This window comes from Algoriphagus terrigena DSM 22685, from assembly GCF_000429445.1.
In the GTDB taxonomy this organism is placed as follows: domain Bacteria; phylum Bacteroidota; class Bacteroidia; order Cytophagales; family Cyclobacteriaceae; genus Algoriphagus; species Algoriphagus terrigena.
In genome coordinates, this window is record NZ_AUBW01000003.1 from 346,029 (window position 1) to 403,699 (window position 57,671).

At 47.4% G+C, this 57,671-nt stretch carries 42 protein-coding genes (1 of these 42 only partly in view); 18 read left to right on the plus strand and 24 right to left on the minus strand.

All coding sequences use genetic code 11. The features are described 5' to 3' along the window. From pfkA to G459_RS0101500, 3 genes are all read right to left on the minus strand, one after another. On the minus strand, window positions 1–887 hold the 5' portion of the coding sequence (gene pfkA, locus G459_RS0101490) for a 6-phosphofructokinase (RefSeq protein ID WP_026966045.1). 100 nt of this gene lie to the left of the window's left edge; the window shows 887 of its 987 coding nt (coding positions 1–887); its start codon is at window positions 885–887; the stop codon falls past the left edge of the window. A 2-nt stretch (window positions 888–889) separates the two neighbouring features. Beyond that, window positions 890–1,261 carry a methylglyoxal synthase gene (locus G459_RS0101495; protein ID WP_026966046.1) on the minus strand — a complete coding sequence of 124 codons (372 nt, stop codon included), beginning with the start codon at window positions 1,259–1,261 and terminating at the stop codon, window positions 890–892. 141 nt (window positions 1,262–1,402) lie between these two features. Next, the gene (locus G459_RS0101500; RefSeq protein ID WP_026966047.1) at window positions 1,403–3,475 is read right to left on the minus strand and encodes a S9 family peptidase; all 2,073 of its coding nucleotides are present in this window, start codon (window positions 3,473–3,475) and stop codon (window positions 1,403–1,405) included. A 167-nt stretch (window positions 3,476–3,642) separates the two neighbouring features. Between G459_RS0101500 and mscL the strand changes: the two genes are divergently transcribed. Then, window positions 3,643–4,074 (plus strand): large-conductance mechanosensitive channel protein MscL, encoded by a 432-nt coding sequence (gene mscL / locus G459_RS0101505; RefSeq protein WP_026966048.1) that lies wholly within the window; start codon window positions 3,643–3,645, stop codon window positions 4,072–4,074. A 154-nt stretch (window positions 4,075–4,228) separates the two neighbouring features. Here mscL and G459_RS0101510 read toward each other — a convergent pair whose 3' ends face one another. The 7 genes from G459_RS0101510 to G459_RS0101545 all read right to left on the minus strand — a co-directional run bounded on the left by G459_RS0101510 (window position 4,229) and on the right by G459_RS0101545 (window position 11,241). Continuing rightward, window positions 4,229–4,657 (minus strand): hypothetical protein, encoded by a 429-nt coding sequence (locus G459_RS0101510; protein WP_026966049.1) that lies wholly within the window; start codon window positions 4,655–4,657, stop codon window positions 4,229–4,231. Window positions 4,658–4,662: 5 nt separating this feature from the next. Further along, window positions 4,663–5,022, minus strand: coding sequence for a hypothetical protein (locus tag G459_RS0101515; protein ID WP_026966050.1), 360 nt, complete (start codon window positions 5,020–5,022; stop codon window positions 4,663–4,665). Window positions 5,023–5,053: 31 nt separating this feature from the next. Further along, window positions 5,054–5,599, minus strand: coding sequence for an RNA polymerase sigma factor (locus tag G459_RS0101520; protein WP_026966051.1), 546 nt, complete (start codon window positions 5,597–5,599; stop codon window positions 5,054–5,056). A 115-nt stretch (window positions 5,600–5,714) separates the two neighbouring features. Then, a complete protein-coding gene (locus G459_RS0101525) occupies window positions 5,715–6,638 on the minus strand; it encodes a universal stress protein (RefSeq protein WP_026966052.1) in 924 nt (307 codons plus the stop codon). Window positions 6,639–7,068: 430 nt separating this feature from the next. Then, window positions 7,069–8,544 carry a lipopolysaccharide biosynthesis protein gene (locus G459_RS0101530; protein WP_026966053.1) on the minus strand — a complete coding sequence of 492 codons (1,476 nt, stop codon included), beginning with the start codon at window positions 8,542–8,544 and terminating at the stop codon, window positions 7,069–7,071. Window positions 8,545–8,882: 338 nt separating this feature from the next. Beyond that, on the minus strand, window positions 8,883–11,015 hold the full coding sequence (gene feoB / locus G459_RS0101540) for a ferrous iron transport protein B (protein ID WP_026966054.1): 2,133 nt from the start codon (window positions 11,013–11,015) through the stop codon (window positions 8,883–8,885). 4 nt (window positions 11,016–11,019) lie between these two features. Further along, window positions 11,020–11,241 (minus strand): FeoA family protein, encoded by a 222-nt coding sequence (locus G459_RS0101545; protein ID WP_026966055.1) that lies wholly within the window; start codon window positions 11,239–11,241, stop codon window positions 11,020–11,022. Between the two features lie 422 nt (window positions 11,242–11,663). On the opposite strand from G459_RS0101545, the gene G459_RS0101560 reads away from it, so the two are divergent. The 6 genes from G459_RS0101560 (at window position 11,664) to G459_RS0101590 (ending at window position 26,995) form a co-directional block, all read left to right on the plus strand. Continuing rightward, window positions 11,664–17,171: a hypothetical protein gene (locus tag G459_RS0101560; protein ID WP_026966056.1), complete on the plus strand. Its 5,508-nt coding sequence runs from the start codon at window positions 11,664–11,666 to the stop codon at window positions 17,169–17,171. Window positions 17,172–17,198: 27 nt separating this feature from the next. After that, window positions 17,199–21,404, plus strand: coding sequence for a hypothetical protein (locus G459_RS0101565; RefSeq protein ID WP_026966057.1), 4,206 nt, complete (start codon window positions 17,199–17,201; stop codon window positions 21,402–21,404). Between the two features lie 424 nt (window positions 21,405–21,828). Continuing rightward, a complete protein-coding gene (locus G459_RS0101575) occupies window positions 21,829–24,489 on the plus strand; it encodes an ATP-binding protein (protein ID WP_026966059.1) in 2,661 nt (886 codons plus the stop codon). Further along, window positions 24,486–25,280, plus strand: coding sequence for a hypothetical protein (locus G459_RS0101580; RefSeq protein ID WP_157373251.1), 795 nt, complete (start codon window positions 24,486–24,488; stop codon window positions 25,278–25,280). The genes G459_RS0101575 and G459_RS0101580 overlap by 4 nt, the downstream gene beginning before the upstream one ends. Next, window positions 25,273–26,484 (plus strand): hypothetical protein, encoded by a 1,212-nt coding sequence (locus G459_RS0101585; protein ID WP_026966061.1) that lies wholly within the window; start codon window positions 25,273–25,275, stop codon window positions 26,482–26,484. The genes G459_RS0101580 and G459_RS0101585 overlap by 8 nt, the downstream gene beginning before the upstream one ends. Continuing rightward, window positions 26,471–26,995 carry a condensin complex protein MksE gene (locus G459_RS0101590; RefSeq protein WP_026966062.1) on the plus strand — a complete coding sequence of 175 codons (525 nt, stop codon included), beginning with the start codon at window positions 26,471–26,473 and terminating at the stop codon, window positions 26,993–26,995. The genes G459_RS0101585 and G459_RS0101590 overlap by 14 nt, the downstream gene beginning before the upstream one ends. Before the next feature lie 329 nt (window positions 26,996–27,324). Here G459_RS0101590 and topA read toward each other — a convergent pair whose 3' ends face one another. Further along, the gene (gene topA / locus G459_RS0101595) at window positions 27,325–29,652 is read right to left on the minus strand and encodes a type I DNA topoisomerase (RefSeq protein WP_026966063.1); all 2,328 of its coding nucleotides are present in this window, start codon (window positions 29,650–29,652) and stop codon (window positions 27,325–27,327) included. Window positions 29,653–29,809: 157 nt separating this feature from the next. Here topA and G459_RS0101600 point away from each other — a divergent pair, with 157 nt between their 5' ends. Continuing rightward, the gene (locus G459_RS0101600; protein WP_035454856.1) at window positions 29,810–30,277 is read left to right on the plus strand and encodes a SixA phosphatase family protein; all 468 of its coding nucleotides are present in this window, start codon (window positions 29,810–29,812) and stop codon (window positions 30,275–30,277) included. A gap of 99 nt (window positions 30,278–30,376) precedes the next feature. Here G459_RS0101600 and G459_RS0101605 read toward each other — a convergent pair whose 3' ends face one another. Both G459_RS0101605 and G459_RS0101610 read right to left on the minus strand, forming a co-directional pair. Further along, on the minus strand, window positions 30,377–31,252 hold the full coding sequence (locus G459_RS0101605; RefSeq protein ID WP_026966065.1) for a carbohydrate kinase family protein: 876 nt from the start codon (window positions 31,250–31,252) through the stop codon (window positions 30,377–30,379). Continuing rightward, window positions 31,245–32,588: a sugar porter family MFS transporter gene (locus G459_RS0101610; RefSeq protein ID WP_026966066.1), complete on the minus strand. Its 1,344-nt coding sequence runs from the start codon at window positions 32,586–32,588 to the stop codon at window positions 31,245–31,247. Before G459_RS0101610 ends, G459_RS0101605 begins: the two co-directional genes overlap by 8 nt. A 161-nt stretch (window positions 32,589–32,749) precedes the next feature. Between G459_RS0101610 and G459_RS0101615 the strand changes: the two genes are divergently transcribed. The 5 genes from G459_RS0101615 (at window position 32,750) to G459_RS0101635 (ending at window position 40,831) form a co-directional block, all read left to right on the plus strand. Then, window positions 32,750–36,127, plus strand: coding sequence for a methylmalonyl-CoA mutase family protein (locus G459_RS0101615; RefSeq protein ID WP_026966067.1), 3,378 nt, complete (start codon window positions 32,750–32,752; stop codon window positions 36,125–36,127). 159 nt (window positions 36,128–36,286) lie between these two features. Further along, window positions 36,287–36,706 (plus strand): OsmC family protein, encoded by a 420-nt coding sequence (locus tag G459_RS0101620; RefSeq protein ID WP_026966068.1) that lies wholly within the window; start codon window positions 36,287–36,289, stop codon window positions 36,704–36,706. Further along, the gene (locus G459_RS0101625; protein ID WP_026966069.1) at window positions 36,703–36,942 is read left to right on the plus strand and encodes a hypothetical protein; all 240 of its coding nucleotides are present in this window, start codon (window positions 36,703–36,705) and stop codon (window positions 36,940–36,942) included. The genes G459_RS0101620 and G459_RS0101625 overlap by 4 nt, the downstream gene beginning before the upstream one ends. 23 nt (window positions 36,943–36,965) lie before the next feature. Further along, a complete protein-coding gene (locus G459_RS26605) occupies window positions 36,966–37,979 on the plus strand; it encodes a hypothetical protein (RefSeq protein WP_157373253.1) in 1,014 nt (337 codons plus the stop codon). Continuing rightward, complete coding sequence (locus tag G459_RS0101635) at window positions 37,979–40,831, plus strand: PAS domain-containing hybrid sensor histidine kinase/response regulator (protein ID WP_035454858.1); 2,853 nt, start codon at window positions 37,979–37,981, stop codon at window positions 40,829–40,831. The genes G459_RS26605 and G459_RS0101635 overlap by 1 nt, the downstream gene beginning before the upstream one ends. A gap of 38 nt (window positions 40,832–40,869) precedes the next feature. Here the strand turns inward: G459_RS0101635 and G459_RS0101640 are convergent, their stop codons facing one another. From G459_RS0101640 to G459_RS0101680, 9 genes are all read right to left on the minus strand, one after another. Next, window positions 40,870–42,174, minus strand: a complete 1,305-nt coding sequence (locus G459_RS0101640) for a dihydrolipoamide acetyltransferase family protein (protein WP_026966071.1) — start codon at window positions 42,172–42,174, stop codon at window positions 40,870–40,872. An 87-nt stretch (window positions 42,175–42,261) separates the two neighbouring features. After that, window positions 42,262–43,518: a competence/damage-inducible protein A gene (locus G459_RS0101645; protein ID WP_026966072.1), complete on the minus strand. Its 1,257-nt coding sequence runs from the start codon at window positions 43,516–43,518 to the stop codon at window positions 42,262–42,264. Window positions 43,519–43,531: 13 nt separating this feature from the next. Next, on the minus strand, window positions 43,532–44,317 hold the full coding sequence (locus tag G459_RS0101650; RefSeq protein ID WP_026966073.1) for an SDR family oxidoreductase: 786 nt from the start codon (window positions 44,315–44,317) through the stop codon (window positions 43,532–43,534). Then, a complete protein-coding gene (locus tag G459_RS0101655; protein ID WP_026966074.1) occupies window positions 44,314–44,817 on the minus strand; it encodes a dihydrofolate reductase in 504 nt (167 codons plus the stop codon). Before G459_RS0101655 ends, G459_RS0101650 begins: the two co-directional genes overlap by 4 nt. Window positions 44,818–44,999: 182 nt before the next feature. Further along, window positions 45,000–45,857: a DUF4412 domain-containing protein gene (locus G459_RS0101660; protein WP_026966075.1), complete on the minus strand. Its 858-nt coding sequence runs from the start codon at window positions 45,855–45,857 to the stop codon at window positions 45,000–45,002. A 113-nt stretch (window positions 45,858–45,970) separates the two neighbouring features. Then, complete coding sequence (gene fmt / locus G459_RS0101665; protein ID WP_026966076.1) at window positions 45,971–46,912, minus strand: methionyl-tRNA formyltransferase; 942 nt, start codon at window positions 46,910–46,912, stop codon at window positions 45,971–45,973. Between the two features lie 106 nt (window positions 46,913–47,018). After that, complete coding sequence (locus G459_RS0101670) at window positions 47,019–47,309, minus strand: helix-turn-helix transcriptional regulator (RefSeq protein WP_026966077.1); 291 nt, start codon at window positions 47,307–47,309, stop codon at window positions 47,019–47,021. Window positions 47,310–47,318: 9 nt separating this feature from the next. Further along, on the minus strand, window positions 47,319–47,666 hold the full coding sequence (locus G459_RS0101675; protein ID WP_026966078.1) for a type II toxin-antitoxin system RelE/ParE family toxin: 348 nt from the start codon (window positions 47,664–47,666) through the stop codon (window positions 47,319–47,321). Window positions 47,667–47,771: 105 nt separating this feature from the next. Continuing rightward, window positions 47,772–48,953 (minus strand): exo-beta-N-acetylmuramidase NamZ family protein, encoded by a 1,182-nt coding sequence (locus tag G459_RS0101680; protein WP_026966079.1) that lies wholly within the window; start codon window positions 48,951–48,953, stop codon window positions 47,772–47,774. A gap of 40 nt (window positions 48,954–48,993) precedes the next feature. On the opposite strand from G459_RS0101680, the gene G459_RS0101685 reads away from it, so the two are divergent. Beyond that, window positions 48,994–50,211, plus strand: coding sequence for an ABC transporter permease (locus tag G459_RS0101685; RefSeq protein ID WP_026966080.1), 1,218 nt, complete (start codon window positions 48,994–48,996; stop codon window positions 50,209–50,211). Here G459_RS0101685 and G459_RS0101690 read toward each other — a convergent pair. Continuing rightward, entirely contained in the window at window positions 50,189–50,941 is a 753-nt protein-coding gene (locus G459_RS0101690; RefSeq protein WP_026966081.1) for a polyprenol monophosphomannose synthase, read from the minus strand. The two genes, G459_RS0101685 and G459_RS0101690, sit on opposite strands and share 23 nt — an antisense overlap. Before the next feature lie 98 nt (window positions 50,942–51,039). On the opposite strand from G459_RS0101690, the gene G459_RS0101695 reads away from it, so the two are divergent. The 4 genes from G459_RS0101695 (at window position 51,040) to G459_RS0101715 (ending at window position 56,967) form a co-directional block, all read left to right on the plus strand. Then, window positions 51,040–51,924, plus strand: a complete 885-nt coding sequence (locus G459_RS0101695) for an ATP-grasp domain-containing protein (RefSeq protein ID WP_026966082.1) — start codon at window positions 51,040–51,042, stop codon at window positions 51,922–51,924. Window positions 51,925–52,040: 116 nt separating this feature from the next. Beyond that, window positions 52,041–53,813 carry a 3-keto-disaccharide hydrolase gene (locus G459_RS26610; RefSeq protein WP_051315023.1) on the plus strand — a complete coding sequence of 591 codons (1,773 nt, stop codon included), beginning with the start codon at window positions 52,041–52,043 and terminating at the stop codon, window positions 53,811–53,813. A gap of 20 nt (window positions 53,814–53,833) precedes the next feature. After that, on the plus strand, window positions 53,834–55,762 hold the full coding sequence (locus tag G459_RS0101705) for a c-type cytochrome (RefSeq protein WP_026966083.1): 1,929 nt from the start codon (window positions 53,834–53,836) through the stop codon (window positions 55,760–55,762). 431 nt (window positions 55,763–56,193) lie between these two features. After that, entirely contained in the window at window positions 56,194–56,967 is a 774-nt protein-coding gene (locus G459_RS0101715; protein ID WP_211234381.1) for a class I SAM-dependent methyltransferase, read from the plus strand. Window positions 56,968–57,109: 142 nt separating this feature from the next. On the opposite strand, the gene G459_RS0101720 is transcribed toward G459_RS0101715, so the two are convergent. Beyond that, window positions 57,110–57,640, minus strand: coding sequence for an RNA polymerase sigma factor (locus tag G459_RS0101720; protein ID WP_051315025.1), 531 nt, complete (start codon window positions 57,638–57,640; stop codon window positions 57,110–57,112). Between the last annotated feature and the right edge of the window lie 31 nt (window positions 57,641–57,671).

A 57,671-nucleotide genomic window follows, 5' to 3' on the forward strand; every position in this document is an offset into this window, starting at 1 on the left:
ATCATGCCTGCCATTACATCGTATTTGCCCTGCATGAGTCCTTCGACCGCTGCCACTCCGAGCTTGGAGGCGAGGAGTCTGTCAAAAGAAGTCGGGGCACCGCCACGCTGCAAGTGACCGAGAATCGTGACTTTGATGTCGTAGTAGGGAAGAAATTTCTTCACCTTGTCCGCAATCTCTTGTGCTGAACCACTTTTTCCTCCCTCAGCCACAATGACGATGTTGGAAGTTTTCATGGCCTTGGACCTGGACTTGAGCTTGTCTACCAGATTCTCGATGGGAGTTTTGTTTTCGGGAATCAGGATCGCCGCTGCGGCGCTACCGATACCGGCATTGATGGCAATAAAGCCTGCATCGCGGCCCATTACTTCCACAAAGAAGAGTCGGTCGTGGGAGGTGGCGGTATCGCGGATCTTGTCAATGGCCTCAATGGCCGTATTGCAGGCGGTGTCGAAACCGATGGTCGAGTCCGTGCCTGAGAGATCATTGTCGATGGTGCCGGGAAGACCGATAGACGGAATGCCATATTCTTGATAGAACAGATGGGCACCGGTCAATGAACCGTCGCCACCGATGACTACCAATGCGTCGATTCCGTGATTTTGGAGGTTGTTATAGGCTTTTTTACGGCCTTCCGCCGTGCGGAAATCTTCACTTCTGGCAGATTTGAGAAACGTGCCGCCGCGCTCCAATACGTGGGTGATGTTTTTGGAGTCGAGCTTCTTGATATCGTTTTGGATCATGCCTTCGTATCCACGATAGATCCCGTACATTTCAAGATTGTAATAGAAACCGGCTCGGACGACTGCACGGATCGCAGCGTTCATTCCCGGAGCGTCGCCACCAGAGGTGAGGACGCCAATTTTTTTTATGGTTTTAGCTTCCATTTTTAAGATTGTGTTAAAGCTTTGAACATCAGGGCCGCGGATGCAGGGTTGGTTGCCAGCGGGATATTGTGCACATCACAGATCCGCATCAGCATCTGAACATCCGGTTCGTGGGGATGCTTGTCGAGTGGGTCGCGAAAGAAGATCACGGCAGCCAACTTTTTCTCAGCAGCCATCGCTGCGATCTGAGCATCACCTCCCAAAGGGCCGGATAGCAGACGCTCAACTTGAAATCCCGCCCGCTCGATATGTGAGCCGGTGGTGCCAGTCGCCACCAGATCAATGTCAGTTCGATGCAGGGCGTCCCGGAATCCGCTTAAAAAATGTACCATGTCGGCTTTTTTACCATCATGGGCGATCAGGGCAATTTTCATGAATGGGTGATAATAGGTTCGAGTCAAAGTTAGGAAAAATTCGCATTCCCATCCCGTGGCCTACTTTTAATAACATGTATATGTAAATGAGTTAATCTGAATTTTGATTTTACCCTCATTATCAAGACTTTATGAGTGAAGCTATTCTCTTTGGATTTTGGCCTCGGCCTGGCTGTCAATTTTCCCTTCCAACATCAGCAAAAAGGCATATTCGAGTGCCAGCTCTTTCAGCGCATTGAATCTCCCGGAGGCTCCGCCGTGCCCCGCTTCCATGTTGGTTTCCAAAAGCAAAAGGTTCGAATCCGTTTTCATTTCCCGCAGTTTGGCCACCCACTTGGTCGGTTCCCAGTATTGGACTTGCGAATCATGCAGTCCGGAAGTCACAAGTAGATTTGGGTAGGCTTTAGCCTCAATATTATCATAGGGAGAATAGGACAGCATGTAGTCGTAGTAGTCTTTTTCCTTTGGATTGCCCCATTCCTGAAACTCCCCGGTAGTCAATGGGATGCTTTCGTCCAGCATCGTCGTCACCACGTCCACAAAGGGGACATTGGCGATCGCACCGTTGAAGAGCTCCGGTCTCATATTGATCACGGCGCCCACCAGCAGTCCACCGGCGCTTCCGCCCATGGCATACAGATGGGCTGCTGACGTATATTGGTTGTTGATCAGATGCTCTGCACAGGCGATGAAGTCTGTGAAAGTGTTTCGTTTGTTGAGCATTTTTCCCTCCTCATACCAGTGCCTTCCCATGTCCTCTCCTCCGCGGATATGTGCGATCGCAAAGACAAAACCCCGGTCCAACAGGCTGAGTCGGTTGCTGGAGAAATAGGCATCCATGCTATAGCCATACGAACCATAAGAATAGAGCAGGAGCGGATTTTTTCCGTTTTTGGAGAAAAGAGACTTCCTGTACACCAACGAGATCGGGACCAGCGTCCCATCTGCTGCTTTTGCCCAGATCCGCTCTGAATGGTAGAGCGAAGGGTCATGCCCTCCGACGACTTCCTGCTGCTTGAGCAAAGTCTTCTCTCTTGAAATCATATCAAAATCAAAAACCGAGCTTGGCGTCACCAGAGAGTTGTAGCCAAAGCGGAGCAAATCGGTATCGAACTCCGGATTGGTGCTGATCCAAGCGGTGTAGGTCTCGTCATCAAATTCAAGACAAAAACGCTGGCCCTCCCAGGGTTGGATCTGGATTTGGGTGAGTCCGTTGGTACGTTCCTGAGTGACGAGGTAGCGGGAGAAAAGGTCAAAGTCCTCCAGTAGCACTTCCGGACGATGCGCGATGACGTCGACCCAGTGCTCTTTGGCAGGAGATAAAACAGGCGCTTTGACTAGTTTGAAGTTCTGTGCGTCTGCATTGGTTTTGATCCAGAAGAAGTCGCCAAAATGGTCAGCAGCGTACTCGAGGAAAGGGATTCTTTCCTGCAAAACCTGAAACTCGCCGTCAGGCTGATCAGACTTTAGAAATCTCATTTCCGAAGAAATTGTGCTTTCTGAATGGATAAAGAGGTATTCCTCGGTCTTGGACTTGTGAACCATGCAGGAAAACTCGTCGTCGCTTTCTTCAAAAATCAACTCATCCAACTGGCTGTCAGTGCCGAGTTTGTGCTTGTAGACGCGATCAGAGCGAAGGGTTTCGGGATCTTGCTTGGAGTAGAAAAGTGTCTGGTTATCCGCTGCCCAGACGAAATTCCCCGTGATCTCCGGGATCGACTCGGGATAGATTTCGCCTGTTTCGAGATTTTTAAACCAAATCGTGTAGATCCTTCGGCCGACTTCGTCTGCGGCAAATGCCAGGATCTTTTGATCCGGGGTGGTGGAAGTGCCTCCGACTTGGTAAAAGGATTTTCCTTTTGCCAGGTCGTTTACATTGAGGATGATCTCTTCGACTCCGTCGATGGAGTCCTTTTTCCGGCAGTAGATCGGATATTCGTCGCCTTTTTCGTAGCGGACATACCAGAAGTATCCCGATTTGAAGTAGGGAACGGTCTGATCGTCTTCCTTGATCCGACCTTTCATCTCTTCGAAAAGGCTCTTTTGAAATTCTTCAGTCGTCTGCATCACCGATTTGGTGTAAGCATTCTCCTCCTCGAGATAGGCGATGACTGCGGGGTTTTCGCGGTCGTTCATCCAGTAGTACTGGTCGGTGCGAGCGTGATCGTGGATCTCTAAAAGTTGGGGGATCTGGGGTGCAACAGGGGTTTTCATCCGAGGTGATTTTGTTGCAAGGTTAAGGAAAAATCAATGAGCTTGGTTCAAAGTCTCCCAGTCAAACCTTGGTTTTTCGATTGGATGTAAATGATATTTGAGGAGAGTGTTGCACAAAAGCGTTATTTTCAGAATATTGATCTATACTTCAACCAACCGGATACTTTATGGGATTATTGAAAGAGTTTAAAGAGTTTGCTGTCAAAGGCAATGTCATAGACCTTGCTGTGGGTGTGATTATCGGCGGGGCTTTTGGGAAGATTGTTTCCTCTTTTGTCAACGATGTGGTCATGCCTCCGATAGGCATCTTGATCGGTGGAGTTGATTTTAAGCAACTGAAGCTGGTTCTGAAGGAAGAAACCGTCAACGCCGCCGGCGAGGCAGTGGCTGCTGTCACGCTAAACTATGGGATGTTTATTCAAAACATCGTGGATTTTACCATCATCGCCTTTGTGATCTTCATGGCAATTAAGGGGATCAACCGGATGAACAGGAAGGAAGAGGCAGCTCCAGCCGCACCTCCGGCACCGCCTGAGCCAACCCACAGTGAGAAACTGCTGGAGGAAATCAGAGACTTGTTGAAGAAAAAAGAATTGTGATCAGTTTGCGGTCGCAGTAACCTGGTCTTCAGCACGCGGTCAAATGAAAAATCCTTCGGGGTGTGTAAGCCTCGAAGGATTTTTCATTTTAGAGCTAGATCTGCGACTGCAAACTGAGCCCGAACACTGCTCTCACTGACCACTGATCACTGTCCTACTTTCCGTCTCGGCCCCGCTGATACAGTTGCCGGTTGAAATCCCGGGCGATGTTGTTGAGCATCAGGATTTGTTTGGATGTCAGGACTTTGGCAGCCTCGGTGACAAAGATTTGCTCTTCTTTCACCAATTCACCCTGAAGTTGGAGCCTTTTTTGAATCCTGGACTTGGCTTCCTCTTCGCTGATCGTCTCCAAGTCCTTTCCCAGATGGGAAATCTGGCGCATGGTTTTTTCCCGGGAGTCGTTGAATTCATTGAAGATTGGCCAGAATTTTTCGGCCTGTTCTGGCTTCAGATCGATCCGGGTAGTGATGAAGGCGATTCTTGCCGCCTGCAGTTTTTCGCGATCGATCTCGGGTCTCTGTGCAAAAGCACCCCAAGTCAATGCGAAGAACAGAATTAGGAAAGTGATATGATGTTTTTTCATAGCGATTAAAACCAGTTTGATTCATCTTCTACCCACATCTCATCGTAGGCAGGCATTTCTTCTTCAATAATTTGATCTAGCAGGGCGTTGGGATTGTCGGTCAGGCTCAGCACATCCTCTGCAGTCCACACCTGGCTTTCGATATACAGATTTGCCTCCTCGTCCATGGAGATCGGCTGGTCTTCTAGATCGAATCCTCCGAGCTGCCAGGTCAGGCCCAAGCCAAGCAAAACAACCGCCGCGGCAGCATATTTTGTCCAAGAATAGGATCTTCGAGGAGTGGCTTTTGCCAGGATTTGGTCAGGAAGCCGGTCAAAGTAGCCCTCGGGCGTTTGGAAATCTTTGAGTTTTGGCAGATGCTTCATCGTAAGTTAGACTTGGGTGAGAGGATATAGTTTACTCAGACAATACATATTGTTCTATTTTTTTGACAGCATGATGATAGCTGGCCTTCAATGCCCCGACGCTGGTGCCAGTGATCTCTGACATCTGCTCGTAGGTCAGCTCCTCCTGATACTTCAAATGAAAGACCAGACGCTGTTTCTCAGGAAGTTTTAGAAGTGCTTTTTGAAGTCGTAGTTGGATCTCATCGCCATTTAGATTTCCGTGTTGGTCGAGGTAGGACTCCATTTTTTCCTGATGATCCTCGATTGGCAAGAAGAAGCGTTTCTTCTTTTTCTCCAAGAAGCTCAGGGCTTCGTTGGTTGCGATCCGGTACAGCCAGGTAAACAGCGAGGAGTTGCCTTCGAACTTATCCAGACTGCGATAGGCTTTGATGAATGTGTTTTGGGTGAGGTCATCTGCATCCTCGTGTATGATGACCATGCGGCGAATGACATGATAGACCTTTCGCTGGTAGGTTTCGATCAACTGCCTGAAGCCCATTTCCCTGGTAAAGGGAGAGCGGATTTGCTCCAGTATCTGCTGATCGGTTTGGTTCATTCTTGGGTCATTAGACTTGGGGAATGGAGGATGGTTTAAAAATGCTGGATGTCAGGTGTCCAGTGTCGGATGTAAAGCGCACCTGACATCCTGCAGCCGATCGGTTTTGACCAAGTCAAATCTCCAAGATGTAATCCAAAATCCCGGCGTTTTTGCCCTTTGGACGGGTGACCAGCAGCGGCAGGCTATCGTTGAACTGGATCAGGCGCTCCGCCATACTTCCGATGAACAGCGCCGTGGCGGCTGTCCGGCCTTTAGCTCCGATGATAATGGCGTCGGCTTCGATCTCCAAAGCCTTGGACACGATCTCCTGCACGGGATCATCATCGTCGTCTTTGGTGTAGATCGGGGTGATTTTGATGCCTTTGGTGTCGATCTTTCGGATAAATTTCCGGTAGTTGATCTCCGCGTGCATCTTCATGATCTCGGTAAATTCCTCGTAGCTTTTGCCGGTGAAGTGATATCCTGTGGGGACGGTGAACACGTTTTGACAGACGATTTCAGCTTTGCCGCCGTGCCTTGCCACGATCATGATCGCTTCCTCCAGCGCATCTTTGGAGTAGTCTGAGAAGTCGCTGGGGACGAGCAGTTTATTGATCTTTGGTTTTGATCCTTCTGGTACGATCAGGAGGGAGCAGCTGGCTCTTCTGGCCAGTCGCTGCGAGGCCACTCCGGTACCTGGGAGGTCCACCTTGCGTCCGATCAAGATCATGTCCGCGGACTTTTCCTCGGCCAGTTTCAAGACTTTCTTGGAGAGATTTCCTTCTTTGACTACATAGCTGATGGCCAGGCCTTTGATCTCGGGGAAGAATTCATTGACCAGTTTTTCCATGGCTTCCTTCCGCTCGTTGATCATGTTTTCGATCAGATTGGGGAATTCCTCCAGGACTTCCTTAGGGATCGAAAGGTTCTTGATCACATTGGTAAAGTAGATTTTCTTTACCTGATTGACTTTGGCGATAAATACTGCATACTCTATTAATGTCTGATCTAAAGGGGTCTGATCGAGGCAAACAATCAATTTTTTAATCAAGTACATGGTAACCGTGGATTTGCGGTGCAAAGTTATTTGAAGACCTATAATCTATTGAGAAATTCGCAAAATAAAATTCCGATTTTGATAGGCGGACGGGTAAAATCCTCATCCTGACCGGAAATGGTAAGATTTGGGAAGGAATAAAATTTGGAAGAAAACTGCTAAGATCCTGCGACAGGCAAAATTCGCCGCGGCGCACTTGGTTTTTCTACCCGTATTTGCCCAACTCTACGGTTTCGATCCCGTATATTTGTGGAGTCCGGGTCGCCGACTTGTTCAAACTTCACAATTTAATTACGATTACGAGTAAAGCCCTTTCCAAAAACAGGCCTCACCCCGTGAAAGCGGGGCCTCGCACAAAAGGCAGGATAACAGTGGAAGTTTGCGGATTTAAGGCAGCTCAAATCTTGTCAGTACGGAGGTTTGTAACACTCTAAGGCCCGGACTTTTTTAACCTTGATTTGATCCAGCTCCATTCTTCTTTTCCCACTCCAAGGAGCCAGGACATTCCCACAAACACACCTACTATCAAGACCGATTTGATGGGTATCATGAACAGGGGAGCGATTGCTTCACTTTTGAAAAACATCATCGAAAATGCCGGAACTCCCACCAAGAGGATCTTTAGGGTTTCCTTACTGAAGGGATTGAGCTGAAGGCGAATTTTCAGATAGAAGTACTTCACCAAATTGAAGGCCAGCATCACGCCGGCGGAACCGATCGCCGCACCCTCAATGCCAAAGACCGGGATGAGCCAGTAGTTGGCTGCGATGATCAGGATGCTCATACCGATCGTCAGGACAAGGTTGAATCTGTAGTAGCGGGAAAAGACCAGAATCTCTCCGTTGACAGAAAAGGCGACATCGAGGATCTTGCCCAGCGCGATGTAAAAGACCACCCATTTGCCTGCCTGGTAGATTTCCCGGTTTGGAACAAAGTGGTAGATGCTGTCGATGTTGCACCAGATCAGTGCGAAGAGCAGCAGACAGATGTAGAGTTGGCGGTTTGAAATCTGCCGATACAGACCGTTGATTGCATGGATCTGATTCTTGGCAAAATGGTCGGCGATGACTGGCATCGCCACCTGCGAAATCGCCCTTCTGGGTAATTCTACGACCAAAGCCATATAAAAGGCAATCGAATAGATGGCGTTGGCCTCCAGACTGACCATCGAGCTGACCATGATGCTGTCGATCTTCATGATCAACGTGGAGGCGGCCGTTGCAAGAAAAGTGACCAAACTAAAACGGATAAATGAGGACCTAAATCCCGGTGGAAAGTGGTTCCAGTTGAAATCGAGCTGGATTTTTCCCAGCCAGATCAGGTAGATCAACACTGCAAACAGCGCTAAACCGTAAACCACGACCAACCCTTGCATTACCTGATCAAAATTGATCCATCCCAGCAGATATACCCCCACCAGAATGGATGTGAGCAGTCTAAGGAATACTTCTCTGAAAAACGTCGGGATGGCAACTTTGACATAAGATCGGCTGTAGGCATCCAAGACGCTGCTTAGTAATGCAAACAGCGTAACCAGTAAGACAACCCCCAGGAAATTGATCACTTCCGGCGAATTGGTGGCGAACAGGCCGATGAGTTGGTCTTGGAAGCCAAAGAAAATCCCACTGACTGCGCCGAATCCCAACAGCGAAAACGCGAGACTGTAGGAAAGAAAGGCAGATTGGTTTTGCTCGAGTTTTGGAAAAAAACGTGTGATCCCATGTCCGACTCCCAGCTGGGCGAAGGGCACAAACAGCAGCCCTAGATCCTGAATCGTCCGGAAGGTTCCCAACTCGGTGGCGTCCAAGGCGTAGGGATAGAGCCAAAGTACATTGATGTAACCCAAGACCACTCCGACGTAGGAAAAAATGGTGGTTTGGATACTTTGTTGGGCGATTTTGCTCATTGTCGAAAAGTAGAAAAAAACCGGGGATTCCTTCGAATTCCCGGCTTTTTAACCCGGATTATGCATTAGGATTCGTAGCGAGGGTTCAAACAGCAAGAAAATCAGTCACTTTGGAGATCGAAGCGTAGCACCGCTACGTTGAGATTGAAAAGTGAAGCGTAGCTACTGATTTTGAAGCTGTTTGGAGCCGAAGTAGATTTTCTAATGCATATTTCGGGTTTATGGTTTTGCGCATTTGTCGCAGCCAGCCTGTTTCTTGGGTTTGAGAAAGTATTTTCTTCCCAAATAGACCAGCGCGGCTAGCACCAGCAATCCGACACCAATTTCCTGCCACATGATCAAGAGAGGAGTTGATAAGTGATCAAAGCGCCCACATAGGCCAGAATGGTCATATAGGCGGTCTGGATGAGTGGCCATTTCCACCCTTTGGTTTCTCGCTTCACCACCGCGACCGTACTCATACACTGCATGGCAAACGCATAAAACACCATCAGCGAGAAGGAACTGGCGACGTTGAAGGTTTTTTCCCCGGTATTTGCATTGATTTGCTGGTCGAGTTTTTCTCGGATCGTCAGCTCATCTTCCAGGTCACCTCCGATGCTGTAGATCGTAGCCATGGTAGAGACAAAGACCTCACGGGCCGCGAATGAAGTAATCAAGGCGATGCCGATCTTCCAGTCATAGCCCAGCGGCTTGATGGCAGGTTCGATCGCTCTTCCCATGATTCCTATGAAGGAGTTTTCCAATAAGTGCGAGCTCGTTTCGGCTTCGATCTCAGCGATTTGAGCTTCGTCGGTTACGTTTTCAAGTCGGGCTTCACCTTCGAGTCGGATTTGGTCCATTCGTGACGGCGGACCGTAGGACGCCAACACCCAAAGTACGATGGAGATCGCGAGGATGACCTTTCCGGCTTCCATTACGAAAGTCTTTGACTTCTCAAACATCGTGATCCCGACGTCACTCCAGCGTGGGATGCGATAGGGAGGAAGTTCGGTCAGTAGGAAACTTTTTTCGGCGGTTTTTAGGATGAATTTCAAAAGAAAAGCCGTTCCAAACACACCAACCACGCCGAGGAGATACAATCCAAGCAAGGCAAGGGCTTGCATATTGATGAAGCCGAAAACCATCTCATCCGGAACTACCAGGCCGATCAGAATGATATAGACGGGCAGTCTCGCCGAGCAACTCATCAGCGGTGTGATCAGGATCGTGATCATTTTTTCTTTCCAGTTGGAAATGTTCCGGGCAGCCATCACACCAGGGATTGCACAGGCAATACCGGAAACCAACGGCACGATGCTTTTGCCATGAAGGCCAAAAGGTCTCATCCAGCGGTCCATCAGGAACACGACCCTGGACATGTAGCCGGTGTCTTCCAAGATCGCCAAAAAGCCAAACAGCATTGCAATCTGCGGAATGAAGATCACGACGCCTCCGATACCCGGTACAACGCCTTCGGCAAGGAGTCGGGTGAGCGGACCGTCAGGGAGAGCGGTGGAGATCCTGGCACTGATGTCGGCAAAGAGTCCGTCGATCAGATCCATTGGATAGGAAGCCCAAGTGAAGATGGTCTGGAATATCAGAAATAAGATGCTGAAAAAGACCAGGTAGCCCAAGACCGGATGAAGGAAAATCTTGTCGAGATTCGACTTCGCTTTTGGTTCCGTTTTCTTGGTCAAAGCTACTGTCACGATCTCCGTGATTTTTTTGTAGCGGATCTTGGTCTCTTCGAGCTGTGCTTCTTCCAAGTCAAAATCCGCAGTGCGGGTGAGGTCTTCCAGCCAAACTCGGTCCTCCGCGGCAATCGCTTTGTCTTTGGTGCCAAAGCGGATCATCTGGTAGGCCTGATAAGAATTTTCCAGTTGGAATCTCTTCTGCACCTCGTCGAGCATGTCCACAGGGATTACCTGCTGGATGTCAATGAAGCTGGGAGCTTTGGTAAAGTTGCGCTGACTGATGAGGTTCTTGACCTGATCGAGACCTTTTTGATTGCGCGCATCGGTGTTGAGTACCGGGACACCGAGCGCTTTAAAGAGCTCATAAGTCTTGATCTCGAGCTTATTCTTTTCGGCCAGATCGGCCATATTCAGGATGATCGCCAAGTTCACCCCGAGGTCGATCAATTGGGTAGCGAGGAAAAGACCGCGGGAGAGCTGGGACGAATCAATGATCATCAGCACATGATCGGGACGTTCCTCGAGCTTGGTGTGATTGAGTACGCGATGGGCGATGATTTCGTCTTCGGAATTTGGAAAAAGGCTGTAGGTGCCCGGTAAATCCAAGATTTCAAAAGTTTCACCATTGATCTGAACAGATCCTGATTTTTTGTCCACCGTCACGCCGGGATAGTTCCCGATTTTCTGGTTGAGGCCGGTCAGGTAGTTGAAGATCGTGGACTTACCTACGTTGGGGTTACCTACCAGAGCGATGCGCGAGGTAACAGTTTTTTGTAAAAGGGTAGTTTCGGCCATGAATTTATATCTGTTCGACGCGGATCAGGGCAGCTTCGGATTTGCGAAGAGCCAGGAGAGTGTCTTCCATCCGGAATGCCATCGGGCCGCCTGATGGAGCCAGATGTTGGAGCGTGATTTTTTTGCCCGGTAGAAAGCCCAGCTCCATCAGATTAATCTTAAGCGGGGAGGGCATTATCTCCAGAATTTTTCCGGATTTATTCAGAGGAAGGGTGTCAGCTGTCATGGATGTGGAATCTCCTGGGGGCAAAAATAGGATTATTTGGAATCAATCTAAGTGGAAAGAGGAGATTTTGTCGGACGGTTTGTTTTGAATCTGGATAAATCCATGGTGCGCATTTCCTGAAGATCAATTGTCTTGTTGTTTTTAGCCAGAAAATTCAGCTAAAGCGAATAGATAAAATCGACTTACCGCGCTCCGTTTGTCCTCAGCTTCAACTTCTTTTTTGTTCATTCAACGAAACTTAAAAGTTGGAAAATCAGCTGTTTACCAATTTTTTTTTCTTGTTCATTTTCCAAAATTATGTTTAGATTGACTCACTATTTTTCAACGGGCAATCGATTTCGAGTCAGGATTTTTTAGGTGGAGGAAGCAATCAGTCTGTAGTTGACAAATAGCTTTTGTTTCAACCCTCAATTTTTTATTACATGGAAAAAGACTTAATCCAAACCCTGTTGGCCCAGTTTTTTGGCCAACTCAATGCAGAATCTGCTGCGGAAAAGAAGAAGGTGGATGAAGGAATGCTTCAGCTGGCTAGGGCCTTGCCCGCTCAAATTGGCGGCACGGCATTTCCCGAAAAGCTAAACCTTCAGACTTCCGATCTTTTCTTCCAATCAAAAATCTCCAGCGCACAGCGAATCAAGCTGGAGCAGGTGATCGTCGAGGCAGAGAAAGAGATGAAAGTGGTAGACGATCCCGGAACACGCGTTTTCATCCGGGAAACTCCAATCAAATCCTCGCAAATCCCGGGCTCCGTGCCTACCTGGGCACAAGGAGCGAAAGTCGACAAGACCATCGGGCCGATCAAGCGCATCGATGGTGTCGATGTTTTTCTGGATGTGTACAAAGTCGTCAAGCTGATTGCCCTGCGGAAACAGGGCACCAACGAGCCGCTGATCCTTTTCAAGGCGCAGTTCTCGACCTCAGTTATCCAGAAAGCTGGTGCTCCTCCCATCGAGGTGACCGACACCTACAAGGTGGTAGCAGGAAGTGTCTGGATCAAAGCCGGACTTTTGGCTGCCAATTCTCCAGCGGACCGCTATGTGGGCCTCCAGGTTAAATCCGGTGAGGTCAAGCTGTCTGCAAAACCGACTCTCCAGGGTGAAAACCTGATCCTCGGCGCTGCAACGACGGCAAATGTGACGCTCCAGCTTCAGGAAGCCAAGGAAGTGGAAGTAGCCAAAAAGAAGTATGGCAGGGATGCACTTGCTGCCAAGGTTGTGACACCACCCACGTTTGTATTCAGCTTTGGTGGTCCCCAGCTACCAAAAGTCACTTCAGTAGGAAATGCTTTCCTAACCGTCTATGGACAATCTTCTTCGCTGACCTTTCAGGCTAATAAAAATCCGACCTATTCTACTCAGCTAAACCGCGTTTTGATCCCGATGATCAGCAATACGCAGAAGTTTGCGCCGCAGAAGCAGGTAAGTACTCTTCATGTGTTGGAAGAGTCTGCAGATCTGAGCCAGAGCTGGTGGGGAATTCCTGCCGCTCAGCTGGATGTGAACGCCCCATTGGAAGTCGACGGCACGGGCGGTATCGTGCAGGATCTGAAAGTGGGATTGAAATCCACGTGGTCGGGCAAAGACGGAAACGCGATGGAACTCGGCACGGTGCAGCTGCTCGTCGATCCGGGACGGATTGGCATCACTGCTCTGAAGGGGAGTTCGATGGACAGCTTCCAAAAGCTGGATCACTGGAAAGACAGCCTGAACCCCCACGGAACGAGTATCCTGCTAAAATATCCGGAGGAAGCAGCCTTTATCTACAATTCTCTCGCGGAAGGTACTGAGCTCATTATGACCCAATGCCATGCCGACGTCCAAGTGGACCGACCCAAAAAGGTCAACGGACATGCGGTCGATGTGAGGACTAAAAACTCGATACTGCTCCTCGCAGGTACAGAAAATGGAAACATCGTTTATCTGATCGACGACAATATACTGTGGGATCACAAGCTACCGCTGGACAAGGCTCCGAAATTCAAAAATATAGCCTTGGCGCTGGAGAACGCCCTGTTTACGGTTTCACCTGTCAATGGTGTGGTGATTTTCGGCAAGTGCAATTCTGAATGGACTAGGATCGTCGAAAGTCAAACCTTTTTGACTTTTGGCCTCGTCAGCTATCTGCCCACGCTTCCAGATCCGTATCTGGCAAATTTTGGCTTTTTGGGAAGGCTTGCAAAAGAAGGAGGAAATCTGGACCAAATCATCAACTGGCTTTTTTGCAGAATAATCCAAACGCCGCTTTCAGAGGACGAGGACAAAGTTTCTGTAAGTTTTCATTTTGGAAATCCACCGGCAGCCCAGTCGACTGCTCCAGCTGAGTCAGGGAAAAAATCCACTGCCAAAATTCAGGAGTCAGCTGCAGTTACCGAGTCTTTGGTTGGCAAAAAGGCGGGGATCAGAGAGTCAGTGGTATTTAAGGGGGCCAAAGGCCTCAAGGAATCTGCTGTAGTAAAGGAATCTGCGGTGATCAAAGAGTCTGTCGCAATCAAGGAATCCGTACAAATAAAGGAGTCTGCGGAATACAAGGAAGCAAAGATTGACACCTCGACTTTTTCAAACAAAATAGCGGACAGCATCTTACCGGAAGGGCCAGTCGGTGTGCTCAGAACCATGTCTATGGTAAATAGGGATGTTCCCAACTACGAGGAGGATTACAATGGAAGAGTAGCAGTGATCGAAAATGACTACTTCGCGCTACTTGATGTCAGCTCCAATGCCAATCAGGTCGGAGTTAGCTTTGGACAAAATCCCCTAGGCAGGGTTCCCGGTCGGGAGACCACCGGATTTGCCAGAAATGTCGGGGAAAATGAGGCCCAGATAGAGCCTGCAAGCGGTGAAATCATTACCGTGGAAGGTATGGAGGTCAAAGTCCCGGGGCAATATGCGAGAATCTTCTTGATGCCACAAGTGGCTTGGGAGCCTACCATCAATACGTTCGAGCCCGTGATGCCGATGGATCCTCCCAGCGGATTTAACTATTATCCCAATGACGGCGGGCCGACGAGGCTGATGAACACCAGCCCCGATAAAGTCACGCTAGCGCCGATTCCGCTGACAGATTTTCTGATCAAGAAATTTAAGGAGCAAAAGTCCGACGTCTTTGCTCAGTTTACCCTGCCTTTTGGATTGAAGGCATTGGCGAAGCTGGATCACAGCGCCGCCTACAACAGCAAGCCGCCTAAGGTGGAGATGAACAGCCCGTCCTTCAAGGATTCGTTGATCGGTGGGATTCAAATCCGTGCAATTGGCGGTGATGCAGGAGCTATCTGGCCTCAGGAGCCGCATCTGAACGATTCTCCGATGTTTGAGGGGATGACTACTCAGTTGAATAATATCCTCGATCTGTTTGGGAATCCGACGGGCGGCAGCACCTTGGGAGATTCGGTGGTCCGGATTTTCAATGGGGAGTTTGGAGTCACAGCTCCGCAGCCAAAAGGTGTCCCGGTCAGCTACATTGACTTCACGGGTTACGGCGCCAGCACTTTTTCAAACTGGCTCAGTCCCTCTGCCGCCATCGCCCAAACCAGCCAGTCCCGCTTTGATATTATGATGGGTCGGACTGCCCATGAGGTAATTCAAGTGAAAAGCTTGGTTTATCCTTGGGGTATTCGGGTCGTACGGACAATTACCCTTTTTCGAACCAGTTCCGGGTTCGTTTACCGGATGGACAGTGGCTGGCAGCCAGAGACTGACGGGCAGTTTGATTTCCGATACAAATTCAAGATTAATGGAGTCACGCAACCTGACCAAATTCCTTACGACATACATCCCGGCACTTTACGTGGGCTTTTCAATATCAAAAACATCAAGGAGGATCCGAGCCTCGCGGATTTTAGCGTGACGGATACGAGAAAAACCAACGATGTGTACATCGATGTCGATGGCAATCAGCAAACTTGGTTGGGAGCCAATGAACCGATCCCGGTGTTCTGCAGGCCTGTCTGGTTTGATGCGGATGTGGAGTTGGAAAACCTCGTCCAGGGTCATACCAAGGGAAGAACTCCTGCCAAAAAGATCCTGGGATACGTGCAGCTTGCACCGTCTGGAGTTCCTTTGTCTCCCGCACGATTCAAGGAACTGTTGAACCTTCAGGGCGGACTGATTGGCGGGGACATCGACTGCATCATGGATTTGAACAAATCCGGACAGCAGATGAGAGTCACCCGCTTTGACTTCTCCCATGCGGGTAAGCCCGGAGCGCTCAATCCAATATTTGTAGCCTCAGCTCGAGGAAGTGTGATCCTGCCAAAGACCGGAAGCTGGAGCATGGTGCAGCACAAGGTTGCCAGTGGGGAGGTAACCCAACTGCCTAATCATATACCGGTGCCGGTGATCCGTGAAGGAATATGGACACCCAATTTCTTCAAAACTCCGCTGGATGTTCCCCAGATCCTGTTGAGAATGGCGTCCCCTTCCGAACTCTTACGGCCGCCGGGGACAGCCACCGTCAATTTTGGAATCCTGCAGACCACTTCGACCCAGAAGGCATTGATCCTTACCCCGGCTTTTGAAAAAGCTAAATCTAAGCTATTGAGCAAGATTCCGCCCCTCTATGCGGATGCCTATAGTTTGATGTCAGGAAATTCGATCTTCCCGAACGCCGGAAATGCCATTGACGAATTTGGCAAGGCGATGCCGATGCTGACGGGTACGGGTAGCGGACTGAACGCGGCGAAAGCCTTTGCCGAGCGCTCGGATATCAAGGATGGCTTGTCCAACGTGTATGAGCTTTTGGAAGTTCAGGTTAAAAAGGAGGGCGCCTCGATTGTTGATCAGGGATTTAAGCTCTTGGCTGGCAAATCCAATGATGCCATCGGCAAGGCATTGGCTTTTGATATTCCGCCATTTAAGACACATCTGGTGGACATGGAAGGTCTCAAGATCTACATCGAGTACGCCACCACCGAAAAGCGGAAGGGGCAGGCCGATAAGTATGTGGATTCGAAACTCAACTTTGACATTGAGTCTCTAGCAACTGACGCCACCAAAACCTGGAAAAGCCGCATGAACAACATGGCGATGGTCGTGGACTTAGGACCGATAGAGGGATTGATGAAGATCAAGGGGAACTTCGATGCCAAAAAAGGCTCTGAATCGGGCTACAAAGGAGATCCGGATTCGGATTTCCCATCGCTTGGATATCCCACCCCAGACGTAGAGTTTCACGAATCGCTCCAACCCGTCATTGATTTGCTGGAGATCCTGGCCTCGCTGGGACAGGGCAAATACGCCGATGTGGTCAAAAAAGGCCTGGAGATCGCCATGAGCAACGCCGGTGAGATCTGGGAATACAAGTTTGAGGCGAAAAAGGAGATACCGCTCGTGCGATTCCCGCCTGAAGAAAACCTCTACAACGCACCGACGACTCCACTGAAGTTGGAAGCAGGCTTAGAGCTGGGCGTATTTTTCAATGCAGCCCTCAAAGTCACGACCGACCCCAAGCAACTTCTACCGACCGCCGGAGCCTATATCGAGTTCCGTGGTGGACTCGAAGTGCTCTGCGCCTCAGTGGGAATGGGGACCATCTATGCCGTGGGACAGGTTTCTCTCAAGCTCGCGTGTGATACCAAGATTGGGCCAAGTATCCTGATGAAGTTCGGGTTTGGGATATCCATTGCGGTGGGATTGCCGGTCGTCGGCACGGTCTCGGTGACTTACATCGTCGGCTGCGAACTCTACTTTGCCATGCCGGACTTTTCCATCACAGCTTATATGCTGTTCAAGGGAAAAGCAAGCATTGCCGGTGGACTGGTCAGTGTAACGATCTACATCGAAGCAAGCGGATCTGTGGCCAGAAAAAACATTGGAACTGCCCAAGAACGGACGGAATGTACTGCCTCGGTGACTTTTGGCCTAGATATCAGCATCTGCTTTATCATCGATATCAGCTTTGAGGAGACTTGGCAGGAGAGCCGTCAGATCGCTTGATTTTTTACCCATAAAACACAGAACAACATGGAACCGAATAGACTTTTAACACTGATTGCACTTCCCCAGCGATTTGACGGAGAAAACCTCCACCTCAACATCGTCCTGATTCCCCGTAACAAAAATCCGGAGACTACTTGGCCGCTGACTGTTCCCGGTCCGGCGACCTCAGTTCCGGGGTTTTCGGATTTTCATCCGGAGTTTACCTTGGCGATCGTCAAGGGAACCAATGAATTCCCCATCCACGCGCCGGGAAATGCGGCTTTTACCCCGATTGATGTGCCTGTCACCGTGGCTAAAGCAATAGACAAAGCGCAACTGATCAAGGAAGTGGCCGCCAGCTTCAACATGACGATAGGGGATGACGCAGAGATTCTGCAAGCTCCGAAGCCGGAAAGCAAAACGATCAAAAAGTATCTGCCTGCGACCTATCGGAAGAGCTTTAACTTCACACAGCCCCGCCATACCAATGCTGTCACAGATGACAGCTACGAATGCGCTATTCGGGATAAAACGCCTCCCGGACCGATCGTGCCGAGGTCAAAACTGAGTTGGGGAAAGGTGTTTGCCCATATCCTCCGTCAACCGTTGCTTGCCAAAGCCTGTGGGATGATCTACTCGGTTTCGGTCAAGGTCGACGAGAGCTGGTTTAAAAAAGGCGGCTACATCTATGTCAATGTAAAAAACGATCCCTATGCCACCGCGCAGACCAAGACGCTGGATTCACCGAATTCAGCGACCAACGGGCCATTGATTAAGAGGTATGCGGCAAGGATTCCGGCCTTGAAGCTGGGGACGGAGCGGCCGGTATTTTCTGCGGTTACTTTTCCGGTCATCTATAAAAAGCCAGCAGATCCCCAGGCAGTGATTCCTGAAGCTCCTTGGGATGAGTTGTTTTTGGAGGCAAGGACCTACGATGACGGATTTGCCAAGATCGTCCATGCCAATCAGCCGATCAGCGGCAATATGCTGGCCGAGAAAGCGGATGGATTTGCCCCGCAATCCGAAACGGGTATCCGCCTCGGTTGGGATGATGAGCAGATTCTGATCTGGTACATCCGGCAGTTGACGGATTATCCGCAGGGCTCCGGCAAGCGGATCGATGCCGCGCTCAGCGTGATGGGCTATCATATTGACGTCCGCGAACCGGGCAACAAATGGGAAAGTCTCAATGCCGTGGAGTTGTCCAAAAGCAATCCGATGGTCGCTAAACTGGAAAGCAATAGAACCGAATTGCCTTATCAGGTTTACCCAAACAAGGTCAATGGGCCGCTGGATGAGCTGTTTTGGATGCCGATGTACTATGCTTCTTGGTTAGGGCAAAGTATGGTGACCGAGGACAAAGACGCGATTTCTATCTTTAAGACAGACCAGCCGTACTCGGAATTTGCCAAGGAAAACCCCAACAAATCAGGCGTCACGCCCAATGCTGTCATCCAACCGGTTCCTCTGACCACGGACTTGCGCTACGGCGGCACGTTTGAATTCAGAGTCCGACTCGCAGATATCAGTGGAGGAGGGCCCAGTGTGGAGGACGAGCGGATCTATGACGCCCCAAAGCCAGACTACTCGGTTTCGTTTAGGAGATATATCAACCCTGGCGTGCTGGTGATTCAAAAGCCCCTTCATCTCGTGCGGCAGCAGTCCATGATCTTCAACGCCGTGGACGAAACCGAAACCGACTATACCGCCAATACCGTCCTGAAGGTCAATCGACCCATCTTGGAGTATCCAGCGGTGATCTTTACCAAAAAATATCCCAACGCGATAGACTTGCTCAAAGCTCAGACTTTCGCGGACAAAAACATCAAGCCCGGACTTCCGGATCCTGATGTGACCAAGGTTTTTGTCCGCGTGGAGGTGAAGTCGCTTCGGATGGACAATGCGTACAGTCAAAATGGTAAAGACGGCTACATCACGCTTTACCGAACATATAGGTACTTTCCGGCCGACTTCTCCGAGATGTTGGACATCCCGGTCAACTTCATAGATGTCCCGGTATTGAACCTTACCAATGAAGCCAATCCATTCTTCAGGGAGGATCTGAAGAGCTCTGATCTGGATGCAATGGAGGAACTGATCCTGCCTACGGGAAGGAATGTGCGGCTGACCTTGCAGGCTGTGGCAGAAGTAGACGGGGATGAAGATGAATATTTTGGCGTCATAGATGATGATCCGGAGCTTGATTCCCGATTTGGGAAGACGACTTTGCTTACTTTTTACCGGCCACCGTTTGAGGAAGCGGTTCCGCTGCTGGTACCTTTTGGCAATGTTCCCGAGATCCAAGGGATCTATCTCAAGTCGGATGAAGTGCCTACGCTGAAGAAGAATGCGTTTTCGGCCGTTATCCAGCGGATTGCCGAGATCAATGAGTCTGACGCAGTGAAGCGACTCGCAGACGCGATTGGTTGTGAATCCAAGGGGATGACCATATTGGCTCCGAAAGGACAGCGAATTGCCTTTGGCTGTAGCAACCGGATTCGGCATTCTCTGGCACCAGACAGCAGTAGCATCACATTTGCCGCAAACTCGGAGTTGCAAAACCACTGGATCGGGGCATTGAGCTACCAGATTTCACGGGATTGGGCTTGGGATGTATTGGAAAATGACGCCTTTGAGGTCATTCGATCCCATAAGTTCAGAAATGACAGCAACAGCGAACTGCGGAAAAACATCTCGGTCGGTGAGATCGAACTCAAGCATACCGTTTCCTTTGAGGCAATCCAGGACGACCGCTATGGGCAGGTCAATCGCGGTTATACCCGACTGGTTTTTCTGGATGCGCTGGAGCCAAAAAACGACCTGACTTTCGGAGATATCCCGCAGCCAAGGTATCCGGATGAGATCTGGGCTGAATACAAGATCGTGCCCAAATTTAAGCCTAACCACCCAACCGTACCTCAGACGAAAACCAAGTGGCTTGCCTTGCCGACCGTTTTGCCTCCTGCTCAGGTGCCAAAAGTCAAGAGTGTCGGATACGCCTTCTCCCCGTACCAGCGGGCAGATGACTACAGCTCTACCGAGGCGAGGAGAAGGCACCTTTGGGTGGAATTTGAGCAACCACTGCTCAATGCGGATGACATGTATTATTGTCGGGTCCTGGCCAATGCGCCGGATCAATTGCTGTCAAACAACGCACAGGAGCAGTTCATCGCGCCGGAGGAGAGTCCGATCAACCTCGATCCGGAGGTGATACGGATCATTACGCCAGGCCAAAGCAACGACTTAGCCGGGATGAATGCGATGCAGCAGATGATTCCGTCTACGGATTCGGACCGACACTTTATCCTGCCATTGTCTCCCGGATTGCATGCCGAGAGTCCTGAGCTGTTTGGTTTTTTTACCTATGAATTCCGGGTAGGACATGGACACTTTTTGGACAGGGAAGCCGTGGACAAGGCGGTTGACTGGGTCAATTTTGACCCGACACCCCTGTTTGCAAGCAATGAACCCGTGCCGAAAGGCAACCTCTGGTCTACCGCCCAGGGCCGCTATGGTCGCCCGATTCGCGTGACCGGAGTTCAGCATCCTGCCCCAAATCTATTCAGCACGCTCAATCGGAGCTCAGAGAAGATGTACGTCTCGGCACCATTTGCCAAGGCTGTGTTCAACGGGAAAAATGTCACCTCCAAGCCGCCGAGGACGAGCCTGTGGGCGGTGCTCTATGCGCAGGTCTATCAGGCGGATGGGCTGGATTTCCGAAATATCCTCTTGGGGGAAAAGGAAATGGTGACCGGCGTGAAGATCGATGCCAAGAAAGGGGAGGAGGATAAGTTTAGGGAGTTGGTAAGTGTCAGCTATCTGCCCAACAAGGTGCCGACGGCGATCCAGGCTTCATTGAATCTCAACCTTCAAAAGATGGCTCTTGGACACCAAATCGCCCAGATCAAAGACCTCCAACCTTCCGGCACGGCCATCTTTACTTCGGAGGAGATCGCGGGTCGGTTGAATATCTTTGGCTTGCCCGAAGACAGTCCGCTGAGCGTGCTGATCGTCGAGGTCTTTGGCAACATCACCAACATCTTTGACCATATCGACCTGATGGGGCTAATCCGCGACAATGCTACGCCGGAGATGGAGAAGATGGCAGAAGCCGCTGGCAGAGGCCGGAAACCGGAGGTAAACGAAAACTCGGTCACACGTCCGCTAAGTAGGAGCCTGGGCCACTATCGCATCCTCAGGACATCGCCGCTCACCAAGGTGCCATTTATCTGCTGTCCAACCTGTGAGTAAATGGAAGATCCATTCCTAGTAGAAAAGCCCAGCCGGAAGGTTGGGCTTTTTTGTAGGTTTAAGAGCTCGTGTCAGAATTTTTCAGGTTTCGAAAAAATTTCCTTTGTGAAGAATGTAGGTAAACGAAGAAACTGTATTTTGGGGAATAATCTGGAAAGGACTAGTGGGGCTTCGAATGTAAAGATTGAGGTTCCTAAACCACCGGCGGCGGCTAATGAGAAATAGGCGCAATGCGTATATACCACGTTACCGCCAATGCTAAAAAGGCAACGACAGTGAACAAATTGAACGACAGAAATAAAATGCCAACCGCACATTCAGGCACATTTGCTTGCCCCAACACACGGGCGACCGCTTCGCAATCAAAAGAGCCTGAATTTTCCTGCCCGCAAGACCCAAATACTAATGATTCAGAATTTAGACAATGTTAAAAAGACTCGTTATACTTCATTCAGACATATATTCAAAAGCTGACATCGAGTTAGGCGATTGCGATTCATTACAAATAGTTGGACCTAATAACATTGGGAAAAGCACTCTAATTTATGCCTTAAACTTTCTGTATATCATTGACGGAAAACAAATGACATTTAGTGGTAATCGGACAGGAGACAAATCGACAATTAATCATTACTTCCCTTCTATCAATTCGAGTTACATTATTTTTGAGATTTTCAAAAAGCGGTATTACTGCATCTTAGTAAAGAAGAATGCAGAGGGAAGTTTAGATTATTACAAAATTGACTGCGATTATAAAGAGGAGCAGTATTTTGAACAAACACCAGAAGGACAAAAACTTAAGAAATTTGATTCATTACTTGCTGAATTTTCTTCATCAGGAGTAGAATACAGTAAATATTCTAACAGACGAGACCTTTTCAATTTTGTATATCAAAAAGGAAAGAAAAATAACGGTGTTGTGTGGTTAAACGAAGGAGCATCACAAGACCAAAGAGAAATCAGCAACAACTTTTCTAAAATTTACCGCTACCTAATAAACTCAAAACTTATTGACAACAAAACACTGAAAGAATCATTGATTATTGCCGACAATAAAGAAGATGAACAAGTTGAATTTTCCAAGAAAAACCAAAAGGACATTCAAACACTTTTGAAACATAACAAAGAAATCAAGGTAATTAGAAGTATTCAAAAAAGTTTTTCCGACTTCAAGGAATTAGTCAATCAGTACAAAGCGAAAAATCAGATTTTATCTGAAATTGTATATGCGTTTGAAGTACTTTATTCATCTGTGAATATTGATATTAACACAAGACTTTTCGAGAAAAAGAATGAACGAGATAAAAATAGAACACAATTAAGCGAAGACTTAACCCCGAAACAAAACAATTTAAATCAAACTATTGGAAAATTAGAAGCAACCATTTCTCAAAAAGGTTCAGCAAAAGAATCCCTTGCCGAAAAAATCCGAAATATAAAATCGTATGAGGGAATTGACTTTTTAAAACAGTCATTCAGTAATTTAGACACACAAAGAAAAGACATCGAAAGCCGATTAACTCAAATTGAAAATCAAAACCTAAACAGTCGAGATTTAGAAAACAAAATTTCTAAACTCAATCAAGAAATTTCAAAACTTGACGGACAAATTGAAACTTACTCAAACTTGCTCATTCATCAGATAAGCAAAAATGGGAAAGACAAAGAATTGCTAAACGCAATTCTTTCCGATTCCATTACTGCACTTCCGAAAGAAAATATTCAATCGGGAATTGAAAATCTATCTGATATAATGAAAATCTTTGACGGAGCAATTACAATTCCGAAAGACTTTAAAGGAAAACCAATTCCGTCTATTGATGACTTAAAACTTCAACGAGAAAATGTAATCAAAGAAAAAACAAGTAACGAAAAACTTTTACCGATAGCGAAAGATTTAGAAAAATATCGTTCTGAACTTTCTTCTGTTCGAGCAAAAATTAAAGAAACAGAAAAGAAAATTGAAGAACTTAATTTGTTACCCGAACTTGAAAAGAATCTTGCAGAGTTAGAAGAAGAACTAAAAACTCTATTTCAAAATCAAGAGAACATAGGAAAGGAATTAAAACAAACAACGGAACTTATTGCGAGAATTAATGAAGCTATAAATATTCTTTTGGGAGACATCAACAAAGCAGAAAATCGTATTAAGGAAATTCAAGGTTGGAAAGTAAAAGTTGAGCAATCGGGAATAATTCCAATTGAATATCAAACGAACGAAACTGTTGACAACCTTTTCAAAAATTTTGAAAGAAACTCTTCCGAACGAGAAGGTATCAAAAACAACAAAGAAAGATTATTTGAAAATCTGAAAACAAAAACGGAAACCGTTTTTGCTTCGGAAGATGAGTTTATCAAATATCTTGATTCTGAACTCGCAACGCTTGAAGATAAGCAGAAAAGTATTGACGCATTATTGAAAAACATTTCAATGCAATTTTCAATTCCGTGCAAAACACTTCATTCAAAATTTCAAGAGTTTGAAGCGTTCATCAATAATCAATTCAATTCTAAAATCCGAAAAATTAAAATCTCTGACATAGATTCTTTGAGTATTGAAATCATTCCGAACGAAAATCTAATAAAAGATTTGAAGAAGATAATGGATATTAGAGATTTAACTTCTGAACTAATCTTTGACGACCAATCGGAAAACCTTAATATTCTGAACAGATATTTGGATAATCAATCCGTAATTGATTTTAATAACCTTTTTGACATAAAATTACATCTTGACAAAAAAGGACAACACAAAGTTGTTGATTTGAGAAATCAAATTGAATCTGACGGAACGGATAAAATGATTAGAATGGTAATTATTATGTCTATAATTCACCAAATTGTAATCAATGACGAAGAAAACAAAATTGTAATTTTCGTTGATGAAATCGGGACAATTGACGAAGCCAACAGAATTGAAATTTTGAATTTCTGTAAGGAAAATAATTTTGTTCCTATATCAGCTGCACCATTGCACCCATATGACGGATTTGACAAATACTACTTAGTGAGAAGAAGTAAGGGAAAAATTGTTTTAAGTGAAACTAACGGAAATGTAATATACCGTAAAAAGAAAACAGTGTGAATCAAACAGATTTCAGAACATACAAGAAATTAAAAGAGGATTCTTTTCTTACAGAAAAGTCAATCCCTAAAACTGTTTTGAGTTCGCCAACTTTTAAAGGCTTGGTTTCTTCATTAATTATTGAAAAAACTAGGTCAGGAAGAGGTTTCAGATATGAAATAAACAAGCCAACCGAATTTGATAATTTCTTTAAAACCTATTTTCCCGAAGATATTGAAATCAAGGACAAATCAGATAATGTTAGGAAATTTAGAAACTCTAAAGTTCAAAAAACAGTTTCTACACCAATCTTTATGCTGAGGGGCTTTGAAACAATTAGGATAAATGGCAATGAATTGAATTTAGAGAATTACACAAGTAAATTTCAAATATTCGCTTGTAACGCTGAAAAGATTGAAGCCAATCACATTTGTATTGTTGAGAACTTAGACACATTTTTAGTTGCCGAAAATCTTCTAGGCAAAAATTATGTATTCCTTCATAAATATGGTCGAATTGGCAAAGAATCACTAAACTGCCTTTCTACAAAACACTTACTTGTTTTTGTTGATTATGATTTTAACGGTCTTGAAGAATTTCTAAGAATCAAAGAAGTTTTTGACTTTGCCCAATTACACATACCCGAAGATTATGACGAACTCTTTAATAAGTATTCTCAAAGTCTAAAAGGCAACAAAGCCGAAATGACTAATAGAATTAAGCAAAGTAGAGACATTAGCGTAATTAGAATTAGAGAAACGATAATAAGAAATAACCGATTTTTAGAGCAACAATATTGGAAATATGATTAAGTCAGAACCAAAATCAATATTGCAGTTTATGGCAAATCATTACGATTTGCTACGAGACCTTTTTGACATACAGGTTAAGAATGATATTATTACCAGAGAAGCTCTAAATATTTGTTTAGAAAACTATGACAAGAATATACAGACACAACTAACCGAATATCAAATATTGGTTGAGCAGAATGATGACTTTGCATTTAACGAGCCTTATTTGATTCTTTTTGAGTTTATTCATCAACAATTCAAACCTCTCTTACCTGAAGAAATAGAACATTTCGGGCAATCAATCAGGACTTTATTTCTAAAAATCAAAGAAGGTATAAATGATGATAAGAACATTTTGTTGGAAAGAATCGAAGCCTTATCAAACCAAATTAAGAAGTTCACAAATGCTGTTGTAAATAATACCAAAAGTTTGTTGACTGAATCAAAAGAACTAAAAGCGAACAATAAGAAAATTGACTATCAAGAAAAAATTCATAAGGCGCGATATCTTATAGAAAATTACATTTCTCCACTCAATACAATTTTAGATGTAAATCATAGTCAATCTATCTACAACGAATTGCTGAATGTCTCTCAATTTTCCAACGTAAAAAGATTTGATTATAGAGATGAAAGTATAAGACGAGAATTTGAGAAACTTTATCATCTACTTCGTCAAGTAGGGAAAGACCTAAATACTCAATCCGTTATTCTCACCAATGAATTATTACCATTAATTGAGCGAATAAAAACTGAAAGCCAATATTTGAGGGGTTTTCATCACTATCTAAATAATGGGAATTGTTATAAAGGTATTGAACCACCTCGAATATTCGTTTCTACTCGTGATAACATCTACAACAGATTTGTTTATGAAAACACGAAAGAATACTTTGAACAGTTCAAAAACGAAGCTGAATTAATTATCGTAGAAGATGCACAACAAACAAATGATTGGCTCTTTGATAAATCAAAATATAAAGAGACTTTGAACAAAAATTTGCCCGTTAAGGATTTTTTTAAATGGTGTGAAAGTTCTATCAAGCAAGAAAGTGAGAATTTTTCCTTTGACAATTTTTTTATGGTAACCAGCTTACTTTTTGAAGATGATTATGAAGTTACAGTAAACAAACAAGGAAATAAGATTACTGTTTCCAATGGCGAATCAGAACTTATTATGCCAAAACTTACAATTAAGAAACAAGAAGATGTATCCAGATAAACACAAAGAAATAGTCACTTCCTTAATGGAAGGGAAGTTCATAACAGTTGAGGATTTTTTGTTTGAGACAATCAAGAAGAATGAAGACTTTTATATCAATTTTTTTGAGACTTCTTTTGGCTTTGAAGTAATTGGTAATCACAACTTCTATTACTTGGTTTCAGGCGAGACAAACGAAAACACATCAAGAGATATTTCTATTTTCTTTTCAATTCTATGCTATGAACTTGACAAAGACGGTAAGAATTTCTTAGAAGAACTTAATTATACGGAATTTTATATTGACGATATACTCGAATACTTTAAAAATTCATCGTGGTTAGACGTAATCAAAGCTAACAAGCAGCTAAACACAGACGACAGTTTAAAGCGACATATTGGAACTATGGTTAAGAGAAACATAGCAGTAAAACAAGGCAACGACAGATATTCATTTACAAAAGCACATAAACTATTTATTGACTTTGCAAAAGACTTAATAAAAGATGACAAGAATGAATCCATCGCATAACAGCCACACACATTGCCAAGACGCACAAGCCGAAGCACAAGCCAAAACTTGACAAAGAGTGTGTCTGTCCAACCGCACGACTGACCGACAAACGGACGAAAAAAAAGAGGCACTAGGCGGTAACATCACCTGTACGCAAGCAGGGGTTTCGTGCTTCGTAGGACAGGAAAGTAGTAAAATTAAAGTTCATTACTTCGTAGGAAGTTCAGTGGTAAAAATCCCTGCCTGCGTATAGCTGAGAACCGTTAACTCTTCGCTTCTCCAGTCACTCCAAAAGGCCCGATAAAACAAGAAAACCGACCTTCAAGTCGGTTTTTTCATTCAATAGATCATTTCTTCTTCGCCGGAAATTTCCCTTTTTTCTTGCCGGCATCGGGCTGGGCTTCGATGATTTCGAGTGTCTCTTTGTAGGTCAGCTGCTCGGCTTCTTTGCCCTTGGGGATCTTGTAGTTGTTTTTACCAAACTTGATGTAAGGTCCCCAGCGTCCGTTTAGGAGCTGGATTTCTGGATTTTCGTCGAAGGTCTTGATGTGTTTTTTGGCATCTGCTTCCCGCTTGTTTTGGATCAGCGTGATCGCTTCTTCCTCGGTGATCGCCATGGGATCCTGACTTTTTTCCAGGGAATAGAATGCGCTGTCGTGACGAATGTAGGGTCCAAACCGGCCGATGGCGGCAGTCATCTTTTTGTCCTCAAAGAATCCTACTTCGCGTGGCAGTTTGAAAAGTTCAAGTGCATCTTCTATCGTTACATTTTCGATGAACTGGCCCTTTTTCAGGCTGGCAAACTGCTTGTCTTCGTCTTCGGTTTCACCGATCTGCACCAAAGGCCCAAATCTACCGAGTCTTGCGTAGACGTTTTTGCCAGAGGTGGGATGCTGCCCGATCAGTCGGCTGGAGTTGACATCCTGTCGGGAGACCTGCTCCGTCTCTTCCACGCTCTTGTGGAATTTGCCATAGAATCCGTCAATCATATCCTGCCAAACCTGGCCTCCAGCGGCGATGTCGTCAAATTCCTTTTCCACCCTAGCGGTGAAGTGGAAGTCGATCACATTTGGGAAGTGCTCCACCAGGAAGTCGTTGACGACCATGGCGATATTGGTAGGGAAGAGCTTGTTCTTTTCAGCTCCTGTGTTTTCTGTCTTGGTCGCGTCGGAGAACTGCCCCTTGGCAATTTTCATCTCGACGTAGTTTCTTGGAGTGCCGTCTCTGGCTTCCTTGACCACATATTCCCGCTTTTGAATGGTAGAAATCGTCGGTGCATAAGTGGAGGGACGGCCGATGCCAAGTTCCTCAAGCTTCTTGACAAGGGAAGCTTCCGTGTATCTCGGAGCAGGTCTGCTGAAGGTTTCTCTACCTTTCATCTCCTGCAGGTTCAGACCTTGACCAATCTTAATTGGAGGCAGAAGCGACTTATTGCCTTCCTCGTCCTCTTCCGGTTCGTCATCGGTGTCTTCCAGATAGACTTTCAGAAAGCCATCAAACTTGATGACTTCTCCGGTTGCTACCAGGTTGAGTGGGGAATTGGAGATGGCAATCGTGATGACGGTCCGTTCCAGTTCCGCGTCTGACATCTGCGAGGCGATGGCGCGCTTCCAGATCAGTTCGTAGAGGCGCTGTTCGTTTCGGTCGCCGGAAGCTTGGGTCTGCGAAAAGTCCGTCGGACGGATGGCTTCGTGCGCTTCCTGAGCACTTTCGTTTTTGGTGGTAAACTGCCGGGATTTATGGTATTGTGCACCAAATGAGTTCTCGATGGCGCTTTTTGCGGCAGCCTGAGCGTCCTGAGACAGGTTGGTGCTGTCGGTACGCATGTAGGTGATCTTACCTGCTTCGTACAGTTTCTGGGCGACAGACATGGTCTGGGCGACAGAAAAGTAAAGCTTTCGCGAAGCTTCCTGCTGAAGCGTAGAAGTCGTAAATGGCGCTGCCGGGGTTTTTTTGGTCGGCTTTTTCTCCAGATTGGCTACGGAAAAATCCGCCTCCAGACAGCTTTTGAGGAAGCTTTCGGCTTCTTCCTTGGTGTCAAATTTCTTGGGAAGTTCGGCTTGGAAAGTTTTTCCTTCTACTTCGAAGATCGCCGTGATCCGGAAGGAGGACTTGGCCTTGTGGGCTTCGATTTCCCGCTCTCTTTCCACAATCAGCCGAACAGCCACAGATTGCACGCGTCCTGCAGATAGACCGGTTTTAATTTTTTTCCAAAGGATCGGAGAAAGCTCGAAACCTACCAGACGATCCAAGATCCGTCTTGCCTGTTGGGCATTGACCAGATCGTAGTCGATCCCTCTCGGGTTTTCGATGGCCTTGATAATTGCGTTTTTCGTGATTTCCCGGAAGACAATGCGCTTTGTATTCTTTTCATCCAGCTTCAGGACTTCTTTCAAATGCCAGGAAATGGCTTCTCCTTCGCGGTCATCGTCACTCGCCAGGTAGACCATTTCGGCTTCCTTTGCGAATGCTTTGAGGTTTTTGATCACCTCTTTTTTATCAGCGGTGACTTCATAGGTCGGTTGGAATCGATTTTTGATGTCTATTGCTTTATCGCCCTTGGGGAGATCCCGCACGTGACCGTAGCTGGAAACTACCTTGAAATCCTTGCCCAGGTAGCCTTCAATGGTCTTTGCCTTGGCTGGGGATTCGACGATGACTAGATTTTTTGACATAATGAAAGGAGGAAATTCCTGGCCCTTTGGCCAATTTTGAAAAGCTAAAAATAGACGGCCTAGTCTTCTCCTCCAAATAATAAAAAAATGAAGCCTTTAGGTTTGGATGGGTTTTTGAGGTTTACGACACTGGATATCTGGCAAAAACGATTTCGTAATGAAATATTTAATTCTTCTAAGGCATGGTGAGGCCGGCTTTTCGGACGGAGTGGACTTTCAGCGGCAGCTGACCCCCTTGGGAAAAGAGAATCTGAACCGCCTCGGCGGAATCCTGAAAGCCGGTGAGATGAAGGTTGACTTTTTGCATTGCTCGGCTGCCACGCGCACGAGAGAGACTGCCGAGATTATCAAATCCTATGTGGAGATCGGAGACGCCGAATACACGCGGGAGATCTATGAAGGTAACTTGGACTCTTTGATGAGACTGCTCGAGCATACGCCCAGAGAAGCTAATTCCTGCATGTTGATCGGGCACAATCCGACGATCAGTCTATTGCTTTCGCATCTGACCCACGAAAGTTACCTGGGCCTGAAGCCCGGAATGATGGCCATCGTCGAACTGGAAATCACTGACTGGTCGATGATCGGACTCGGGACGGGGACTTTGAAGGAGGTGTTGGAGTGACGGGTCCAGTAGGCGGTTTTGGCAGTTTGCAGTGATCAGTAGGCAGAGTTCAGTTGACAGACTGCCAACTGCACACTGAATATTGCCAACTTTACTGACTCACCCAAGTCCTTCAATATCCGCCTCTGAATACCTTGGGGTTCCTCCTTGCTTAGTCGCTACAAAAGCACCGATCTTGCATGCGAAATCCAGAATGTCTTCCGGTGATTTCTCTTCCAAATAGGTCTTGATAAACCCGCTTAAGAAGGCGTCTCCTGCTCCGATCGAGTCCTGCACCTGCACCACATAGCCGGGATGATCAAACATCTTTCCTTTCTGATAAATCAATGCCCCCTTGGATCCGCGGGTCACGCAGATGATCTCCATTGGGTAATGTTGGTCGAGGTAGAAGCAGAGGTCTTCGATCGTGGCTTCGGTCTGGAAGTAGTCTGCAAAAATCTCCAGTTCGTCTTCATTGATCTTCAGGATATCTGCAAAGCCAAGCAGCGTCTCGATCACCTCAAAATCATAAAAGGGAGGACGGAGGTTTGCGTCAAAAATCCTCAGGGTGGGATGGTGGAGCAGCTTGATAAGTGTCTTCAAGCTTTCCGCATTTCGTACGCCTAGGGTGCCAAATACAAAGGCATCGGCTTCTTCTACGGCTTTGTCCATCGACTCATTCCAAGTGACAAAGTCCCAGGCCACAGGAGACACGATGGTGTATTTGATGTTTTCCGGATCGGAGGTATCCACTAGAACCTTGGAGGTTTCGTGATCTTCTTTCGTCTGGATCAGATCCAGAGGGAGGCCAAAATCACCGAGGAATCCTAGAAGTTTCTCACCGTCTTCGTCCCGTCCCACGGCTGAGATTAACCTGGAATTCAGCCCAAGCTGGTGCAGATTGAGGGCGACATTCATGGGCGCACCACCGGCCACCGGACCTGAGGGCAGGCAATCCCAAAGCATTTCCCCAAATATTACGACGTGATCACGCATGGCTTTTGTGTAAGTCTTTTTGAATTTCCTCCAGAGATCTTCCTTTGGTCTCCGGCATCTTGAACGTCACCCAGAGAAGCTGCCAGACCATCATCGCGCAGAAGAATGCGAAGATATACCCCGGCCCAAAGCTGTTGGCAAAGAACGGGAAAACATTCGCGATGACAGCGGCGAGGATCCAGTGGGTGAAAGAACCCAGCGATTGCCCGTAGGCGCGGAGTTCGTTGGGAAACATCTCGGAGATGAAAACCCAGATGACGGCACCCTGGCCGACCGCATGGGAAGCGATAAAGCCGAAGACGAAGATCGGCAACCAGAAGGCGGGAATGCCCGGTCCGAGGAAATTGTAAGCCATCAAGGCGAGGGAGATGATGTAGCCGCAGGAACCGATGTACATGAGGATTTTGCGACCTAGCCGGTCAATCAGGTACAAGCCAAAGAAGGTCGCAAACAGGTTGATCAGGCCGATGCCGATGGTAGAAATCAGGGCATTTTCCGAAGAAATACCTGCCATTTCGAAGATCCTTGGCGCAAAATAGATGATGGCGTTGATTCCCGAGACTTGGTTGAAAAAAGCAAACATCACCGCCAGCATCGTACTTGAAAAGAACCTCGGGCTAAACAAAACTCCAAATCCGGACTTCTGCTTCATGCTCTTTTCTTCCTCGATGGCCAACCGAATTGCCTCATCTACTCCGTCAGGATCGGTTCGGGTCAGGATCTCCCGGGCTTTCACCTGGTCGTTGAATTTGGAAATCAGCCAGCGCGGACTTTCCGGGATTCTGAAGATCATCACGCTATAGATCAGCGCCGGAATCCCCTCGACTCCCAGCATCCATCTCCAATCTTCGGCGATTCCTGCCGTCCCGATCAGGTAGTTGGAGAGGTAAGCCATCACGATGCCGAAGACAATGTTGAACTGGTACAGGGCGACCAACAGGCCCCGATTTTTGGCAGGTGCGATCTCTGAGATATACATCGGCGCCACGACTGAAGAAGCTCCGACTCCCAATCCTCCCAGAAACCTAAAAAAGGTGAAGGAGGTAAAATCCCAAGCTATCCCTGAGCCGACTGCCGACACAAGATAGAACACGCCAATCCAAAGCAAGGCTTTTTTCCTTCCCCATTTATCTGCCGGAATACCACCGAACAACGCTCCGATTACAGTACCGTAGAGTGCAGAGGCGATCGCCAGTCCGTGCATCCAATCGCTGAGCTGCCAGACCTGCTGGATGTCCCTTTCGGCACCCGAGATGACAGCTGTATCAAAGCCAAATAAAAAGCCGCCCAAAGCGGCTGTAATGGAAACAAAAAAGGCGTAACGATTGGAGGACATGGAGTATTTTGGGTCGAATCTGCTACTAAACTAAGGAGAAGGATCACAATTCAAAACCCCGCTCGGCTTAATTTTCTTATATTCGCGGGCACAGAAACTGATGCCTGACCGGCTATTATTCCGTCAGGAATTTCCCAGGCAAGAAAATATAAACCCAACTCATGGCTACTGCGACTGAGATATACAAACCCAAAAACCACATTCGAATCGTCACCGCGGCGTCCCTTTTTGACGGGCACGATGCAGCGATCAACATCATGCGGCGGATCATCCAGTCTACGGGCTGCGAGGTAATCCACCTCGGGCACAATAGATCCGTACAGGAGATCGTCGACTGCGCGATTCAGGAAGATGTGCAGGCGATTGCGATCACGTCCTACCAAGGCGGTCACGTGGAGTTTTTCAAGTACATGTATGATCTGCTTGGCGAAAAAGGAGCCGGGCACATCAAGATCTTCGGCGGGGGTGGGGGAACCATCCTTCCTGAGGAAATCAAGGAGCTGCAAGGCTACGGCATCACCCGCATCTATGCGCCGGATGATGGACGGGCTATGGGGCTTCAAGGCATGATCAACGACTTGGTGCAGCGCTGCGACTTTCCGATAGGCGACGAATTGCCGGAGGGATTTACGCTGGTAAAGGAGCACAAAGAGCATGTCGCCAGAGCCATTTCAGCTTTTGAAAACTTTCCGGACAACTCAAAAGTACTTTTAGAGTCCGTCAGAAAGGAAAGCAGCGCCGCTACGACTCCAGTCTTGGGAATCACCGGGACGGGAGGAGCGGGGAAGTCTTCGCTTGTCGATGAATTGGTCAGAAGATTTATTCTTGATTTTGAAGATAAAACTCTGGCAATCATATCGGTAGATCCATCCAAGCGAAAAACAGGTGGAGCACTTTTGGGAGATCGGATTCGCATGAATTCCATCCATCATCCCCGCGTATTCATGCGCTCTTTGGCTACACGACAGTCGAACTTGGCGCTCTCCAAGTACGTGCAGGATGCCGTCGATACGGTGAAAGCCGCTGGATTTGACATGATTATCCTCGAGACTTCGGGGATCGGGCAGTCCGATACCGAGATTATCGAGCATTCGGATTTGTCACTTTACGTGATGACCCCGGAGTATGGCGCGGCTTCCCAGTTGGAGAAGATTGACATGCTGGACTTTGCGGATGTGATCGCTCTCAACAAGTTTGACAAGCGTGGGGCTTTGGATGCGATCCGCGACGTGAAGAAGCAATTCAAGCGCAACCACAACCTGTGGGATATCGAGGACGACAAGATCCCGGTCTTCGGTACGATCGCTTCGCAGTTTAACGATCCCGGGATGAACCAGCTCTATCGGGCGGTCATCGGCAAGGTAAGCGAGAAGTTTCAAGGCTGGGAAAGCAGCTTTGAACTGACGGCCGGTACGTCTGAGAAGATCTACATCATTCCGCCGGCACGTACGCGCTACCTAAGTGAGATCACCGAGAATAACCGCAACTACGACAAATGGGTCGAAGAGCAGAAGGAAATCGCCCAGCAGCTCTACAGCATCAATAAGTCAATCGAGACAATCAAGGCTGCCAAGGTGGCTGACAGTGATCGCCTGGCTAAAGAACTTCAGGAGGTTTGCGCCCAGGTAGAGTTAAGTCTGGATCCGAAAAACAAGAAATGGCTGGAGGAATGGCCTGCCGAAGCCGCCAAATACGGGGAAGACTTCTATGTATTCAAGGTCAGAGACAAGGAAATCAAGATCAAGACTTATTCCTCATCGCTTTCCAATTCCAGGATTTCAAAAGTGGCTTTGCCAAAGTATGAAGCTTGGGGCGAACTGCTGAAATGGGGCTTGCGCGAAAATGTGCCGGGCCAATTTCCATACACGGCTGGAGTTTTTCCTTTCAAAAGAGAGGGGGAAGATCCTACCCGGATGTTTGCTGGTGAAGGCAGCCCTGAGAGGACAAACAAGCGTTTTCACTATGTTTCGGCGGGAATGCTCGCAAAGCGCCTTTCAACTGCCTTCGATTCGGTGACGTTGTACGGGGAAGACCCGGACTATAGACCTGATATCTATGGCAAGATCGGCAACTCCGGCGTGAACGTCTGCTGCCTGGATGATGCCAAAAAGCTCTATTCCGGCTTCAATCTCGTAGATCCGATGACCTCCGTCTCGATGACGATCAACGGCCCTGCGGCTACGATGACGGCCTTTTTCATGAATGCAGCGATCGACCAGCAGTGCGAGGTTTACATCAAAGCCAACGGCTTGGAAAGCGAAGTTCAGGCAAAGATCGATGCGATCTATAGGAAGAAAGGGCTGAAAAGACCTGTTTATAACGGCGTCGTTCCCGAGGGAAATGATGGCCTGGGCTTGATGCTTTTGGGCGTGACGGGTGATCAAGTTTTGCCAAAGGAAGTCTATGAAAAGATAAAAGCGGATACCGTCTCCAAAGTAAGGGGCACGGTGCAGGCCGATATACTAAAGGAAGATCAGGCACAAAACACCTGCATCTTTTCCACCGAGTTTTCCCTGAGATTGATGGGAGATGTGCAGCAATATTTTATTGAGCAGAATGTCCGGAACTTCTATTCGGTGTCCATCTCTGGATATCACATCGCAGAGGCCGGAGCCAATCCGATCACGCAGCTTGCGCTGACACTTTCCAACGGCTTCACTTACGTGGAATACTACGTGTCCCGCGGGATGAACGTCAACGACTTTGCGCCAAATCTGTCCTTCTTTTTCTCCAATGGAATTGATCCGGAATATGCGGTCATCGGCCGGGTGGCGAGAAGAATCTGGGCCAAAGCTATGAAGTTGAAGTACGGTGCCAATGAGCGGTCTCAGATGCTGAAATATCACATCCAGACTTCAGGTCGCTCGCTCCACGCACAGGAGATTGACTTCAACGATATCCGCACCACCCTTCAGGCGCTGTATGCGATCTATGACAATTGCAACTCGCTGCACACCAACGCCTACGACGAAGCGATCACCACACCGACTGAAGCGTCGGTAAGACGCGCGATGGCTATCCAGCTGATTATCAACAAGGAACTGGGGTTGACCAAAAACGAAAACCCACTACAGGGCGCGTTTATTATCGAGGAATTGACAGACCTCGTGGAGGAAGCGGTCTATGTGGAGTTTGACCGAATCACCGAACGAGGAGGCGTGTTGGGCGCGATGGAGACGATGTATCAGCGTGGAAAAATCCAGGAGGAAAGCCTGCATTATGAAATGCTCAAGCACACGGGCGAATTCCCGATCATCGGCGTGAACACCTTTCTTTCTTCCGAAGGATCACCGACAGTGACTCCAGGCGAAGTGATTCGCGCAAACCAAGACGAAAAGGAGGCGCAAATTCAAACCTTGAGGAACTTACAGAAGACGTATGAGGGTTTGGAACATGAGCTGCTGATGGAGCTGCAAGTTGCGGCTGTCAAGAACGAAAACGTCTTCGCGAAACTCATGGAGGCATCCAAGTTTTGTTCACTGGGACAGATCACACATGCGCTCTACGAAGTGGGAGGGCAGTATCGCAGGAATATGTGATGTGGGATTGGAAAACTGGAACATTGTAAAATTTGAAAATTACTCACGTAACTAATATTTAAAAACCGAAAGTACGGAATTTCAGAACTCGACTAAACCGATCAAGCTTGGACAGTTGAAATGGCCTCGTACTTCGTAAATCGTATATCGTAAATCAAAATGGCAAATAAGAGAAACGTCACCGTTCGCATGAAAGCGGATCTGGAATATGAAGCCCGCAATTTGCAGGGCAACCTTGTCAACATCGACATGTATGATCCTGAGCACAAGCACGCTCAATCCCCAATGGATTTGCTCCTTTCTGCATTGGGAAGCTGCGCTTCGGTAGATGCGGTGCTGATGATGAAAAAGAAGCGAAGAGAAATTGTCGATTTTTATGTAAGTGTGGAAGGAGTCCGGAATGACGGCGTACCGGCGTATTTCACGGATATCGAGTTGACTTTTGTCCTTGTGTCCCCTAATGCTACCGAAGAGGAGTTTGCCAAGGTGGTGGCTCTCTCTGTAGAAAAGTACTGCTCGGTCGCATCCTCGCTGAAGTCCAATATTACGTTCAAATCAGAAGTTAAAAAGCCCGAATGAGAGTTGTCAAAGAATTGACCCGGGAGGAAGTGCGGATCAGCATTTTCTCCTGGAACAATAAGTATATCCTCAAGTTTGAGCTTGGCCCGATGGAGCAGACTTTTAAGCTCAGTGAGATGGATGTTTTAGAGGAAAAAGAGCTGGATTCCTTTCTGGGAGGAGATTTTTTTGAAAAAGTGAAGGCGAGATTTGATGAAATGGGCAAATCCTTTCGTTCGCAGTTGGAAAATCTCTAATTTCCCTGAAACAGGATTGAGTTATGCGCCTTTGTGGGAGAAGCCCTTTTATTCTTGCAGCGATTGTATTTTTAGTGGGTTGTGGTGCTTCGGAGGAGAAAATTCCTGAGGCAGATTTCCAGAAGATAAGAGATTTGATCAATGAAATGGAGGGCCAGGGCGCTGCCATGGCGGAGCAACTGGACACGGTGGCTCATTACTACGAATACATCCTTTCAAAGAAAGACTCCATTCTCGCCAGTGCTGCTCCGAGCCCGTACAAGTTTGACGGTGCGATCTCTACCAACTTGCCGGAACAGGATTCCTCGCTTAGTTCGATTATTATTCTTAATTCAACTCCCGATCGGCAAAAGGCCGAACAGGAAGTCGTGTTGACCAATCTTATGGACGGCATGTTTTCTTCCTTCATTGCGAACAATCCCCGAGCCGCCCAGATTTATTCCAACTCGGCAATGCAGGTCAGCCGGGTATATCCAGCCTATGATGCCAGAAACATAATAGATCCGGAAATCGACGTGACCAAGTTCAATTTTTACTATGAAGCAGACTTGGCCCATAATCCATCAAAGGGTTTGGTGTGGATCCAGGATGCCTATGTCGACCCGGCGGGAAAGGGCTGGATACTTTCGCTTTTGCATCCGATCTACGATGGAGATGAGCTTTTCGCCGTGTTGGGCGTCGACTATACTGTGAGCGATCTGGTCCAGAGATACCTAGACGCGCTGGAGGGTGAGTTCATCCTGGTCAATTCCAAGGGGGACATAGTCGCTGGTAAGACCGAAGCAATTGAATCGTTGAGTATGCCTCCCTTGAAAAACCACGTCTATCGTGAGACAGTCAATTCCGACTTTTTTCGGGTTTCTGATTTCAATCTTTTCAATAGTAAAAGCTTGGAAGTAAGGGTGATGGCTCAGCAATTCCTGCTGGAGAAGAAAAGCGAGTTTAGATTTAGGGAAGAGGCCAATTTACAACAGGCGATTTGTCTTCAGTTCAACGAGATAAATTGGTTTCTTATAGAGGTTTTTCCCAATTACTGATGGCAAGAACGCTGATAGGCCGCTCTAATTTTTGGCTCATTTCCGTCGTAGGAAGCTTGCTGGTGGTGCTGGTGATCGCTCTGGGATTTAGTTTTTTTAATGCGATTTATTTTTCTCAAGTCGACTCACGGAAGGAGTTTTTGGTCAACCAAACTGAGCTCGCTGCGCGGGGCTTGGAGATCGAGATAAACCGCTTCGAGGAAGAGTCCAAGACGCTGGTGTCTTTTCTTGAGGATCCGGATCTGGATGATGAGGACTTTAGAGGAGACCTTACAGTGACTGCAAGGAGGACTTTTATGAGCTTTCCTGGCATGCTGGACTCCGTGCTGGTAGATATGGTGGATTCCACCATCGTGTTTAAGATGTCCGAGACTAATAATTTTGTACGGAAAAGACATTTGGGGTCATTCCCTAGCAAAGTAGGCAATGATCAACTCTTGGTGACCGGCAAAGCTGGATTTAGAATTCTCTACACCCTGGATATAGAAGGGTACAGCAAGGAATATGTCACCAATTTTTACTTGGATCCCGGGGGAGAAAAATTTCTTTTGCGTGAGTCCAAGTTGATTTCGATCGGTCAGAGAGCGAATCAAGGGACAATTTCTCTTGACGAGGGCGATTTTGAACGGATCAAGGCGGACGTTGGCCTTGGGCTCAAGGGTTACTATGAGATCAGTGGGAAGAAAGGGGAAGAAGAGTTTTCGGGAATCTTGGTTCAGTATCCATTTTCCTACGCCAACTCTGATAGACTTGCTTCCCTGGTCTTCTTTGTTCCCACGGAGGGACTGACCTCCGGGATTTACAGTACGTATCTTTTTCTATTTGTTGGCACAGTCGTCCTTTTGATAGGTACCGTGGCCTTTTTCATTATTTCGCTAAAAGGAAATGTAGACTCGATCAAGATCCAGGAGGAAAACCTGAACGAGATCTCTCGGTTATTTGACCAGCAGAATTTGCTTTTGCAGGAGATCAAAGGGTTCGTCTTTTTCCACGACTACCGGGGGGAAATCACCAAGGTGTCCGATGAGGTGGAAGATGTATTGGGCCATTCCAAGCAGGAGTTTTTCGAAGCTTTCAAGGTAGATTCTGTACATCCGGCGGCCAATATGGTCAAGGAGGAAACTATTAAGGCGCTGATGGAAGGAAAGTATCTGGTGGAGCTCGAATATGATTTTGTCAAGCCCAGCGGAGAGAAAATCAGAGTGAAGGTCTTCGAAAAGTTGCTCTTTGATGAGCTGGGGAGGTTCTCCGGTGGCATGGGGATCGGCACGGATATTACCTCGCAGTTTTTGGCCCGTCAGGACATCCTCCATAGCGAAAACCGCCTCCGAACCCTGATCAGTAATATTCCGGACACGATATTCATCTATGACAACGATGGCATCGTGCTGGATTATCACGTGCAGGATAAGAAAAGTCACTTGGATGCCAGCCATCTTTCCCTGGGCAAATCCCTTCCTGAATCGGTGCCTCAAGATCAGGCTGAAGATATCCTGCGCGTATTCAATCGGGCTAAGAAGACCAACAGCATCCAGACGATCGATGTAGTCTGGAAGAGCCCGACGGGTGAAAAGCACTACGAGATGCGTTTTTTTCCGCTCGACCAAAACCAGATCATGTCCATCTCCAAGGATATCACGGTGCAAAAAATCTGGGAAAAGGGTCTTGTGGAAGCGATGAATGCCGCAGATCAGGCCAGCCGCGCCAAGTCGGAATTTTTAGCCAACATGAGCCATGAGATCCGAACTCCGATGAACGGATTGCTTGGGATCATTGACCTGCTGGAAAGCACCAACCTCAACAGGATCCAAAAGCAATATGTCGAGATCATCAAGAACTCTGGCAATTCGCTTTTGAATATCATTCGTGACATTCTTGACTATTCCAAGATCGAATCAGGCAAAATCGAGATTCATCCCGTCGCTTTCAAGCCGGTGGACGAGTTAGAAGATCAGATCAAGATTCTTTCAGGGCTGGCAGTCAAGAAGAAGATCAAGCTGAAAGTCTCCTATAGCGGATTTGAGGCTGTCGTGCTGGAGGGGGACAAGGGGAAAATCAACCAAGTACTGATGAACTTGGTGGGGAATGCCATCAAGTTTACTCCGGAGCACGGAACCGTGGGCGTGAAGATGGACGTCAATTCTGTCGATGATTACCTCTCCATGCTTTCATTTAGTATCTCTGATACCGGAATCGGTATTCCACAAGAGCACGTAGATCGCCTGACGGACCCGTTTTATCAGGTAGAAAGCTCCAATACACGGGCCTATCAAGGTACAGGCTTAGGCCTGGCGATTGCTAAAAAAATCGTCGAACTGATGGGCGGACAACTCGAGATTGAGAGCGAACTGGGCGTGGGGTCTGTATTCAGTTTTTCCGTGATTGTCAAGAAAGTCGAACAGGACATTGCTCCTGTAGAACGCAAGGAATTGACCTGGAAAGATATCCGGGAGATGGGGACGGAGTTTCCACTGCGGATACTTTTGGCCGAAGACAACGATCTCAACCTGCAGCTGATGACCTTGATGTTTCAACAGCTCGGGTTTCAGTTTGAGGTGGCCCAAAATGGTGCTGAGGCAGTCGAGAAGGCTAAAAACCAAGAATTCGACGTCATTCTGATGGACGTGCAGATGCCAGTCATGAATGGATTGGAGGCCACCCGGGAGATTCGGAAGATCGAAGGGAGAGACAATCTGGTGATCATTGGCCTCTCGGCCAACGTTTTTGAGGAGGATCAGAAAAGAGCACTGGAATCGGGGATGAATGACTACCTCACCAAGCCGATCCGCCTGGCCTTGCTGGCGGACAAACTGGAGTTCTACTACCGAAAAGTAAGAGAACGGATGGGTTGAAAAAAAGAGAAGGCTCCAAATCGGAGCCTTCTCTTTTTTTATAGACTGGTGTGAAGATCAAACTCTTCCAGATAGTCCGCCACCCTCCGTACAAACATCCCTCCAAGTGCTCCGTCGACCACACGGTGATCGTAGGAATGGGAGAGGAACATCTTGTGACGGATGGCGATCACATCGCCAGTTGGGGTCTCTACGACTGCGGGTTTCTTCACGATGGCACCGACGGCCATGATCGCTACCTGAGGCTGAGGAATAATGGGAGTTCCCATCACGTTTCCGAATGAGCCCACGTTGGAGACGGTATAAGTTCCTCCGGCTAGATCATCGGCCACCAGCTTGTTGTTTCTAGCGCGATTGGCTAGGTCGTTTACTTTTTTGGAAATGCCCACCAAGTTCAATTGGTCGACATTTCGGATGACCGGGACAATGAGATTGCCGGATGGGAGGGCCACTGCCATACCGACGTTGATGTCTTTCTTTTTGATGATCTTATCACCTTCTACCGAGATATTGATCATCGGAAAATCATGGATTGCCCGGGCGATGGCTTCGATGAAAAATGGCGTGAAGGTGATGCCTTCGCCATATTTTTCTCTATAGGCCGATTTGTTTTTCTCTCTCCATAGCACAATGTTGGTCATGTCAGCTTCCACAAAGGAGGTGACGTGAGCCGAAATTCGCTTAGAGTCCACCATCCGCTGGGCGATCATCTTTCTCATCCTGTCCATCTCGATGATTTCATCCGTAGCGGAGATGCTCAACTGGACTTTCGGCTGGGAAATGGATGGAGTGACTTTAGGAGTCGAGACTGGTATGGGAGTATGATGCCGGGTTTTGAGATAGGCAAGCATGTCTTCCTTCGTGACGCGGTTTTCCTTCCCGCTGCCAGGAATTTTGGAAAGCTCAGCCATGGAGATTCCTTCTTCCTTAGCGATGTTTTTAACCAAAGGAGAGTAAAATCTCCCATCTTCAGACACTATCTCCTGAGCTGAGACGGGCTCAGCCAGAATCGAGGCCGTGTTTGCCGGAGCTGCCGCGACCAGTTCTTCTTTTTGAGATTCAGGAGCCTTCGTCGGAGAGGTGTTGGCCACTCCGTTCTCTGATACAGTTTCGATGACAGCGATGGGAGCTCCCACGGCGACGATGTCACCTTCCTTGGCAAGGATCTTTTTCAAAACTCCACCATGTGTGGCGGGAACCTCCGTGTCGACCTTGTCGGTAGCGACTTCTAGCACAGACTCATCCGGCTCGATGAGATCACCTTCCTTCTTCAGCCAGGTGAGGATCGTACCTTCTATAATACTTTCACCCATTTTGGGCATCAGCATCTCTACACTTGCCATAGCGATTGAAGTAATTTAATTGGGTTTAAATTCAAGTTTTAAAATTAAATTTTCTTGAACTCCTACCCAAACCTTGATTGTAAAATTTTATTTGTTATTCTGAATGAAGCAAATCCTTAGCAAATTCAAAACAGCAACGGCGGTTATTTGAATATTCAGCAACCGGTCTTGGCCCAATTGCAGTTTTTTTGCTTCAGAAAAGCCTTCACCTGCGCAGGCAATCCAGACCGTGCCGACTGGCTTCTCTGCTGATCCACCGTCCGGACCAGCGATCCCGCTGGTAGAAAGTCCGTAATCCGACCCGAACAGTTTTCTCACTCCGGCAGCCATCTCACGGACTGTCTCCTCACTCACCGCACCATGAGCCTTCAGTGTTTCGGCAGTGACGCCGAGGATGTCCTGCTTAAACTGATTGTGATAGGGAACCACCGATCCGTTAAAATAGGCAGAGCTTCCGGGAATACTGGTCACCAGATGCGATACGTAGCCTCCGGAGCAGCTTTCGGCCAAAGCTAAAGTTTTCCCTGAGTTCTTCAAAAGAATTCCAATCGCGGATTCGAGGGTTTCATCATCGTAGCCATATACGTAGTTGCTGATCTGCGGTAATACCAGCGCGATCTGTTTGGCGACCTCTGACTCCAGCTTTTCCCGATCCGATCCGAATGCAGTCAGCCTTAGTCTAACTTGCCCCAGAGAAGGCAGGTAGGCCAGTCGGATATGCTCTGGCAACGCATTTTCCCAGTCTCTGATCAGATCTGCGAGCCAGCTTTCGCCGATTCCCACGGTTTTGAGGACCTTGTGATAGATCACAGGAAGTGTGAAAAGCGAGGGCAATTTCGGCAGGACAAAGTCCTTCATGAGTTTTTTCATCTCATGTGGGACTCCGGGCATAGACATCCAATAGGTGCCGTTTTTCTCAAACCACATCCCAGGCGCCGTCCCAACTTCGTTGGGTACGTAGGTACAGCAGGAGGGGAGGTGGCCCTGTAAGATGTTGAGCGGGGTTATTTCTCTCCCTCTCTGCTTGAAAAAAGCCGTCACGGCCTCTACCGCCTCCGGCACTTCGACGATGCCGCAGCTAAAATATTCTGCCAAAAGTGGCTTGGTGAGATCGTCCTGAGTCGGGCCGAGTCCACCGGTGATCAGGATTAAGTCCGCCCGTTTTTCAGCTTCGGCGAATGCGGTTAAGATATCGGTCCGGTTGTCGCCCACGGTGGTTTTCCGGACGACTTTGACGCCTACCAAGTCAAGCTCCTGGCTGATCCAGTGGGAGTTGGTGTCCACGATCTGTCCATAGAGCAATTCATCTCCGATGGCAATGATTTCTGCTTTGATGAGTTTCATTCCCGGTTTGGGTTTATCTGACTTTGGCTTTTCTGATAATTTTTGAAAGAACGGTGGGAAAGAAGCGCTTGATGTAAAGTGCCAAGGTTTCTTTTCCTCCGATATAGACTTCTTCTTTTTTTCGCGTCATGGCTGAGAAGATCTCTTTGGCGCAAGCCTCCGGACTCATGCCGTTGGCCTGTGCGTCGTCCATCTCTCCCAATGTCGACCCATCGGCCGTGATAGCGTTCACTGAAACATTGGTGCGGATGAAGCCTGGACAGATCATCGTCACGGCGATGTGATCCTTGTAATGCTCGGCTCGCAGCGTGTCGAAAAACCCATGCAGCGCATGCTTAGATGCGGCGTACGAGGAGCGGAAGGGAGAGCCGATGATACCAACCAGTGAACTGATCACTCCAAACTGTCCGGTTTTTCTGGAGATAAAATGAGGAAGGAGCGCTTTGGTCAAAGCAACGGTCCCGAAGAAATTCACTTCCATCAGCTTGCGATCCACATCCAGACCCGTTTCCCTGATCAAGGAGCGCTGACTGATTCCGCCGTTGTGAAGCATGAGATCCACCTGTCCAAAAAGGCCAATCGCTTGCTGGACTTTTGCGTCAAAAGTCTGAATCTCCGTCAGATCAAGCGGTAAAACCCGAACCGCCGATGGATCGGCACACTCAGACTTGACCCGGTTCAGTTCTTGTTCTTTCCTCGCCGAAATGATCACACTATACCCCCGCTTTGAAAATTCCTTTGCGGAAGCTTCTCCGATACCGGATGATGCCCCTGTGATCCAGATGACCGGTTTTGTCATGATTTGGTTATTTTTTCGTAAGTCACAAAGGAAAAAGGATACTCGTTTTTCTCGTCTGCGGGATGATCTTCTCTCCCTGTTTCTTCCCAAATAGCTAGGTCAATCTCAGGGAAAAAGGCGTCGCCCTCTGGTTCTGCGTCCACGTCAGTGATTTCCAGCCGATCGCAGAGATTGACTGTCTCGGCATAGATCTGCCCGCCGCCGATGATGTACAACTCGTCGATTCCGGCTTTGTTGCAAAAAATAAAGGCGTCTTCCACCGACGAGAAGGCAAAATGCCCGGTGGGGGCCTGGAAGTCAGGGTTTCTCGTGATGATGATGTGAGTACGGTTTGGAAGGGGCTTTCCGAGTGACTGAAAGGTTTTTCTCCCCATCAGGATATAATGTCCGGAAGTCAGATTCTTAAAACGCTTGAGGTCAGCGGACAGCTTCCAGATCAGTTGATTGTCTTTGCCAATGACGTTGTTTTTTGCTTTGGCGGCGATGAGGATGATTTTCATCTGGTTATGATTTGATTTCTAAAGGCCAGATGGAATCTCGCTGGATTGGAAATCCTCTTTTCAAGTGATGTATTTTGTAGTGCTCGATTTTCACAGGGCTTCAAAGTTTGCCTTGAAGTTACCAGTCTTTGGAAAGTAAAAAATGAAAAAGGGTAGAAAACTACCCTTTTGCTGATCGATTATTAGTTGGAGTCTGCCATCATGTTGGGATAGTCGGACATTTGAAATTTTTGCGAACTACTCGTCTCCAGTTCTACGACTTTCATATCGGTGACGGCACCTTCCTTGTCCGTGAAGATCATCTCCATGAAGCTGCCCTTTGGCGCACTGGAAAACATCGAGGAGTAGCGTTCGATCGTTTTGCTGGAGACCATCGGGTTACTTTGGGGTGAAAACATTGAAAACCCCTCAATTGGCTTTTCCGTCACCCAATAGTTGCCATCTCCATCTTCTGTCTTGACAAGATATTCTTCGCAATGATAGCCAAGTATCGTTTTTGAATTCCCAGTCTTGGTGATGCTGTAGTCAGGCTGTTCCATCTGATCTACCGCTTCGTCATCTACCATTCCCTGTACTTTGTCGTAGTCCATCTTCATGGCCATACTTGATTTTTTGCCCTTGTCTTCCAGCAGGATTACCATTGCCTGGTTTTTGGAGTCCATGATCGACGTGGTCGTCATATCGGGTTGTTTTGGGTCTGCAAAGGCCATTCCCATGAACTGGGTGTCGTCCGAGAGGAGATACTTTATCCTCATCGGATCCTCCGATTTTCCTTTTTTGTCGACACTCGTCACTTCCATTACCATGTAGCCGCTAAACTCATAGGTACTCTCGGTCGGCGCTGGCGTCATCATGCCTCCCAATAGGCCGTCTATCGCGTTGTTGGTGGCTTTTTCGGAAGATTGTTTGGCTCTGTTGGTGGTGGCATTTTCCACACCCTGCGCAGCTGCGTTTTGGATTTTTTTTAAAAGCTGGGCCTGAGCCGGAAAAATGGACAGCGACCCAGCAACAACCAGGATACTTAAGATTGATTTTTTCATGATCTAGTAAGTTAAAAATTCGACTCAATTTCCTAAAAATGAGCCGGATAAAAAAGAGTTGACAGCATTCAGTTTGCAGCTTACAACCTGTTCATTGCAAACCGCTCACTGGCTCACAGCTTCATGCCTCTGAGCAGATCTTGGATAGCCATTCGTTTTTTGCCCTCTAGTTGGAGTTCGAGCACTTCCAAGGTGCCGGATCCTGTCTGAAATTTCAAAAACGTTTTCCCGTCTGACTGCCATTCTCCGGGTTGTTTTTCGGACATGTTCCTGTCTGAAAATCCCGACTTGAAGATCTTGCAGCTCTTACCCTGAAATTCCGTCCAGGCGGCAGGATAGGGGGACAATCCGCGGATCAGATTGTGGATTGACTCAGCTGAGTTTGTCCAGTCAATCTTGCCTGTTTCTTTGAAGATCTTCGGGGCATGGTGGAGGGCTTTGGACTCGTCCTGTACGCTCGGATTGACTTCGTTCGTAGAGATTGCCTCGACCGTTTTAACTACTAGCTCAGCGCCGATGGTCATCAGTTTTTCATACACTGAGCCGAGGTCGTCTTCCGCGAGGATAGGGACTTTTTCCTGGAAAATGATACTCCCGGTGTCGATCTCATGCTTTAGAAAAAATGTCGTGACTCCGGTCTCGGTTTCTCCGTTGATGATGGCCCAATTGATCGGGGCGGCACCGCGATAGTTGGGAAGTAAGGAAGCGTGGAGGTTGAATGTGCCCAAAGGCGGCATATTCCAAACCGCTTCGGGAAGCATCCGAAAGGCAACGACGATCTGGAGATCGGCCTTGAGTTCTCGAAGCTCCTGCTGGAATTCCGGGCTTTTCAGGTTAGTTGGCTGGAGGATGTGCAGGCCGAGTTTCTCTGCCGCTTCTTTGACGGGCGAACCGACCAATTTCTGCCCTCGGCCCTGAGGCTTGTCAGGTGCGGTGATGACGCCGACGACATTCCATCCGTTTTCGACGAGTTTTTCAAGTGCAGGCACGGCAAATTCCGGCGTGCCCATGTAGATGATTCGGAGGTTTTTTCCTTTTACTTCAGTATTCAACATTCAGTGTTCGATGTGCGATATTACGTCAATCCTAATCTCGTGTTTATTAAACACTTCGTAATCGACTTTCTATATTCGTTGTATTTTATACAAGTTTGTTAGATTCTTAAAACTCAATAGAGATTTTAACCTTTCCGCCCAATCCTTTTTCCACGATTTCATAGAGTGTTTTCAGAGTCAGATTGCTGCCGTTATTCTCGATTCTTGAGATATAAGCTCTATTTTTATCAACCAAATCTGCAAGTTGTTCTTGGGTCATCTTTTTCTCTTCACGGACCTTTTTTAACATCAAGCCAATTTTGAACGACTCAAAATCCCGATCTAACCCGTCTCTTCTGGGAGTTCCCTTTTCTCCATAGATCTCGTCCTTGATAGTACTCCACGATTTAGTGCTCATAATTTCCCGTTATTTGATTTTATTTTCTTCGAAATACTCATCCATTAACTTTGAAGCTTTTTCGATTTCCTTGACTGGAGTTTTTTGTGATTTTTTCTGAAATCCGTTTAACAGAATTACTAATCTGCCTTTGTCAAAAAAGCAAAACACCCTCCAGATGTTTGAACCAAGTTGAATCCTTGCTTCAAATAATCCTTTTTTAGTTTTAATGGCCTTTAGGTAGGTTTCAGGAATCCTTTCTAAAGTTTCAATTGCTTCGATCACCTTAAAGATCTTATTCTGAACCTTCTCTGGTTGATTTTTTACAAAGACTTCAAAATAGTCTTTGTAAACTACTACCTCTCGGATCTTTTCCATTTTGACAAATGTAACTTAAAAGTAACAAAAATTGATTTGAAGATAGATCGGGTTTTGTTTAAAAATAAAAAACACGTTAGCCCAGATGAATTTTAGATTTTCAAATCACTTGTAAATCAGATATTTATCTCTTTTCGTTTTGTACGCATCCAATCCAGCCTTCCAGCTTTCCCGAATTTCAGCCTCGCTTTTTCCGGTCAAGATCTGCTTTTTTAGCTCGTCGGTGCCGACCAGCGTATTGAAATAGTTGTTAAAAAACTTCTCTTTCATGCCTGACTTGCCATAGGCGTCAAGCAGGTATTTAAGCGTAAAGTGATGGTCCATCGATTCTCCTCTCAGATCCACACCGTAGCAGAGTTCGTCTTGAAGCGGTGGAGTCTTGGACATGCCGTCTATGCTGACGGGTGTAAAGGTGAAGTCGCCAAATTTTGGGTCAGGATAACCATACACCTGAAAAGGAAAATAGGTGCCGCGTCCGAGCGAAACAACCGTGCCTTCAAATAGACAGGTGCTCGGGTAGAGCTTGATCGAGAGATCGCTTGGAAGATTCGGAGATGGCTTCACCGGAAGATTGTAAGGCATCGAGTGCGTCCAGTTGGCTACGGGAATCACTTCCAAATCTACCGTCAAACCGCCTTTGAGCCATTTTTCCCCGTTGATCATTTGTGCGAGTTCGCCGACTGTCAGCCCGTGGACAATCGGGATGTTGTGCATTCCGACAAAGGATTCGAAGCCGGGTTTCAACATCGGCCCGTCGATATAGGCGCCGTTCGGATTGGGCCGGTCAAAGATGATGACCTTTTTCCCCTGCTCGGCACAAGCTTCCATCACATAATGCATGGTGCTGATATAGGTGTAAAATCGCGTTCCGACATCTTGAAGGTCAAAGATCACCACATCCAGATCGGCGATCTGGGCGGCACTTGGCTTCTTGTTGTTTCCATAAAGGGAAACGATGGGAATTCCCGTCTTTTGATCAATGCTGTTGTCCACTTTTTCGCCGGCGTCTGCTGTGCCGCGGAATCCATGTTCCGGAACGAAAACCTTCTTGACTTGAATGCCTTTCTCCAAAAGAAAATCCACCACATGCTTGTTGGCTGATTGGGGCATGATGCTGGTTTGGTTGCCGACAACCCCAACTTTTTTCCCCTCCAAAAGCGGAAGGTAAAGTTCGGACTGTTCTGCACCGGTCAGAATGGGCTGCTGAGAAAAGCTAAACTGAGCCGAACAAAGGGTAAGTGAAAACGCCAAAAAGTAAATCAGGAATGAATTTTTCGTTTGCTTCATGCTATTTTGCGGGGATTTCCAGACAAATTAATACAAGCCCTTGAACCTTTCCTATTTCATTGCCAAAAGAATCAGTTTCAAGCAGGCCGGAGGGTTTTCGGGGACTATCCACCGGATAGCCGTTGGAAGCCTGGCCTTGGGACTGGGTGTGTCGATCTTGGCTTTTATGGTGTTGGGCGGATTTCAGGACACTGTTTCCGAGCGGGTTTTTGGCTTTACGGGCCACTACCAAGTTCAGCGGTTTCAGATGAGCAATGCCTTCGAAGAAGCTCCTTTTTCGCTCAATTCGGAATTCATCCAAAACTCGGAGAAACTCAATTTTCTGACCCGGATCCAGTCTTTTGCCCACAAAGCAGCACTGCTCAAGGGTGACGATGAAGTGGAAGGGATTCTGATGAAGGGAGTGGGGAAGGACTTTGACACCCTGGCTTTTTCGGAGTATCTCGTGGAGGGCAGGATGCTTCATGTGCCGGATTCTGGTGTGAGCAATGAGGTGATGCTCAGCAGCTTGATCGCAAATAAACTGACGCTGGAAGTTGGAGATAAGGTCACCATGTACTTCGTGCAAAATCCTCCGCGGTTCAGAAGGGTAGAGGTCGTGGGAATCTTCGAGACTTATCTCGAAAACTTTGACGAAAAGATCGTGGTGGGGGAACTTCAGACGATCCGAAACCTTAACGGCTGGACTCAAGACCAGGTGGGCGGCTTGGAGATTTTCGTGGATGATCCGAAGAAGACGGAGACCTATTTTCCCCTCATCGAAGACCAAATGGATCTCAATCTCAAGCTGGTCAATAGCCGAGACAGGTTTTTGGAGATCTTTGACTGGTTGACTTTGTTGGATACTAATGTAGTGGTATTTGTTTCCCTCATCGGCTTTGTGGCGATCTTCAACATGGGTGCAATCCTATTTATCCTCATCATGGAGCGGACGCAGATGATCGGATTGCTGAAGGCTATGGGCGCCAGAAATAATCAAATTCGGAAAATATTTTTCTGGAACGGCATGAAGATTCTGGGGAGAGGCTTGATCTTGGGAAACTTGATCGGAATCGGGATCGGCTTTTTGCAATATCAGTTCAGGCTGGTGCCACTCGATGCGGCCAGTTATTACATGAGCTATGTGCCGATTGAATGGAACTGGCCGGTCTTTTTAGCATTAAATGTCGGGATCGCGCTCTTGACTTCCTTGGTGTTGTGGATTCCGGTGATGGTGATCTCCAGGATTGACCCGATCAAATCGATTCGGTTCGATTGAGTCGGTAGGGAGAAAAGATGCTCTTGATCTTCATCCAGATTACCCCCAAAACCGCTTCTTTGAAGATCCCGGAACTCATCTTGGATGCTCCCTTTGTACGGTCGGTGAAGATAATCGGAACCTCGATAATCTTGAATCCCAACTTCCAGGCCGTGAATTTCATCTCGATCTGAAAGGCGTAGCCAATGAATTTCACTTCCTTCAATCTAATTCCATCCAACACACTTCTGTGGTAGCATTTGAAGCCCGCCGTGGCGTCCTTGACTGGCAGACCGGTGATAAAATTGACATAGACGCTGGCGAAATAGGACATCAAAACCCGTCCGATCGGCCAATTCACCACGTTAACTCCGGTGATGTATCGGGATCCAATAGCCAAGTCGTAATCTCTTCCCTTCACCGCCTCGTAGAGTCGGACTAAATCCTTTGGGTCGTGGGAAAAATCGCAGTCCATCTCAAAGATAAAGTCGTAGGATCGGTCTAGAGCCCACTTGAACCCGGCGATATAGGCGGTGCCAAGACCAAGTTTTCCGGTCCGCTCCATCAGGTGAAGTCGGTCAGGATAAGCCTGTTGGAGGGATTTGACGATAGCTCCGGTGCCGTCTGGCGAGCCGTCGTCGATGACCAACAGCTCAAAATTACCGCTCAACTCCATCACCGCCCGTACCATGTCGCGGATATTTTCCAGCTCATTGTAGGTTGGGATGATGACGAGTTTTCGGTGGGTCATAGTGCTATCAAAGGCTAAAAGTAAGGTTTAAGGCGGATTTTTTGAAGAATGGCCGTTGTGAATTTTGCTTAAAAGCTAGTTTTACGAAAAAATCACCCATGACACAACTCGTCGCTATTGTTAGTTATTTGTCTGTCGGAGCGTACGATACCGACACGGTGGATGAGGACCAGATACTTTCCTCTATTTTGAGCAAACTCGACATCGACCATGAGATTCAGATCTGGTCAGATCCCGAGGTGGATTGGAGTCGATTCAGCCATTTACTATTAAAGTCTCCCTGGGACTATTTTGACTACTATCCGGAGTTCTTGAAATGGATTGATAAGATCAAAGGATTGGGAATTCCTGTATTGAATGATCTGAATACGGTCATTTGGAATTCGAGCAAGGAGTACCTGCTGGAAATTGAGCAAGCCGGTTTTCCTGTGATATCGGGGATGATCTTGCCGCAGGGGAGTGTTCCTGACTTGCAGGAAATCCAGAAGAAGGTCAATTCAGAGACGATTGTCGTCAAGCCTTTGGTCAGCGGAGGTGCAAAAAACACGGTGAAGATTCCGGTTAGCAAATGGGCCGAATTTGAGGAGAAAGTGGGTCAGCTCGTTCAAGAGGAGGACTTTTTGGTACAGCCCTTCATTTCCGAAGTCGCTGAAGTGGGCGAGTATTCATTGATTTTCTTCAATCGAAGGTTTTCCCATGCGGTGTTGAAGACGCCTGCGAAAGCTGATTTTCGTGTGCAGCACTACTTCGGAGGCACCATTCAGGAGATCGAGCCGAGTCAGGCAATGCTGGATTCCTGTCAGAAGTTGATTGATCAATATGGTGCCAAGACGCTCTATGGTCGAGTAGACGGTGTAGAGATTGATGGGGTTTTCCATTTGATGGAGCTGGAGCTGATCGAGCCATATCTGTTTTTGGCTTTATCCGACAAGGCGATTCCAAACTATGAGGCGGCGCTGAAGGAGAGGCTTTTGGGCAAGTAGAACGCCCTTGTCTTTCATACCGCTGAGTTCCAACTTCCGGCTTCCGCTCAAATTTCCTTTGCTGCTCTGGGCTTTCGGAGTTAATTTCCACCCCAATTACTTATTCTCAAAATTTTATGTTCTCAAACCAAAAATCGACTTGGATGGGAATGGCCTTGTTTTTTTCGGCCATCTCTATCCAAGCGCAAACCAAGCTTCAGCTGGCTTCCTTCGAAAATAACAAGGGAAGTTGGTCAGAAGTCGGCAAGGTCTGGGCTGATCCCCTTCAGTCCGGCCACGAGCTCCTTTCCGAAGGGAAAGGAAGCATCATCCTCAACACTCCAACCAAAAAGAAACCTGGTGTCGATATCGTCTCTACCGAGAAATTCGGCGACGCCGAGGTGACTTTGGTCTACATGATGGCTCCCGGCTCCAACTCGGGCATGTATCTACAAGGCCAATACGAGATCCAGTTGCTCGACAGCTGGACCAAAACTTCGGTCAAAGCTGGGGACAACGGCGGAATCTACGAGCGCTGGGACGAGACCAAGCCCGATGGACAAAAGGGCTACCAAGGCTATGCGCCTCGCCTGAATGCCAGCAAAGCTCCGGGAGTTTGGCAGACGTTGAATGTGAAATTCAAAGCTCCGAGATTTTCTGCTTCCGGTGAAAAAATCGAGAATGCCAGAGTGATGTCAGCGACCTTGAATGGTGTGACGATCCACGAGGACGTGGAGCTTTTTGGCCCGACGAGAGGTGCCATGGCAGGCGGGGAAGTGGCTCTTGGCCCGATACGCATCCAAGGCGACCACGGAGCCATTGCGATCCAGTCTTTGGAAGTGAAGCCTTATCAAACTCCAGCTCCAGAATTTGGCGAGATTTCCTATCAGGTCTTTCCGGGATCTTACAGAGAGCTTCCTGAAGTAAGCACACTGAAAGCTTTTTCAACCGGCAAAATCGCGTCTTTCGACGATTTCGTAGCGGGACTGACCGAGACCTCTTTGAGCAAGTTTGAAGGAAAGATTGCAGTGAAAAAGGCCGGAAACTACACCTTCAGGATGATGGTGCCCGAGGGATCTGGCGCGATCCAGATCGGAACTGACGGCGACGTCGCTCAGCTGAGAGAAGGAATGATCTCTGCCGAGAAATTCTTGGCAGAAGGCGAAGTCCCCTATGTGATCTGGGTTTCCAAACCGTCCGACTGGACTGCGCAGGGCTTTACACTGATGGCTTCGGCTGACGGCATGTGGCCACAAACCTACAGCACTCCCGCAGGTGCGGACTTCTGGTCCACCGATCCGATCTTGGTGAATGCCAGCGAAACTCCGGTGCTCAGATCCTTCATCGAGTTGCCCGGCCGCAAGAAGATCTCGCATGGCATTTCTGTGTCCTCAACCACGGGAGCTAACTACTCTTACGATCTGAGCTCTGGCCAGCTGCTCAGGGTATGGAGAGGTGGATTTTTGAATGCGACACCGATGTGGGATAGCCGTGGAAACGGGGTTTCTCAACCAATCGGAATCGTGACGGAGTTGAGCGATGGATCACCCTTGCTTCACAACGCAGACTACAGCGCAGTTTCCAAGGAATGGCAGGCGAAAGGCTATCAAATCTTGGGAGACGGCGCGGTGAGATTTTTGGCCAAGTCCAAGGATGGAATCGAGATGAAAGACCAAATTAAGGCCAAAGCCGACGGAAAGGGCATCGATCGCATGCTGGAGCTTACCGGCAATAGCGCAGCTATGCTGGTGCGTGTCGCTCCAGGCAAAACGCTTACAAAAGTGTCAGACAATATGTATCTGATCGAAGAAACTGGAATATTCGTTGTTTCCGCTGATGCTCCCAAAGCCGGCGCTGAGGGCATCTACTTGCCAGTCACTACCTCGCTCACCTACAGCCTCCTGTTTTAATCCTGAATAGAAGAAAAGATATGTTTCGATTGAATATTAATTTGAAATCGTTGACGCTGGGCGCCATGGCGCTCGGAATGAGCCTTTCTTTGCTTGCTCAGGAGTCACCAAAAGAAGAGGATTTCTTCAAGATCCTCAAAGTTCCCGCTCCCGAAGGCACTCTTCTGGAAGTAGGCGGATTGGCTATGCTTCCCAACGGGAACCTGGCTGTTTCGACTCGTCGCGGCGATGTGTTCGTTGTAGCGAACCCCACCTCCCAAAGACCTTATTTTACCAAGTTTGCGTCGGGGCTTCACGAGATCCTCGGCTTGGCCTACCACGAAGGTTCCATGTACATGGTGCAGCGAGGTGAGTTGACCAAGTTGACCGATTTGAACTCCGATGGGAAAGCAGACTGGTATGAAACTGTCGCCAGCTGGCCACTTTCGGCACACTATCACGAGTACAGCTTTGGACCAAAGATCACTCCAGACGGTTCGTTTATTGTCACTACCAACGTCGCTTTTGGTGATCAGGAATGGTGGAGAGGCGAGAGCAAGGTGCCGTTTAGAGGCTGGACGCTGAAGATCCATCCGGACGGAACCATCGAGCCCTATGCTACCGGGATGAGATCTCCCGCTGGACCTGGAGTTTTGGACGGCGAAGTGTTCTACACCGAAAACCAAGGCGATTACATGGGTTCTGGTGGACTTTGGCACTTGGAAAAAGGCGACTTTTCTGGTCACCCGGCCGGCCTTCGCTGGTCTGATTTGCCAAACTCACCGATCAAGATGACTACGGCAGAGTTTGACGCTGTGGTAGATCCGATGAAGATCGAAAATGGAAATGGCGGTTTCCGAAAGCCTGAGTATGACGTCAACGCACCTTTTATCACCATGGCGGAAGCTAAAAAACAGCTTCCATCCATCAAACTTCCCGCAGTTTGGTTGCCGTATGGTATCCACGGAATCTCCAACTCGGAGCCGATAACGATTCCTGACAACTACTGGGGACCTTTTGGAGGACAGATCTTGGTGGGTGATCAGGGACAAAGTAAGATTATGCGGGTCATGATGGAAAAAGTCAATGGCGTCTATCAGGGTGCTTCCATTGACTTCAGAAGTGGATTTCAGTCCGGTGTCTTGAGAATGGTATTTGCCGAAGATCAGTCGCTTTTTGTCGGTGAAACCAACCGTGGTTGGGGTTCGGCGGGTGATGCGAATGAAGGCTTGCAGCGCTTGGTCTGGAACCGTGAGGCTCCGTTTGAGATGAGAGATGTGAAAGCGAAGCCGGACGGTTTTGAGATTGAGTTTACCAAGCCGATTGATAAGAAATCTGCGGAAGATCTGACATCTTATCTAATTACCAGCTTTACCTATAAGTATTTCCCTGTCTACGGAAGTCCTCCGGTGAAGCAAATGACCCATGAAGTCTTGGGAGTGGAAGTGTCAGAGGATGGCAGAAAAGTAAGGATTGCCATCAGCGATCCCCAGCAGTATCATATCCACAAGATCAGCCTGCCGGGTATCCGTGAGGCTGTCAATTCCCATGAACTCGTTCACATGGATGCCTACTACACGCTGAATGAGATTCCTAGCGGAGACAAGATGGTGATCAAGCCTAAGCCGGTGGTCGCGCCTGTAGCTGATGTGAAGCCTGCTGCAACTGCTGCGAAAACGACCGCCCCAGCTACCAAACCAGCTGGCGCCGCAATCCCAACGGAAGCTGAGATCAAAACCTTGCTGGCAAAAAATACCTGCACCGCTTGTCATATGAAGGACAAAAGGGTCGTGGGGCCAGCTTTTAACGAAGTTGCTAAGCGGAACTATACGCCTGAGAAGATCGTGGAGCTGATCTACAATCCGAAGCCGGAGAACTGGCCGGGCTATGCCACTCCGATGGCTCCGATGCCTCAGGTGCCGAAAGAGGAAGCGTTGAAGATCGCTAGATGGATTAATTCCTTGAAATAAATAGTTGGCGGCCGACAGACGAAAGTCTACGGCCGTCTGATAGAGTCAAAGAGGCTGTCTCATAAGTAGGGACAGCCTCTGATTTTTACGGGGAGGGATCTGAATTCAGTCCCGAATATTCAATTCTCAGGAAGCTCATTTGAGTTTTGAGACAGCCTCTTTTTTTGTAGAAAAATCCGAGAATGATGGCGCTGAAAAATAGCTGTACTGTGCGTTGACCTGTCTTCCAAATCGTTAAGTTCGGGGAGAAAAATATAGTAGGCATTCACTTTAGGGAAAAGGAAACAATCAAGAGATTAAAAAGTGCAGTTAAGGATATTCTAAATAAGCTTCCCTACATCAGCGGTCTCTACCAGGAAAATCATCAGTTTAAGACTAACTCCTGTTTTCCCGCTGGTCATTATTATTCGCCGATAGTCTCAGTAGCATATGTGGAAAAAAGAGTGGCTTCAATATGGGAAAGCCAAGCCGTAGACGGCATCAACGGAATTGATTTGAAGAAGGAGGAACAGCTCGCATTGGTACGAAACTTCTACAAATACTATGAGGAAATTCCCTTCGGCGATCATAGGAAGGATGGACTTAGATATTATTTCGTCAACGATTTTTACTTGTACACAGATGCAATAATTCTGTACTCGATGATGCGGCATTATAAGCCAAAACACATTGTTGAAGTAGGTTCTGGTTTTTCTTCAGCTGTGATGCTTGATACAAACGAGCTGTTTTTTGACAATCAGATTAAATTGACGTTCATTGAGCCTTACACGGAGCGCTTGAATACCCTGCTCATTGAGAGCGATAAATCGGCGACTACTATTATCCAGCAGGGTGTTCAATCAGTTTCGCTGGAAGTTTTCGACCAACTCGAGGCAGGAGATATCTTGTTCATCGACAGTACGCATGTGGTTAAGACCGGAAGCGATGTAAACTATATTGTTTTTGAAATCCTTCCCCGTCTTAGAAGTGGCGTTTTGGTACACTTTCATGATATTTTCTATCCCTTCGAATACCCTAAAGAATGGGTTCTTGAAGGTAGAAATTGGAACGAAGCTTATTTTTTAAAAGCGTTTTTGATGTATAACGAGGGTTTCGAAATCAAGGTGTTTTCAGACTATTTGCACCGACATCATGGAGAAGTGTTCGATGGTATGCCGCTGTGTTTCAAAAATAGCGGAGGCAATATTTGGTTGGAAAGGAAGTAGCTGCAATGCCACTGATTCGTGGTTGAGGAAGTCGGATTGACATGAAAAAGCCCCCGATTCTGTATCAAGGGCTTTCAATGTTCTTGGTTTTAGTTTTGGGTGTTGCAGTCCTTTCGCAGACTGAGTTGAAACAATAGGAGGATTAAAGCATTTGCTCTCTGAGCATCAGCTTGGCTTTGATCAGATGGTTTTTGACGGTGTTTTTGGAGATCATCAGTTTTTCGGCGATCTCCTGGTAAGAGAGATTTTGGAAATAGGAAAGTTCGATTACTTTTTTACGTTGAACCGACAGCCCTTCCAGGGCATATTCCAGGTTTGCAAAGATCTCTTCTTCCTCAGATGCGGTCATTGTGTCGTGGGACTCGATCCGATTTTTATAGAAATCCTCGATTCGTTCTCTGTCTTTTTTGAGTTTTTTGAAGTAGTCAATCACCTCGTTTTTGGCAATGGTGAAGACGTATGCATTGATCCCCTCGTCGGTGCAGAGTTTTTCACGCCTGCGGATGATTTTCATGATGACCTCATGGAAGATACTTTCCGAGTCATTGCTGTCCTTGACCATGGATACAATAAAGCGCATTACCGGAGCCTTGTAGTAAGAGTAGACAGCTTCTATGGCATGTTTTTCTCCGTTCCTGAATGCTTCGAAAATTGTACGATCAAGTGGGCTCATTTTTTTTAGTTTTTCTTTCGTCAGAAATTTT

Excerpts from the sequence above, each read along its gene's own strand:
- G459_RS0101495 (WP_026966046.1), bottom strand. The coding sequence starts at position 1,261 with ATGAAAATTGCCCTGATCGCCCATGATGGTAAAAAAGCCGACATGGTA.
- G459_RS0101670 (WP_026966077.1), bottom strand. The coding sequence starts at position 47,309 with ATGAGCACTAAATCGTGGAGTACTATCAAGGACGAGATCTATGGAGAA.
- G459_RS0101655 (WP_026966074.1), bottom strand. The coding sequence starts at position 44,817 with ATGAAAATCATCCTCATCGCCGCCAAAGCAAAAAACAACGTCATTGGC.
- G459_RS0101615 (WP_026966067.1), top strand. The coding sequence starts at position 32,750 with ATGGCTACTGCGACTGAGATATACAAACCCAAAAACCACATTCGAATC.
- G459_RS0101695 (WP_026966082.1), top strand. The coding sequence starts at position 51,040 with ATGACACAACTCGTCGCTATTGTTAGTTATTTGTCTGTCGGAGCGTAC.
- G459_RS0101620 (WP_026966068.1), top strand. The coding sequence starts at position 36,287 with ATGGCAAATAAGAGAAACGTCACCGTTCGCATGAAAGCGGATCTGGAA.
- G459_RS0101625 (WP_026966069.1), top strand. The coding sequence starts at position 36,703 with ATGAGAGTTGTCAAAGAATTGACCCGGGAGGAAGTGCGGATCAGCATT.
- G459_RS0101705 (WP_026966083.1), top strand. The coding sequence starts at position 53,834 with ATGTTTCGATTGAATATTAATTTGAAATCGTTGACGCTGGGCGCCATG.
- G459_RS0101560 (WP_026966056.1), top strand. The coding sequence starts at position 11,664 with ATGGAAAAAGACTTAATCCAAACCCTGTTGGCCCAGTTTTTTGGCCAA.
- G459_RS26610 (WP_051315023.1), top strand. The coding sequence starts at position 52,041 with ATGTTCTCAAACCAAAAATCGACTTGGATGGGAATGGCCTTGTTTTTT.
- G459_RS0101635 (WP_035454858.1), top strand. The coding sequence starts at position 37,979 with ATGGCAAGAACGCTGATAGGCCGCTCTAATTTTTGGCTCATTTCCGTC.
- G459_RS0101590 (WP_026966062.1), top strand. The coding sequence starts at position 26,471 with ATGTATCCAGATAAACACAAAGAAATAGTCACTTCCTTAATGGAAGGG.
- G459_RS0101610 (WP_026966066.1), bottom strand. The coding sequence starts at position 32,588 with ATGTCCTCCAATCGTTACGCCTTTTTTGTTTCCATTACAGCCGCTTTG.
- G459_RS0101585 (WP_026966061.1), top strand. The coding sequence starts at position 25,273 with ATGATTAAGTCAGAACCAAAATCAATATTGCAGTTTATGGCAAATCAT.
- topA (WP_026966063.1), bottom strand. The coding sequence starts at position 29,652 with ATGTCAAAAAATCTAGTCATCGTCGAATCCCCAGCCAAGGCAAAGACC.
- mscL (WP_026966048.1), top strand. The coding sequence starts at position 3,643 with ATGGGATTATTGAAAGAGTTTAAAGAGTTTGCTGTCAAAGGCAATGTC.
- G459_RS0101575 (WP_026966059.1), top strand. The coding sequence starts at position 21,829 with ATGTTAAAAAGACTCGTTATACTTCATTCAGACATATATTCAAAAGCT.
- G459_RS0101545 (WP_026966055.1), bottom strand. The coding sequence starts at position 11,241 with ATGACAGCTGACACCCTTCCTCTGAATAAATCCGGAAAAATTCTGGAG.
- G459_RS0101525 (WP_026966052.1), bottom strand. The coding sequence starts at position 6,638 with ATGTACTTGATTAAAAAATTGATTGTTTGCCTCGATCAGACCCCTTTA.
- G459_RS0101675 (WP_026966078.1), bottom strand. The coding sequence starts at position 47,666 with ATGGAAAAGATCCGAGAGGTAGTAGTTTACAAAGACTATTTTGAAGTC.
- G459_RS0101520 (WP_026966051.1), bottom strand. The coding sequence starts at position 5,599 with ATGAACCAAACCGATCAGCAGATACTGGAGCAAATCCGCTCTCCCTTT.
- G459_RS0101640 (WP_026966071.1), bottom strand. The coding sequence starts at position 42,174 with ATGGCAAGTGTAGAGATGCTGATGCCCAAAATGGGTGAAAGTATTATA.
- G459_RS0101660 (WP_026966075.1), bottom strand. The coding sequence starts at position 45,857 with ATGAAAAAATCAATCTTAAGTATCCTGGTTGTTGCTGGGTCGCTGTCC.
- G459_RS0101510 (WP_026966049.1), bottom strand. The coding sequence starts at position 4,657 with ATGAAAAAACATCATATCACTTTCCTAATTCTGTTCTTCGCATTGACT.
- G459_RS0101680 (WP_026966079.1), bottom strand. The coding sequence starts at position 48,953 with ATGAAGCAAACGAAAAATTCATTCCTGATTTACTTTTTGGCGTTTTCA.
- feoB (WP_026966054.1), bottom strand. The coding sequence starts at position 11,015 with ATGGCCGAAACTACCCTTTTACAAAAAACTGTTACCTCGCGCATCGCT.
- fmt (WP_026966076.1), bottom strand. The coding sequence starts at position 46,912 with ATGTTGAATACTGAAGTAAAAGGAAAAAACCTCCGAATCATCTACATG.
- G459_RS26605 (WP_157373253.1), top strand. The coding sequence starts at position 36,966 with ATGCGCCTTTGTGGGAGAAGCCCTTTTATTCTTGCAGCGATTGTATTT.
- G459_RS0101530 (WP_026966053.1), bottom strand. The coding sequence starts at position 8,544 with ATGAGCAAAATCGCCCAACAAAGTATCCAAACCACCATTTTTTCCTAC.
- G459_RS0101605 (WP_026966065.1), bottom strand. The coding sequence starts at position 31,252 with ATGCGTGATCACGTCGTAATATTTGGGGAAATGCTTTGGGATTGCCTG.
- G459_RS0101565 (WP_026966057.1), top strand. The coding sequence starts at position 17,199 with ATGGAACCGAATAGACTTTTAACACTGATTGCACTTCCCCAGCGATTT.
- G459_RS0101515 (WP_026966050.1), bottom strand. The coding sequence starts at position 5,022 with ATGAAGCATCTGCCAAAACTCAAAGATTTCCAAACGCCCGAGGGCTAC.
- G459_RS0101720 (WP_051315025.1), bottom strand. The coding sequence starts at position 57,640 with ATGAGCCCACTTGATCGTACAATTTTCGAAGCATTCAGGAACGGAGAA.
- G459_RS0101690 (WP_026966081.1), bottom strand. The coding sequence starts at position 50,941 with ATGACCCACCGAAAACTCGTCATCATCCCAACCTACAATGAGCTGGAA.
- G459_RS0101600 (WP_035454856.1), top strand. The coding sequence starts at position 29,810 with ATGAAATATTTAATTCTTCTAAGGCATGGTGAGGCCGGCTTTTCGGAC.
- G459_RS0101500 (WP_026966047.1), bottom strand. The coding sequence starts at position 3,475 with ATGAAAACCCCTGTTGCACCCCAGATCCCCCAACTTTTAGAGATCCAC.
- G459_RS0101645 (WP_026966072.1), bottom strand. The coding sequence starts at position 43,518 with ATGAAACTCATCAAAGCAGAAATCATTGCCATCGGAGATGAATTGCTC.
- G459_RS0101650 (WP_026966073.1), bottom strand. The coding sequence starts at position 44,317 with ATGACAAAACCGGTCATCTGGATCACAGGGGCATCATCCGGTATCGGA.